This window comes from Microvirga aerilata, assembly GCF_016743775.1.
Lineage (GTDB): Bacteria > Pseudomonadota > Alphaproteobacteria > Rhizobiales > Beijerinckiaceae > Microvirga > Microvirga aerilata.
On record NZ_JAEQMY010000020.1, the window covers coordinates 1 to 57,671 of the forward strand.

The window sequence follows — 57,671 nt, forward strand, 5'->3', positions numbered from 1 at the left end:
CTGGATGTGGGGCCGCCTTGCCGAGTGGTTCGGCCTCGAGCCCGCACCCTTCGACGGATCTGCCCTGCCGCTGGAAGAGCAAATGAAGGCGGACGCCCCCATCTGGCGTCGGATTGCCGAGAGGGAGGGCTTAGCCGAGCCGGACCTTGGCCGTCTGGCATCCCCTTGGCACACGGATGCGGATCTGGGACGGCCGATCGAGGTCGTTACCGACATGTCGAAGAGCCGTCGTCTCGGCTTTACCGCCTACCAGCCCACCGATGATGCCTTCTTCGACCTGTTTGCGGAACTCCGAGCCGACCGACTGATCCCCTGACCACTCAGGGGCTCTTGTGGCAATCACTACCGAATGCCGGGTGGAAGTACGACACCCAAGGTCCGCTGTGGGTCATGGAGTAACGAACAGCAGATGGAATCAAGGTCTGCTCGCCGCCTCATGAGCAGACCGAAGCGTTTCTTCAGCCTCGTGCCAAATCTTGCCCTCAGAACCAGCCAACCTAATTGAAGCACCTATTTCGACAAAGGGATTGCTCATGCACAGCATTGTCTTCGAACGGTTCGGCGATCCGGCCGAGGTGTTGACCCTTGCCAAGCGTGAGCGGCCAGCGCCCGGGCCGGGGCAGGTGCTGCTCCGGATGATCCTGTCCCCCATCCACAATCATGACCTGATGACCGTGGCTGGCACCTATGGCATCAAGCCCCCGCTGCCGGCGATCGGCGGTACGGAGGCGCTCGGCGTGGTGGAAAAACTCGGCGCCGGGGTCGAGAACCTCCAAGTCGGGCAACGCGTGATCGGCGGTGGCCAGCAGACCTGGGCCGACTATTACCTGGTCGATGCAAGGTACGCACGCCCCGTGCCCGACGGCATCGATGATGAGACAGCTTGTCAGCTCATCGCCATGCCACTCAGCGCCAAGATGGTGCTGGCTGACCTTGGCCTTCAGCGCGGCGACTGGCTCGTGCAGAACAGTGCCAATGGCGCGGTCGGACGCCTTGTGTCGCGCTTTGGCGCGGAAAAGAGCGTCAACGTGCTCAGCCTTGTTCGGCGTGACGCGGCGGTCGCCGAACTTGCCGCCGCCGGCATCACCAACGTCGTTTCAACCGAGCAGCCCGGCTGGGAAGCGCGCGCTCGAGATCTTGTCGGTGATGGATCGATCCGCGCTGGGCTCGACTCCGTGGGCGGGGACGGCCCCGCGCAACTTGCTTGCCTGATGGCTGACGGCGGCGAGATCGTCATCTTCGGCGCCCTGAGCGGCCAGCCGATCCGCATCGAGCCGTCTGTCGCGATCTTCCAACAGATCACCATTCGGGGTTTCTGGGGTGCCAAGCCGCGCCTTGCACCCGACGTGATCGGCCGTCTGCTCGAGGAAGTCGTCGCCGAGGCTGCCAGTGGCAGGCTTACGCTCCCAGTCGACGCCGCCTTCCCGCTTGATCGGATCGCCGACGCCGTGCGCGCCAGCACTGAACCCGGTCGCAAGGGCAAGGTTGTCCTACGCGGGCGGTGATCAGGCTTGCAGAAGCAACCAGGAGCCGAGCCTGCGTGCCGATGGACAGCCCCTCAACACTTTCTTCGCCGCCAAATGCCGCCGCCCCGGGCATCGCGCTCAAGGTCCAGATCGTTGTCATCGGCGCCGGTCAGGCTGGGCTCTCGGCGGCCTACCATCTCAAGAGGCTGGGATTGACGCCGCACAAGGGTTTCGTGGTGCTCGACCAGTCTCCAGGACCGGGGGGCACCTGGCAGGACCGCTGGCCCTCGCTGACCCTGAGCACCGTCAACCGCATCCACGACCTGCCGGGGATGTCCTTTTCCGAGGTGATCGGCACGGACAGCTCGGAGGCGCGGGCGAGCGTCGCCGTCCCGGAGTATTTCGCAGCCTACGAGAAGCGGTTCGAACTGCCGGTCTATCGCCCAGTGGCGGTGAAGGTCGTCTGCGACAGGCACGACCACTTCCGGGTCGAGACGGATCGGATCCAGGTCTCCGCACGCGGGCTCATCAATGCCACGGGAACTTGGGAGAGCCCCTATGTTCCCGACGTGCCCGGAGCCGGGCGGTTCAAGGGCAGGCAACTGCACACGAAGGATTACCGCACCGCCCAGGAGTTCTCGGGCCGGCATGTCATTGTCGTGGGGGCTGGCATCTCGGCGATCCAGTTGCTCGATGAGGTGTCTCGCGTCACCACGACGACCTGGGTGACCCGGAGGGAGCCCGAGTTCCGGGATGGTGCGTTCGACGAGAAGGTCGGGCGCGCCGCCGTGGCGATTGTGGAGGACCGGGTGCGCCGCGGCCTGCCGCCCGCGTCCGTTGTCTCGGTCACTGGGATCCCCGTCACTCCCGCCATTACGGCGATGCACGCACGCGGGGTGCTGACCCGGCGCCCCATGTTCAGTGAGATCACGGAGGACGGGGTTCGCTGGCCCGATGGGACCGCGCTCCGCGCCGACGTGATCCTCTGGTGCACCGGCGCAGCTCCCTCGATCACCTGGCACCACTCATGCTGCGCGAGCCTGGAGGAGGCATCGTCATGACCGGACGGTTGGCAACGCAGGTCGCGAAGGACCCGAGGGTGCATCTGGTGGGGTACGGTCCGTCCGCCTCCACTATCGGGGCCAACCGGGCCGGCCGGGCCGCTGCGGAGGAACTCATGGCGTTCCTTGAACTCGGGTGAGGGTAGACCACCAGGAATCCGCCCGCCCCGCGGGGCCGTTAGCAATTTCGCGCACGCGGGAAGGTCTGAATTGGGTCTGGCAGTGAAGTTCGCTCACTGACAGGAATGTCCTATGTTCCTGTCCAAAGCGGAAGTTCGCTCCATGTCCGGAACGTGCCAATTCCTGACCTTCACAGTATGTCCAAGCTTGCCTTGAAGTTTGCATGCAACGCTTCAATCTGGCCTGAACCCTTGCAGGCTTAGGAAACCTGATTGCTTGTAGCCACTTGTAATCTGACCATTCGGGTGGTGCCGCTTTGCGCGCATTCCTCTCAAATGCATTCAGGGCCCGTAAGCATCCGCGATGTCACCTCATGTGCTCGTGCAACAAACGTCCCGAGCACTGGGCTCATGCTCCTCCCTTGCAGCTTCACCAAGCCCACCGGGCGTTCAGTCTCAGGAAGCTCCAGCGGGATTGCGACTATGGCAGGTTGAGCACCGGGAAAACGCAACATGGCTCTCGGAAGAAGCGTCAGGTGAGGACCACCGCTCATCAGGCTCAGCCGCAGTTGAAGGGAGGGGGCCACCACAGTAGCGCGGGGCGGCTCGAGACCACGCACCCGAAAGATCTCGGCTCCAAATCGACCGAGCACCGTCTCCGGAGGCGGAAGAACCCAGGGCTGATCGATGAGATCAGCCAGGCTGATTGACTGGCGTCTTGCCCATGGATTGTGTGCTCCCGCCGCCACCACAAGTGGGTCAGCAAACAGCACCTCCATCTCTAGGTCGCTTTCGGCATCAAGCTCCGGCATGCGCGTGAGCGCCACGTCCAGCCGCCGCTCGCGTAGCGCGTCGTAAAGAACGGCTGTGTCGCCAACCATCACCTGAAACCGGATCTTGGGCATCAGGGCCAGAAGTTCGTTGATGATGACGGCCAACACTGGCGTGACGGGCTCGGGAGCGCCGACCCTCAGCTCCCCTTGCGTCGGATCCCGCAGGAACTCGATCTCGGCGAGCCCCTGCCTCAGGTCATCGAACACGGCGGCCCCATGCCTCAGCAGGGCACGCCCGTAGGCGGTCACCTCGACACCTCTCGGCGTCCGGTCGAGCACGGGCACGCCGAGCGTATGCTCCAGATCGGCAATGGCCTTCGAAACGGCAGGCTGTGAGACGGCCAACCGCTCGGCGGCCTTGGCCATGCTCCCGGCCTCCGCGATCACTTGCAGCGTGTGAAGGTCCCGCAGCCGCAATCGCCGGCCGATGCGCTCGTCCCACTGCATGAGGCTCTTCCGAAAAGTTATAGGCCCATTCCAGAATACGAATTCTCTTTATAGCTCAACCAGGCAACACTCACGACATAAATGATGCGGAGGCGGCTATGACCCTGGGCGAGGCTGCGTTTCTGGCGTTCTCGGCGTGTAACTTTCTGCGGCTGGGGTCCTATGTGCCCCAGATCATCCGTGTGGCACGTGACCAGCACGGAGCGTCATGCATCTCGTTCACGTCGTGGTCGATTTTCCTCTTAGCCAACAGCACGACGGCGGCTCATGCGGCGGTCAACCTCGGGGACGGTTTGCTGGCCCTGATCAGCGCAGTGAACGCCATCTGCTGCCTGGCCATCGTCGGTCTCACAGCCTGGAAGCGTGCCGCTCTGAGGTCGGATCTCTGGCCTCGGGTGCTTTCCTGCCTGCCGCGTTACCCATACCGTTGGCCTCGGCGGCAAGCCACCGCCTCATGGTGGGGCCAGCGGCAATCCTAGGGAGGTTCTCATGAAACGGATGCTCGCTCCTATCCTGGCCCTGGTTGCTGGCTTGGTCTCCTCCGGGAGTTCGGCAACGGAAGCGGTCAGGCTTGTCATGCCGTTCGCCGCCGGCTCCGCCACGGACGCTCTCTCCAGGGTCATTGCCGACGAACTTGAGACAGGCCTGGGCCGGGCGGTCGTGGTTGAGAACAGAACCGGCGCGGCCGGACGCGTCGGCGTGCAGGCCGTCAAAAGCGCCACCCCTGACGGAGCCACGCTCCTGTTCACCCCCATTGCTCCCATGGCCGTCTACCAGCACGTCTACCCAGTGCTGGGATACGATCCTGTTCAGGATTTTGAGCCGGTCTCGCAGGTGGCCACATTTGACTTTGCGGTCGCCGTGGGCGCTGACATCCCGGCAGACACTCTGTCCAGCTTGGTAGAATGGCTCAAGGCTCATCCCGAACGGGCCAACTACGGCACGCCGGGGGCCGGCACTCTTCCCCATTTCTTTGCCGTGCTGTTCGGCCGTGAGACAGGTCTGGATCTGCGTCATGTTCCCTACCGGGGGACGTCGGCAGCCATCAACGACCTCCTCGCCGGCCAGCTCCCGATGGTCTTCACCAACACGGGCGAACTGCTGGAACTGCATAAGGCAGGGCGCATTCGGATCCTGGCGACTTCCAGCACCTCACGCTCGCCCTTTCTGCCGGGCGTCCCGACCTTCCAGGAGGCGGGCTACGCGATTGCCGGAGCAGGCTGGCACGGTGTCTTTGCACCCCGTGGCACACCCGCGGACGTTCTTGACCGGTTCAATCAGCTCATTACTGCTGCTTTGCAGAAGGAGCAGGTGAAAGAGCGGATCATCGCTATGGGATTTGAACCGACCGGGACATCCCGTTCACGGCTTGCCGAAATTCTGAACCGGGATGCAGCAATGTGGGCCCCGGCGGTGAAGGCAGCTCGCTTTACACCCGACCAGCAGTGAGAGGACCTGCCAATGCTCCACGACGCAACCCCATGCGATCCTCCGGCCGAGGACAGGCTCATTCTTCTGGGCACGAAGGGTGGGCCACGCCCGAGCCTCCTGCGGTCCAACCCGGCCAATCTGATCCTCTCCGAGGGCTCAGCCTATCTGGTCGACTGCGGTTATGGCACTACACGGCAGCTTCTGTTGGCAGGAGTGCAGCCTCATGAACTCGACGCGATCTTCATCACACATCATCACTCCGATCATACGCTGGAGCTCGGGCCACTGCTCTACCAAGCCTGGGTCGGAGGTCTTCGCCGACCCATTGACGTATTTGGACCGCCCCCGCTCGCGACACTGATCAACGGCTTCTTTGCATCCCTCTGGTTCGAAATCGCCACGCGCATGGAGGATGAGGGACGCTCCGATCCGCGGCAGCTCGTTCGGATCCACGAGATCGATGCAGCGAGTGTTGTGCTGGAAACAGCGAACATCCGGGTGACAGCCGGGCAGGTCCATCACCCTCCCCTACGGCATGCATTTGCGTATCGGTTGGACACCCACCACCGTTCACTCATCCTTTCCGGCGATACGGCCATGTGCCCGGGGCTGGTCGCGTTGGCCCGGAGGGCGGATGTGCTGGTGCATGAGGTCATGCGAGTGGAGAGCCTGCCGAAGTTGGTCGCCGGATTGCCGAATGCCCTCGCGTTATATGCGCACCTGCTGGCCAGTCACACCACCACAGAGCAGGTCGGCGCTGTTGCGGCTCGGGCCGAGGTTGGAACGCTGGTGCTGAACCACTTCGTCCCGGGCGACGATCCTGCGATCACTGAGGAGATGTGGCTCGCCGCACCAAGGAGGGTGTTCGAAGGCACTGTGATCGCGGGCCGCGATTTACTTGCTGTGTAACAGTTGGTCGTCCGCCTTGGGTCACCCACTGACGATCCCCTGTCCTCCAGGAATGTCCGCTGTTCCTTGCTGGAGAAGACCCTCGGCTTACTTCCGAGAAGTGCCAACAGCGGTCCCTCACCGAATCCGAATTGGCTCAATTGCGACGGTATGTAAATACCTGACGTAGGCGGATGGAGACGTTTCCATCTCAGCCCAATACCTTAGCGCATCGACGAACAGGACAAGGTCAGGCGCGGCTGCTCCCGGATTGTATGATGGAGACGATGCCTTCAGCGCGGCGTCCACCATTCGGCAGGCACATAGGCTAGCCCTCCATCAGCCTTGTACGTGAGGCAGAGCAGGATCTGCGTGCGCCAATCCGTAGCGTAACGCATCGTGCAAGCGAGCGGCCGCAACATTTTTGTGGTTCGAACCTCGAATGATGCCGATCTCCAGCTCAGGAATGGGAGGTAGGCCCTCCCTGTCTCCAATGATCTTGAGCGACGGCGGTACGCTGCACAAGGCAAGCCCCGCAACCGCTAACCCGGCCTGGACGATGGCAGTCATCCCTGCCAAGCTCGCGCTTGAATAGGTGCAGCGGTAGCTTCGCTCGGCCTCCGCCAAGGCTGCCAGGATGTTGGTGCGCGCTGTGCAGGTTTGAAAAAGTGCCACGGGAAGGGGATCATTCTCCCACACTGCATGGTGAGGGGACGCAACCCACGCCATGGGCTCCCGCCTCAGTACTTCAACCGGGATATCGTGAGATCGGGTGACGATGGCAATGTCAATCTCGTCTGCGCCGACTGTCCGGGCGAGAGACGTCGAGGGCTCGCACACAAGCTCGACCGTGACGAGTGGAAAGTCGCGGCCGAACTGCTCCAGGATGCTGGGAAGCAGCGATGCTGCATAATCCTCCGGAACGCCAAGCCGTACGGTCCCAGACACTTCGGGCTGCGTAACGCTGGCGAGCGCCTCCTCCGAGAGCTTCAAGAGCCGTCGAGCATAGGCCAGCAAATCAGTCCCTAAACGGTTGGGAACGACCTTTTGGCCTCCTCGAACCAAAAGCTCTTTTCCGACGATCCCTTCAAGTCTTTGAATCTGCATGCTGACGGCTGACTGACTACGCCCAATCCGCAGCCCCGCATTTGAGAAGCTTCCTGTCTCTGCAACGGCGATCAGGGTCCTTAGTAAGTCGAGTTCAAGAGGCTTCGGCATAGCGACATCAGCAAAACGAATGGGGACTATGAAGGCTATTCGTTTGACCGATAACTGTCCATAGGACACGGGTTGGACAACACGCTAGTTGAGCAGGATTTCAAGTATGGGCGACCCCGTTATGTTCGACCGGGCGGCTTTGCGGTTAACGCTGGGCTTGGTGTTGATTGGTACGGTCGGCGCGGCGGTCGTCGCGAGTGGCCTTGACCCAATCACGATCGTCTTTTGGCGCAGCGCAATCGCAACGCTGTTTCTCCTCGTTTGGTGCTTTGCAACGGGCATCCTGCCGGATCGCACTCTCACGCTCCGAAACTTGGCTCTCGGAGCTGTTGCAGGAACCAGTCTGGTAATGAGCTGGGCAGCGTTCTTCGGAGGCATTATGCTGACCTCGATCAGCACTGCCACCATCCTGTTTCACATCCAGCCATTCCTGATCCTGTTGATCAGCGCCGCGATCTGGAAGGAACGGGTTTCGCTTAATCAGACGATTTGGTTGGCCGGCGCTTTCGCTGGAGTTGTCCTCGCCAGCGGCCTCTCATTGTCATCAGGTGAAGTCGATCCCGATTGGCTCTTGGGTATCGGAATTACGCTGGGTGGAGCCTTCTTTTACGCGATCACGGCAATTGCCGGGAAGGGACTGGCAGGCCAGCGTGGGGAAATCACGACGCTGTGCCAGACCGTTGTCGGCATCATCGTCTTTGCCCCCTTCGTCGATTTTTCCCAGGACATCACATTGCCTTCTTGGGGTTGGGTTGCGATGGTCGGCGTTCTGCAAACCGGGGTCGCGTGGGTGCTCATCTATTCGGCCTACCCGTATGTCTCCACACCGGTTCTCGCGGTCCTGAGTTTCGTCAACCCATTGACCGCAATCATGACGGACTGGCTGTTTTTCGATCACCTGCTGGGCTGGCCTCAAGCCCTCGGCATGGTCCTGATCGTGATCGGCACCCTAGGCATCAAGTTGGACTGGCGTTTGGTTCCTGCGCCCCGTGTAAGCCCACCGGCGACCCCATCAGCCAACAGGTGAGCCCCTTAACGCACCGATACTGAGACAACATGCCATAAATGCGGTCCGGAAGCTTCCCTAAGCCGTTGAATGTCACCTCCTAGAAGGTGACCGTGACTTCGTGTTGAGGATCGTAGCAGCCGCCCTCGATGCGTATAGGTGTTTCTAGATCGAACTGCTTAGGCGTATCAACGGAAGCCGCGATTTCAAGACGGATACCCGATGCAGAAGATCAAGCGATCCTGGGAGATCCCGGTCCAAGCACTTGGGGCGACGCTCCTCCACGGAAGCATGGGACCGCTCAAGGCATGAGCCGATACGTGGAGTCCGTAGCTATTCACGGAATGTCCGCTCGGGGTCAGGCAGTGAAGTCCGTTCACTTTTCGGAATGTCTGGTTCCGTGAGGATTGCAGCCCTCGGAGTAGCGTCTCAGATGTGCCTAAGCGCCACGTTCAATGGCTGCCAGAAGAATGAGGTCCCGGTTGGAGCCGGTACTCCTGAGACCATCCTGCCCATTGGGTACTGGGACGCCGACGAAGGAGCAAGGCATGGGCCCACTTCATGCCGGAGGCGGCGCTTTCGAAAGGTTCAAGCCTCGAAGGCCCTTATCTTTCTGGCGCGAACAGAACTGGTGAGCTAGGTTCCCGCCATGACCCAGCCCACCCCTTCTCTCGACCTCACCAGTTGTGATCGGGAGCCCATCCATGTTCCCGGATCCATTCAGCCGCATGGCATCCTTCTCGCGCTCGACCCCGAGACGCTGAGCATTTACCAAGCGGCAGGTGAGACGGAAGGCACTGTCGGACGGGCTGTCGATGGGCTTCCCGGCGAGTATGCCGAGGCGGTTCTCGGCGCACAGGCGGTCCACCTGATCCGCTCCGCGGGCGTACAATCAACGGAGCCCCTCTATCTGGGAAACATCCCTGCCCCTGCCGATCCATCCAGGCATCTGGATGTAACCGCCCACCGGCGCGACGGGATTTTCATCCTGGAACTGGAGCCCAGCACCCCCCATCCCGAGACTGCGGCCCAGACGCTGGCCACCGTGCGCCGGATCAGCGCCGAGCTCGATGCCGCGCCCGACCTGGCCCGGCTCGTCCAGGCTGCCAGCCGGGAGTTCCGGCGCCTCACAGGCTTCGACCGGGTGATGATCTACAGCTTTCTCGACGACGGCTCCGGCGCCGTAGTGGCGGAGGCCAAGGCCGACAGCCTGGATCCGTTCCTCAACCACCGCTATCCTGCCTCGGACATTCCGAAGCAGGCGCGGGCGCTCTACCTTCAGAACCTCATCCGGGTCATTCCGGACGTGGACTACCGGCCAGCTCCGCTCGTCCCACCGCTCAATCCCACAACCGGCAGGCCGCTCGACATGAGCGACTGCTCGCTGCGGAGCGTCTCGCCCATTCACGTACAGTACCTCAAGAACATGGGGGTGGCGGCGTCCATGTCTGTGTCACTTGTCGTGGACGGAGCCCTGTGGGGCCTCATCGCCTGCCATCATGCGGCGCCCAAGCTGGTGCCCTACGAGCTGCGGGAAAGCTGCAAGCATGTGGGGCAGATCCTGAGCCAACAGATCAAGGCACGGGAGGACGCCGAGCGGCACCGGCAGACGGCCCGCCTCAGCGTTGCCCGTGACGAGTTCCTGGAGGGGCTCGCGCGAGCGGGATCCACTGAGAACGGCCTGCTGGATGCTGCTGCCGATCTGAAGAAGCTGATCCCCTCCGATGGGGCTGCGGTTGTGTTCCGGGGCAAGGTGAGCCAAGCAGGCCATGCCCTGTCGGAGGCTCAGACCCGCGAGCTGGCGGACCGGCTGCTCCAATCTGACCTATCCGACCCTTTTGCCACCAACAGCCTTGTGCGGCACCACAGCCCAGCCGAGGCCTATTCGGCGCAGGCGAGCGGATTGCTGGCGACGGTCGTGTCGCACGAGGATCCGCTCGTCCTGCTCTGGTTCCGAGCCGAGCACATCGAGACGATCAACTGGGCAGGCAATCCCCACAAGCCGGCGGAGCCGGGCAAGGGCATGGGCCAGCTCACGCCACGCACCTCGTTCGAGACCTGGAAGGAGACGGTGCGGCACCAGTCCCGGGCCTGGTCGCTGGCCGAAGTTGAAGCGGCCCGCAGGCTGCGGCGCGCTGTGCTGGATCTGCGCCAACAGGCCGCCCTGAAGGAGCTGAATGTGCAGCTCCGGCGAACCCTTGCCGACAGGGAGGTGCTGCTCAGCCAGAAGGACCTGCTGATGCGCGAGGTCAATCACCGCGTCCAGAACAGCCTTCAGCTCGTCAATTCCATGCTCCACCTTCAGGCCCGGCAAACCTCCGACGCGCAGGTCAAGGCGCAGTTCGAGGAGGCAACCCGGCGCATCATGGCGGTGAGCACCGTCCACCAGCACCTGTGGCGGTCGGACCAGATCCAGAGCATCGACTTCGGATCCTACCTGGAGGAGCTGCGGGAGGGGCTGCTGGAGGCTTGGGGTAAGGCGTGGGCCGAGCACATCAAGGTACATGCCGGGCAGGTGCTGGTGCCGACGAACGAGGCCGTTGTTCTGGCGCTGGTGGTCACGGAGCTTCTGACGAATGCGGTGAAATATGCCTATGCGGGTGCGCCGGGCCCGATTGACGTGATCGCCAGAGAGGATGGTCAGAGGGTCCTGCGGGTCACTGTGAAGGACCAGGGCGTCGGCATGCCAGGTGAAGCTGCCCCGAAAAGCGGGCTTGGATCGCGGCTGGTCCGCTCACTGATTGGGCAGCTTGGGGGTGAGCTGGAGGTGAAGAGCCAGTCGCCCGGCACCGCCGTCATCTTGACAGTGCCGTTGGCAGCTAGAGCAACCCGATAGCTGATCTTCCCGTGTCGCTTGGTGCCGACAGATGATCCCCTTGAGCTCGAAACGTCAGTTCAGGGTCAATCTTTCACATTCCGACTGCTTAACGAACGTCCGCTCTTGAGCGCTTAAGTGGACCAAGCGCTTACATCTCAGGAGTGCCATTTGCTGACCTTGGAACATCGTCGAAAGCACAGCAATCACCTACGGCTCATCTCCTCTTGCGGGATAGGTCGGCCAAGAGCGTGCTGCCCGGCGGCTCACAAGGAACAAGATCTGATGGGGTAGACGCCCCCCAACGGCCTCGGTGTGCCAAAGTGGAGGTGTTGAAACACCACTTGAGGGAGGCGTCCATGGGAGAGGTTAGCACAATCGGTTTGGACTTGGCGAAGAACGTGTTCCAGGTTCACGGAGCCGATGCATCGGGAGCGGTCCTGTTCCGCAAGAAGCTGCGGCGACACCAGGTTTTGACATTCTTTGCAGCCCAGCGGCCCTGCACCGTGGCCATGGAGGCCTGCGCCAGCTCGCACCACTGGGCGCGCGAGATCGGCCGGCTCGGTCACGCCGTCCGTCTGATCCCACCCGCTTACGTGAAGCCTTTCGTCAAGCGCCAGAAGAACGACGCGGCGGATGCCGAGGCGATCTGTGAAGCAGCCCAGCGCCCGACCATGCGCTTTGTGGCTCCCAAGAGCGAGCAGGCCCAAGCCGCAGCCATCGTGTTCCGGGCGCGCGATCTTCTCGTGAAGCAGCGGACCCAGATCATCAATGCTCTACGCGGTCATTTGGCGGAGTTCGGGCTCGTCAGGGCCAAAGGGCCGGCTCACGTTCCACAACTCGTGCAGGTTATCGAGGATGGGGCCGAGTCGGTCCCGGAACTCGCCCGACCGATTCTGAAGATGCTGATCGAGACGCTCCATAGCTTGGACGAGCAGATCGCCCGTCTGGATCGCGAGGTCGCCGAAAGGGCCAAGAGAGATGAGACGGCGCGGCGGCTGATGACCATTCCTGGGATTGGCCCGGTCACCGCGGTGGCTCTGACGGCCCTTGCTCCGCCGGCCGAGGCTTTCAGTCGTGGACGGGACTTTGCCGCTTGGGTCGGACTCACGCCCTTGCAGCATTCAACCGGCGGCAAGCAGAAGCTGGGAGCGACCTCGAAGATGGGTGAGCGAACGCTGCGCCGTCTGCTGATCATCGGCGCGAACAGTGTCTTGCTCCGGGTCGCCCGCAACGGTGCTCCCGCAGGGTCGTGGATCGGCCGCATGCTGGCGCGCAAGCCGCCGATGCTGGTGCGGGTGGCCCTCGCCAACAAGATGGCTCGCATCGTCTGGGCGCTGCTGACGAGCGGGGAAGTGTATCGGGCTCCGGCTGTGAGTGCATGAGCGTTCACAGGTGTGAGGCTGTTGGGGCGTAGGAAGGTCGAAGGAGAGGAATGGCGCAACGGTCACCGAGACGGGGTCAGACAAACCAGCTTAGGCACAAGCGCTACGAGCGCGGAGATCTGATTGGGACCTGATCCGCGTACTCCCATTCGGGCCCGCGGCATGGGAACGGCCGCAGACAAGGCCGAACACATGTCCGCATCCGACCTACGCGCTGTACCAAACCCGAAGATTCTTCTTGCGTTACCAGGGGCGTCTACACATGTCCCTGATCATCGCCGCGAGCCCGGTGCGTCATTACTCCCAGCGCATACGGCGACGCCTACCCATCTCTAGTTAGGTTCAGTTCAGCCAAGCGGATCTCTGCCAGAGCCTTGAACGACCCTGTGGGGAACTGCTCAAGGTAGGCCTGGAACATCGCCGGATTGTCGCTCTCCTTGACTGTATCCCAGAAAGCGAGTTCGACGGCAGAGCTCTCCGGCGCAGGTTGCGGTCGCTCCAAAATGTCAGGCTTGGCAAGACGCTCCCGGGCCAGAGGGGCAAAGATCCCATCCGGGTAACGGTCGAGGTAGGCGCTGTACTCCTCGACCGCTCCACTGGCCTGAACCGACTGCCAGAACTCAAGCTCGATTGCATCCTGCGGAACACTCGGGGCGGCTTCGCTCGAGAGGGACACCTCCGGCGCCCCGGCTACCTCCCCAAGTTCGGTCGTAGCATCCGGGTCGAACATGATCCGGAAGGCGCGAACGGAACGGGCAATGTTCTTGACGCTGTGCTCACCGAGATCCTCGAACTCGTACTCGCCCCTATCGCGGATGTGATCCCGCACGCCGCGCGTGATGCACACGCTGCCGGGCTCTGCCAGGGCTTCCAAACGCGAGGCTACATTGACGCCATCGCCGAAGATGGTGCCATCCTTGACCAGAACATCACCAACATTGATGCCGATGCGCAGGTTCATCTGGCGCTCGGCCGGCATTGCGGCATTTGCCTTGTGCAGGGCCTGCTGGATGGCCACCGCACAGTGCACGGCATCGACGACACTGGCAAACTCGGCCAGGACACTGTCGCCGGCTGTGCCGGAAATCTCCCCTCGCCCGGCGATGATCAGATCATCGATGATGGTGCGGTGGGTGGTCAGGGTTGCGAGGGTCGCGTCCTCGTCCTGGTGCATCATGCGGCTGTAGCCTGCCACATCAGCAGCGAGGATGGCAACGAGCTTGCGTTCAAGTGGAGGGGCTTCCAAGGTGGCAAACTCCAGCGACAGAGGTTTGAGCGGCAACAGATGCCCACCGAAGACGCCTCAGGCGCAGCACTGTTCCCATCGAGACTGAGTTGACCCCAAATCAGGCCGCGGACTGATGAGCCACTTGTAAGCTCGTCCTGCAAAGTCCTTCTTTGCGGCAGCCATCGAATTCAGATCGGTGGGCCAGAGACATACACCTCTTCATGCGCAGAAGGGGTTTCTGATCGCGGTTCAGTCTCGTGGGTGAGTATTAGTAGGCCCAGCAGAAATAGCTTCTGAACGACTCCGACTTGCATCTCCCGCAGTTCCATTCCGATCCACGATCATCACTGCTATGCATTACGGAAATCTCGATCACCTCGGCTGTTGGACGTCTGGTTGGTGTGGAACACTAATGTGGCTGGGTTCGTTGTCGGCCATTGGCTGACATTAACACGGGTTAATATCGGCAGTTTCCACCAAAGGACTCCGGAATGGCCATGACTCGAGGAGCGGCTCTTGCCGCTGTTTCCCTCTTTGCTTTGGCAAACGCTCAAGCACTCAGTTCAACCGCACAGGCGCAACAGAGCCAATCTCACCCCTCCCCTACGGCGCCGGCCATGCAGATGGACAGCTCAGCCCTGCAAGGGGCCGCTAAGATGGACGACAGCGGCACCATGAAACGTGCTGATAACGACATGGGCCGTGTCATCGTCAAGCTTCAGGAACTCGGGGCTAAACCTCTTGGCACGCAGTCCGTCGAGGAGACCCGGAACGGCCCAACCCCGGCTGATGCAGTCAAAGCTTTGCTGAAGGACGACGGCAAGGACCCAGATGCGCTTATGGCGCAGATGAAGGTGGCCAAACAGGACATCACCTACTCAGGCCCTTCAGGTGACCTGCCTGCGCGCGTCTACAGGCCAGAAGGGACTCAAGGTGCGCTGCCAGTGGTGGTCTTCTACCATGGTGGTGGATGGGTGATTGCCGACATCAACACCTACGAAGCCTCAGCTATGGCGCTAGCAAAGAAAGCCAATGCAGTTGTGGTGTCTGTGGAGTATCGCCACGCACCGGAGCACAAGTTTCCGGCAGCTCATGAGGACGCGATTGCAGCCTACTCCTGGGTGCTCAAGAACGCGCAGTCCTTTGGTGGTGATCCGACCCGGGTTGCCGTGGCAGGGGAGTCAGCAGGCGGCAATCTTGCTGCCAATGTTGCGATTGCAGCCCGAGAGGGCAAGTTCCAGCAACCTGCCCACATGCTTCTCATCTATCCTGTAGCAGGCACCGACATGACCACCGCCTCCTACAAGGAAAATGAGAATGCGATCCCGCTGAGCAAGCAGGCTATGGAGTGGTTTGCGAAGAACACCGTGCAGTCTGAGGCTGACCTGAAGGACCCGAGGCTGAACCTCGTCCAAGCGAACTTGAAGGATCTGCCGGACGCGACCGTGATCACGGCCGAGATCGACCCGCTGATGACTGAGGGGAAAACCTTATCTGAGAAGTTGAAGGCGGCAGGCTCCAAGGTCACGTACCAGAACTTCGAGGGTGCCACGCATGAGTTCTTTGGAATGGCTCCCGCCGTCGCAGATGCTGATAAAGCGCAAGACCTCGCAGCGCGTGAACTGAGAGAGGCATTCTCAGCCAAGACTACTGGCTCGACAACCCCGCGCTCGGGCGAAAAGAAGCAGTAATGCACGACGCCAGGGGCGGATCGGAAGATTGCGCCCCTGACTTATGCGATGAGAGATGTGTATTTGCGGTCACACAAAGGTTCATCCGATTGGCACATTGTCCCTGATGACGCCGCGGCTCGGGTGGGCTCACCTTCACGATCAATCCGGCCGATCGTGAGCACGTTTTGCGGGGGCTCAGGATGGGGATTATCGGACCTAGTGGTTGAAGTCTGACACTTGTTACCCGAGAAGTAATGCTCGCCTCTGATGCAAAGCGGCTGTTCAAGTGCTTGCAGTGGGTTTGTCGGCGTTGCCACCTGTGCTTTCGAGGATGAGCCGTATCGTCTCCTTGGGCTGATCCCACATCGGGAAATGGCCACACTTGTCGAACCAATGCAGGTTGGCCGTCGGGAACGCCTCCTGCGCGCGGGCTGCTTGGCGCGGCAGACACAGGCGATCCTGGCGGCCCCAGCCGATCACCACCGGGGAACCGGGTGCGGCTGGTCCTTGCTGTTCCGGCCCCTCGGCTAAGTCTCGAACCAGAGCGTCGAAGGTGGGCGTCGCGGCATAGCTCTTCAACTCGGTCGCGACAAGCTCGGGAGCAAGGGCCCACGGTTTTGCCGAGAGCTGCGCCAGGAGAGCCGTCCGCGCCGCGACGTTGCGCGATAGCATGGGCAGGGCAGGCTCGAGACCACGGACCAACCGAATGGATGCTCCGATGGTTGTGCGAAAGAACGTCCGCTCCCACCCGCGCCAGAACCCGCCGGGATTGAGGGCAACCACCGCGCCGACACTCCCACGGCGGGCCAGCTCCAGCACAAGCCGCGCGCCCATCGAGCTGCCAACAACATCGATACCGGAAAGCTCCTGTTCGGCAATGAAGGCATCAACGCTATTGGCGAGGCCTATGAAGGTGCCGCTTTCGACTCCGGCAGGTGTGGCACCGTGGCCGGGCAGATCGATTGCGATCACTTCCCGCTTGTCAGCTAGGGCAAGATGGATGGTGCTCCAGGACCGCCAGCTTCCACCCAGACCATGGATGAGGAGCAGGGGTCGTCCCTGTCCCCGGCGCACAGCATGTATCACTGACAGCCTCCGTCCGCTTCGGCGCGGAGAAGAGAAGGGTTAGAGACGACTGCTTTGGCTGTGGCCACTGGATCGGATCCCTCACGTTTAGAACGGCGCTTGGACGCAAACGCTCTGGCTTGGCTTTTGATGCAGCGTTGTTGGAAAGTTCTCCCAGGATGTAGCGGCAAACGAGGCCAAAACCTGCCCAAATTGCTCGTAAGCGAGACATGGGCGGGATGATTCCGCATACACGCGATCCCGCCCACGAAGACCGATCCGGGTTGGTCGGTAGCAAAGACCGGTGGGTAGCAGGTAAGTGCGTGGACGGCTCCCTCTAGGCACCGACGGCTTCGATGCCTAGCTACCACCTCCGACCCTGGAGGCTGCAATGGCTCAGATGGCATTGGTGGTAGGCGTGAGCGGTATCGTGGGGAGCGCAACCGCGGCGCATCTCGCGGCAGAGGGCTGGGATGTGCTCGGTCTGGCCAGAAGGCCGACCGCGCAGACGGGCGTGACGCCGATTGCCGCCGACCTCCAGGATGAAGCCTCGCTCGCCGCAACTCTCGCTGAGGTCAAGCCGGAGGCCGTGTTCATCACGACCTGGTCGCGGCAGGCGACGGAAGCGGAGAACATCCGCATCAACGCGGCAATGGTGCGCAACCTCTTGGATGGGCTGCGTCCCGCGGGCTCCGTTCGCCATGTCGCGCTGGTCACAGGGCTCAAGCACTACCTCGGCCCTTTCGAGGCCTATGGCAAGGGCACGCTCCCGCAGACCCCGTTCCGGGAAGACCAAGGTCGGCTCGACATCGAGAACTTCTATTATGCGCAGGAGGACGAGGTGTTCGCCGCGGCAAAGCGCGACGGCTTCACCTGGAGCATCCATCGCCCGCACACCGTCATCGGCAAGGCGGTCGGCAACGCCATGAACATGGGAACGACGCTAGCGGTGTATGCCACGCTGTGCCGCGAGACGGGACGTCCCTTCCGCTTTCCTGGGTCGGCGGCACAGTGGAACGGATTGACGGACATGACCGATGCCCGGCAGCTCGCCAAGCATCTCCTGTGGGCTGCGACCACCCCGGCTGCCTTTGATCAAGCGTTCAACGTGGTCAATGGCGATGTTTTCCGCTGGAGCTGGATGTGGGGCCGCCTTGCCGAGTGGTTCGGCCTCGAGCCCGCACCCTTCGACGGATCTGCCCTGCCGCTGGAAGCGCAGATGAAGGAGGACGCTCCCACATGGCGTTACATTGCCGAGCGGGAGGGCTTGGTCGAGCCGGACCTTGGTCGTCTCGCATCCCCTTGGCACACGGATGCCGATCTGGGACGGCCGATCGAGGTGGTGACCGACATGTCGAAGAGCCGTCGTCTTGGCTTTGCCGCGTACCAGCCGACCGATGATGCCTTCTTCGATCTGTTTGCGGAACTCCGAGCCGACCGACTGATCCCCTGATCCATACGGGGCCGTCTCGTGGCATTTGCTACACAAAACGCCGACAGAAGGCGGGGTCATGCGGTGGGAACGTCCGCACTGGGTCTGGCAGTGAAGTTCGCTCACTGACAGGAAAGTCCGATGTTTTTGTCCGAAGCGGAAGTCCGGTTTCCGACCGCCTCGTGCCAATTTCGGGCACTTCTCTCCCACGGACAATAATCTTGACGGGACCTCCAAATCGGCAGAGAACGCCCTATCTGTAGATGTTCGCTCTGGGTTTAACGACGATGATCCCTCATCGCGGATAGACCCGTGTTTCTGCCGAGGCGCCGGAGTTATCGCCCGGTGTGCCATCGCGAGAGATGGTTGGCGAAAAGGAAGATGAACTCCGATGACGGTTGCCGCTCTTCCCTCCAGCAGTTCCTTGCTCCGATCCAGCTTTCAGGACCTCGCCACCGTCAGTCAAGCCATCCTGGATGCCATGCCCACCGCCCTGTATGTCTGCTCGGCAGATGGGGCGATCCTGCGCTACAATCGATTGGCCGCTGAGCTGTGGGGTCGCAAGCCCAGCCTGGGTGAGACTGACGAACGTTACTGCGGGTCCTTTCGCCTTTATTACCTGGACGGGCGCCCGCTTGCTCATGCCGACACCCCAATGGCGCAGGTCCTGCGCACTGGAGAGCCCGCGTACGGGCTCGAGGTCCTGATCGAGCGGCCGGATGGGAGCCACCGCACCGTGCTGGTACAGATCGAGCCGTTGCTGGACGATCAGGGCAGTATCCTTGGCGCGATCAACTGCTTCCAGGACATCTCCGACCGCAAAGCCCTGGAGCTCGAACTCCGTAAGAGCCGGCAGGATCTTGAGGATTTCTTCGAGAACGGCGCCGTGGGGCTCCACTTGGTGGCCGCGGATGGCACCATCCTGCGGGCTAACCGGGCTGAACTTGACCTTCTCGGCTATACGGCGGACGAGTATATCGGCCAGCCAATTGCTGCCTTCCATGCCGATGCCCCCGTAATCCGGGACATTCTCCAGCGCCTCTCCCGGGGCGAGACACTGGACCGGTATCCAGCGCGCCTGAAGGCCAAGGACGGCTCGATCCGGCATGTTCTGATCACGTCCAATGTGCACTTCCGCAATGGTGACTTCCACAACACCCGTTGCTTTACAGTTGACGTGACCGACCAGCATCGCGCCGACGAGGCCCTGCGAGAGAGCCAGCAGCGGCTGGCCGTGACCTACGAGAAGGCTCCTATCGGTATCGCCGAGATGGACCCAGCCGGGCGCTTCGTTCGTGTCAACGCAGCTCTCTCGGCCATCATCGGCTACGCTCCCGAGGAGCTTGTAGGTCGATCCTTCGTCGAGCTGACCCACCCTGAGGACAGGGACGACGATGCCGAGCAGTACGCGCGCCAAGTGCGAGGCGAGATCGCTCACTACTCGATGCAGAAGCGCTTCCTGCGCCGGGACGGTGGGGTCGTCTTCGTGAATGTCCTCAGCTCGTCCGTGCTCGACCAGCAGGGCCGGTTCCGCTACGGCGTTCGCGTGGTTCAGGACGTGACGGAGCGGCTACACGCAGAGGAGCGGCTGCGCGAGAACGAGCGTCACGTTCGTGAGCTCCTGGAGGCGCTGCCGGCCGCGATCTACACCACCGATCCCGCAGGCCGAATCACCTACTACAACCAGGCCGCGGTCGATTTCTCCGGGAGGAGGCCCATCCTCGGCAGTGATGAGTGGTGTGTGACCTGGCGCCTCTTCATGCCGGACGGCACCCCGCTGCCGCACGATCAGTGTCCCATGGCAGTCGCCTTGAAGGAGGGGCGCGCTGTTCGTGGTGCAGAAGCAATTGCCGAGCGTCCGGACGGCACCCGCGTTCCGTTCATCCCATTTCCGACGCCGCTGCGGGATGCTTCGGGCAGGCTCATCGGCGCGATCAACATGCTGGTCGACATCACGGAGCGCAAGCAGGCGGAAGAGCATCAGCGGGTGCTGATCGACGAGCTGAACCACCGGGTCAAGAACACGTTGGCCACCGTGCAGTCGATTGCCACCCAGACCATCCGCACTTCACCTGCCATCGAGACCTTCTCTGAGAATTTTGAGTCTCGCCTCCTGTCCCTGAGCAAGGCCCATGAGCTGCTGACACGTCAGGCGTGGACAGGTGTCAACCTGCGCGACATCATCTGCCAGGAACTGGAGCCCTACGACGATGGCTCCACCACGCGTGTTCGGCTGGAGGGCACGGATCTTACCCTGGAGCCTCGGGTCGGCCTTGCCCTCAGCCTCGTCCTGCACGAGCTGACTACCAACGCCGCCAAGTACGGTTCGCTGTCCGCCGAGCAGGGTCTCGTTACCGTTTGCTGGAGCGCTTCAGGATCTGGCGCTTCTGAAGTTCTTCGGATCAACTGGATCGAAAGTGACGGACCCGCAGTGACCCCGCCGACCAAGCGCAGCTTCGGCACCCGCCTGATCGAGCGCAGCATGACCAAGGATCTTCAAGGCAAGGCTCGGCTCGATTTTGATCCCGCGGGCCTGCGTTGCATTCTTGAGCTGCCGCTCCATCAGCTCTGAGGCGCTCGACGGCCGTGTTCCACCCGACCTTCGCCGGGGAAGGTGTGGTGCGTTCGGACGACATCCTCAGGGACCCGCGCTACGGCAAGAACGAGCCTCACTACGGCATGCCGAAAGACCACCTCCCGGTGAGGAGCTATCTGGCAGTGCCGGTGGTGTCGCGATCCGGGGAGGTTTTAGGCGGGCTCTTCTTCGGCCATGAGGCCCCTGGGGTCTTCACGGACGAGCACGAGACCCTGCTGACCGGCATCGCCGGCCAGGCGGCGATTGCCATCGACAACGCCCGCCTGTTCCAGGCCGCACAGTACGAGCTCGCCGAGCGCAGGCGGGCCGAGGAGGCGCTGCGGGATCTCAACCACACACTGGAAGCGCGTGTGGCGGAACGCACCGCCGAGCGCGACCGGGTCTGGAAGAACTCCCGCGACCTGCTTGTGGTGATTGGGGCGGACGGGATCTTCAGGGCCGTAAACCCAGCTTGGACCGAGATCCTGGGCCATGCGCCCGACGAGGTCGTCGGGCGTTCGTTCCTGGACTTCATATGGCCCGAGGATGCCGCCCGCAGTCAGGGCGCCTTGGATGACGCGGTGGCAAGCCGAGATCTGACGAACTTTGAGGACCGCTACACGCACCGGGACGGCACGCCGCGCTGGATCTCCTGGCACACCTCGGCGGACGGCAACCTCGTCTACGCCTATGGCCGCGATATCACGGCCGAGAAGCAGCAGGAAGAGGCGCTGCGGCAGACGGAAGAGGCCCTGCGGCAGGCGCAGAAGATGGAGGCGGTGGGTCAGCTCACCGGCGGCATCGCGCACGACTTCAACAATCTTCTCACTGGCATTGTTGGCTCGCTCGACCTCATGCAGATGCGGATCACCCAAGGTCGCACAGACGCCCTGGAACGCTATGCCAAGGCCGCCATGAGCTCAGCCCAGCGTGCCGCCGCACTGACCCACCGCCTGCTCGCCTTCGCGCGGCGCCAGCCACTCCAGCCCAAGACGGTGGAGGTGAACAAGCTCGTAGTTTCGATGGAGGATCTGCTCCGGCGCACCCTCGGCGAGGCCATCCAGATGGAGTTTGTCACAGCGGGTGGGCTCTGGCTGACACGCTGCGACCCGCATCAGCTTGAGAGCGCCATTCTCAACCTTGCCATCAACGCCCGCGACGCCATGCCAGACGGCGGTAGGCTGATCATCGAAACCTGCAACACGCATCTCGACCGCGCCTATGCGGTGCTGCACCCAGGAGTGCGCCCGGGCCAGTACGTCTGCGTTGCGGTCACCGACACCGGCACCGGCATGCCGCCCGATGTGATTGAGCACGCGTTCGAGCCGTTCTTCACCACCAAGCCACTTGGGAAGGGTACGGGACTGGGCCTGTCGATGATCTACGGCTTTGCGCAGCAGCCAGAGGGTCATGCCCGGATCTATTCTGAGGTCGGCCACGGCACCACGATCAAGATCTATCTTCCGCGCTTCAACGGCGCGGTTGAGGAGGAAATAGAAGCAGGCGGGCTGATCGACGCCCACCGTGCTGCCGGGGAGACGGTGCTCGTCGTGGAGGATGAGCCGGTGGTGCGCGATCTGATTGTCGAGGTTCTCAAGGACCTTGGCTATCGCGCCTTGGAGGCGACGGATGGCCCCTCTGGCCTCAAGATCCTCCAGTCGCGCCAGCGCATCGATCTTCTGGTGACGGATGTCGGGCTGCCGGGGATGAACGGCCGCCAACTTGCTGACCAGGGCCGGGACCATCGTCCTGACCTCAAGGTGCTGTTCATTACTGGCTATGCGGAGAACGCGGCGGTGGCGAGCGGCTTCCTTGATCACGGCATGGAGATGATCACCAAGCCCTTTGCGGTTGAGGCCCTGGCCGCACGGATCCGCGACATGATCGAGCAGTGACCGATAGCACAGGCCGGAGGGCCGCCAGCGGCCTCCGCGTTCCGACGGTGGCCAGCTCTGATGGCTGTGCGCTTGCGCATGATCCGCCGCAGATGATTCCACGCGGAGCTTACACGCTTCACTTGGACTCAGTGATACTCAGGAAGGACCGCTTCGGGTCAGACTTTCACCTTCCGGCCGATCAACGAACGTCGGCTCTTGAGTCCTCAAGCGGACCAAACGTTTATGTCTCAGGAGTGCCAATCTCGGCCGTTAAGCGTGGGCGTGACATGATCTGCTCACTCCCGCATTCTCGAAGCTCGGCTTGGACTTTGGACACTGAGATGCCTTCCATCTCCTTGCAGACCTTGCAGCGTACCCCTACAAGGGTAAGAACTTTTCTTATCGGGCCGTCCTGCCATGCCTTCAAAGTCGATCATTACCGCCTCATTGACCCCGGAACTCACAGCCATGATTGCCGCGAAGGTGGCGGCTGGACGCTATCGGAGCGCCAGTGAAGTGGTGCGGGCCGCCCTGCGGCTCCTGGACGATCACGAGCGTCGGAACGAGAGCAGGAGCAGAACACCTGCCGCAAGGTCGCGCGATGCCGCGTGAACCCTCGACGAAGCAAGGACGGGCCAAAAGCAACCGCGTCGGGGCGTCACGCGAGCAGAGCTTCGACATCTTGGAAAGTGTTGCCGACGCCTTCTTCGCCGTCGATCACCACTGGCGCTTTACCTACGTCAACCGGGCCGCGGCAGAACGATGGAACCGCAGTCGCGACGACCTGATCGGCAAGGACTTTGTCGAGCAGTTTCCGCAAGCAGCCGACTCTGAACCTTGGAAGGCGTTTCTGAAGGCCATGCAGGAGCGTCAGCCCACACGCTTGGAGGTGGTGTCTCCGGTTGTGCATCAGTGGGTGGACTTGAGCATCTCCCCAACCCGCGATGGCGGGCTATCCGTTTACTTCCGCGACATCAGTGCACGCAAGCGTGTTGAAGAGGTCGAGGGATGGCTCGCTGCGATCATCGAGTCGTCGGATGACGCCATCGTCAGCAAGAACCTTGAGAGCATCGTCACAAGCTGGAACACGGGGGCGGAACGGCTCTTCGGCTACAAGGCCGAGGAGATCATTGGCAGGCCCATTACGCTTCTGTTCCCTGAGGACCGGCAGGATGAGGAGGAGAGGATCCTCGCCCGCATCCGCCGGGGTGAGCGCGTCGAGCATTTCGAGAGCACCCGCCAACGCAAGGACGGCAGTCTGGTTGAGGTTTCCCTGACGATCTCCCCGATCAAGGATGCCCAAGGCAGGATCGTGGGTGCATCGAAGATTGCCCGCGACATCACCAGGCACAAGGAGGCCGAGCGTCTACAACGCCTACTGGTGCATGAACTGAACCATCGCGTGAAGAACATTCTTGCAACGGTGCAGGCTGTTGCCCGGCAAACCTTCAACTCCCGACAATCAGGCGACACAGTGCGTCAGACCTTCGAGGCACGCCTTCTCGCTCTGTCCAAGGCCCACGACCTGCTCACACGGGAGAACTGGGATAGAGCCAGCCTGTCGCAAGTTGTTGCTGAGGTCCTCTCACCGTACCACCGTGACCGTTTCGAAACCGGCGGGCCGGATGTGCGCTTGACCCCGAAGATGGCCCTGGCCCTGACCTTGGCGCTGCACGAGTTGGCGACCAATGCGGCGAAGTATGGCGCGCTCTCGGCTCCGTCAGGCCGGATCGCAATCACCTGGCGGGTTCAGGCCGACGATCCGCCGCATCTGATCCTTCGCTGGCAAGAGCGTGGCGGCCCGCTGGTTTCACCACCCGAGCAGAAGGGTTTCGGGTCACGCCTGATTGAGCGCAGCCTGGCGCTGGAGCTCGGAGGTGACGTCAAGATCACCTATGACCTCGCCGGGGTGGTCTGTGAGGTGAAGGCGCCCTTGGTGGACGAGCGGGACGAACATGTGGGCAAGGCTGCGTAACCCGGCGCAGGACTGCCATTGGCAGCGGGTTCCACGGCATTGATCGAGTGCAATTCTGGTGGTGCAAGACTATCGCTGCTATAGGCTTGTCGGTCCGATCCTGCGCTCCGCCTCTGGTGGGGCTCCTTCCTTTGGACAGCATCTTCGAGGAGCTTAAGCTGTGCCCCATGAGCTGCCCCGCGTCGAGACGGGTGTCGAAGGACTTGATGCGGTGCTGCGCGGCGGCCTGGTCGCCGGCACGTCCTACATCATCCAGGGTCACCCGGGTGCCGGCAAGACAATCCTGTCCAATCAGATCGCCTTCCATCACGCCGCCTCCGGTCAGCATGTCCTGTACGTGACCCTCTTGGCTGAGTCCCACGAGCGCCTGTTCGAGAACCTCTCGACCCTGACGTTCTTCGATCCCTCCAAACTCGGCAATGGCATCAACTATGTGAGCGCCTTCACGACCTTGCGCGATGAAGGGCTCACTGCCGTCGTCAAGCTCCTGCGTCAGGAGATCGGGCGCACGAAGTCGACCCTGCTCATCCTCGACGGCCTGCTCAACGCCCGTGAGAAGGCCGAGAGCAACCTGGACGTGAAAACCTTCATCGCCGAGTTGCAGGGTCATGCGGCCTTTGCCGGCTGCACCGTTCTCTTTCTCACCAGCTCCCGAGTAGATGAGTCCAGCCCCGAGCACACGATGGTCGATGGCGTGATCCAGCTCAAGGACGAGATCTTCGGTGTGCGCTCGGCACGGCGCCTCCAGGTGCGCAAGTCCCGTGGGGTGAAGGCCATGCATGGGTACCATCAGTTCGAGATCCTAGACCGGGGTGTGGTGGTCTACCCGCGGCTCGAAGCCGTTCTCGGACAGCCCTCGATGCCGGACAGCCCCACCACGGCCCGGACCACGTCAGGCGTGGCAGAACTTGATAAGATGATGGGTGGCGGCCTGCAACAGGGCTCCAGCACGCTGGTGATTGGCGCCTCCGGCACAGGAAAGACCACCCTGGGGCTGCACTTCTTGGCTCAGGCCTCTCCAGAGGAGCCGACGCTTCACTTCGGGTTCTATGAGACGCCGGAGCGCCTGAAGCTCAAGGCACGTACTCTCGGGCTTGATCTTGACCCGCTGCTCGCCTCTGGAGCCTTGGAGATCCTGTGGCAGCCCTCGACGGAAAACCTGCTGGATGGACTTGCGCACAAGCTTCTGGAAGCAGTACGCCGCCGTGGGGTGAAGCGGTTATTCATCGACGGGTTTGGCGGGTTTGAGCGAGCTGCACTTCATCCCCCACGGCTGGTGGAGTTCTTCACTGCGCTCACCAACGAGTTGCGGGCTCTGAACGTCACGGCCGTTGGCACCCGGGAGCTGACCGATCTGTTCAGCCGCCAGATCCTGGCTCCGATGCCTGAGATCTCCAGCGTGACCGACAACCTGATCACTTTGCGCTTTGTCGACCAGCATTCGCGGCTGCGCCGTCTGCTGTCGATCCAGAAGGTACGGGACAGTGCCTTCGACCCTTCCATTCGGGAACTGGCCATCAGCAGCCAGGGCATCAGCCTTCCGGAGACGTTCGAGGGCGCGGAGCATGCGCTGGAAGGCACGCCCCGGCTGGACGGCCGGACCCGTTCTTGAGACGGCACGTTGTCTGAAGCGGGAGCAGGACCGGGGAATGACGACGATCCTAGTTGTTGATGACGAGTTTCTGATCACGGACATTCTCGTTGATGCTCTGGAGGAGGAAGGATTCCGGGTGCTGACCGCCTCGAACGGCCGCAAGGCCCTGGAGCTGCTGGACAAGGAGGTGCCGGCGCTGGTGGTCACCGACTTCATGATGCCGCTGATGAACGGGCTGGAGCTGGCGCAGGTGATCAAGTCCAATCCGGATTGGGCCCGGATCCCAATCATCCTGCTGAGCGGGGCCCAAGGAGCGATTGCCCGTAGCCGTCCGGAGCTGTTCGCGGCTGTCTACGACAAGCCGTTCAGGATCGAGAACGTCCTTACGGCGGTGGTAGAGGCAGTTAGTGCGCAGAGACGGTCATAGAATCTCCTGTTCAGCACGTGCCGCGCCTAACCGAACACCGAGCTGAAGGCTTGCCACTGAAGCAAATGTCTGCTCCGGGTCAAGCTCGGCAGTCCCGTGAGCCTGAAAGAAGGTCCGCTCATCTCAGCAGTGCGGAGATACGGCCAAGGTCAGCTCCGTGCCGATACTGTTGAAAAAGTCTGCAACTGCCGTTTTTCGTGTCGGCAACATACAGGATGTTGAGTCTTACTTGGCACGCTGACGCCAGTAATAGATCGACCAAGCAGTGCTCGGGAGTTTTTCAACAAAATCTGCCAGGAGGCGACATTCTGGCCTCACACCCGGAACTTCGTGGAATCCGTTTCAGGGAATGGAGTGATCTCAACTCTTCAAGCTCTGCAAAGCCTCTCCCACGCGACTGCGGGCCTCTTGAGGCAACGGCAGGATCGGGCGCGGCGGCTCGATCCTAGCGAGACCGAGAAGGTCTGCCATCACGTACATCACCCGAAAGCTGCCGAACGTCCTGAACAGATCCCAGAGCGGCTGAAAGGCATCGTTAATGCGGGCGGCTTCCGAACCGTCGCCCGCTTGCGCCGCGCGTGCGAGAGCCATAGCCGGAGCGGGCAGCAGGCCTGCAACCACGCTGTACCAGGCGTCACAGCCAGCCAGCAGGGCGTCGGTGGCACCCCAATCGCCGCTGTAGCCAATGGCGAAGCCGCCAGGAGTCATCTCCCGCAGCCGCTCCATCTCGCCGCTGAAATCACCATTCGCCGGAAGCGGCATCTTCACCGCCGCCACGTTCGGGAGCTTCGCCAGTCTGGCGATCATGTCATCGCTGAAGGTGAATTTTGTGGTGCTTGGATTGTTGTAGATGCACAGGGGCAGCCCGCCCGTCTCGGCCACGGCCGAGAAGTGCTGGAACACCTCCTCGTCGGTCAGGGGCGTATAGGACATCGGGGCGAGCAGCAGGCCATCAGCCCCTGCTGCCTTGGCGTCACGGGCGAGTGTCTCGGCCTCGTCGGTGCGCAGCGCACCCACGCCCACGATGATCGGGATCTTGCCACCCACGCATTCCACCGCTACCCGGACCGCATGCTGGCGTGCCTCCCGGCTCAGGTAGGCATAGCCGCCAGTGCTCCCGAGCAGGCCGATGGAATCCGCCCCTGCCGCCTGGATGCGCTCGAGGAAGCGGCCCAGCACATCGGCTTGCAGATGCCCTGCGGCATCGGTCGGCGTCAGCGGAAAGGCTGAAAGGCCGCTGAACAGTCTCAGGGTTTCTTGTGTGGTCATCATGTGCGGGCCAGAAGCAGGCGCAGTCCTGCAAAACCGAAGACAATGGAGAGGGCGCCCTCGATCCAGCGGCGGGCGCGGCGGTACAGGCGCACCATCGGCGTGGTCGAGAACAGGACGGCATAGCCGCAAAAGATCGTCACGCTCAGCACGGCGCATCCGCCGAGGGTCGCGGCAACGCCCTGCCAGGATGCATCGGTGCCGAGGCCAAGCGTCACCAGGGCGATCCATGCGAGCACGGACTTCGGGTTGCCGAGGTGCATCAACAGCCCCTGCCTGTACAGCGCCGTCCGCGATGAAGCGGGCGTAGGTGCTCCTGCCGTGGCTCGCTCTTCCGAGATCAAGGCGGCTCGTCCGGCCCTGAAGGCGAGAAACAAGAGGTAGAGGCCGCCGAAGATCTTGAGGGCGGTCAGCACCTCGGCATAGCGGGTGAGGAGGACGGAGATCCCCGTTGCCGCCATCATGCCCCAGAACATGGAACCGGTGACGACCCCCGCGGCCAGCGTGAGTGCCGCCTGGCGGCCTTGCTGCATTGCGACGCCCATGATGCGCATGTTGCTGGGGCCAGGGCTGCCCGCCGCGATGACATACGTGGCGTAGACCAGCAGGAGGTGTTGAAGTTCGGCAGTCACTGTTTGCATACCTTCAGATCCGGCACGATCACGGCTATCAGGTCGAAGGGCGTCCGGCCAAGGCAAGGCCGATGCCGAGCGCGACCATTGCGGCTCCCGACCCCTCCCGCAGGCGGCGGATCAGAGTGGGCCGTGCCGTGGCCCCTGCCCGGATGCCACCCGCCGCAAAGGCCACCACGACGTCGGCGAGGGTGTTGAGGGCAACGGAGACGAAGCCGAGGACGGCGAATTGCAGGGCCACGTTGCCGGCAGCCGGGTCCACGAACTGCGGCACGAAGGCCAGGAAGAAGGCGGCTGTCTTCGGGTTCAGGGCCTCCACCAGCACCCCTTCCCGGAAAGCCCAGCGTGCGCCGACAGGTGGTGCCGCCGTCCCGCCCGCCAAGGTCGCCAGCGCATCCCGGCGTGCGGCCTGGAAGGTCCGCCAGCCGATCCAGACCAGATAGGCCGCGCCCAACAGCTTCAGGACCGTGAACAGGTCCGCGCTCGCCAGCACGATGGCAGAGACACCCAAGCTCCCGGCGAGGACGTGGACCATGCCGCCCAGTCCCGTACCGAAGCTGGAGGCGATGCCCTCGGCACGGCCGCCCGCGAGCGTGCGGGCGGCGACATAGAAGATGCCAGGGCCAGGCGTAATGGCGAGAGCAAAGGCTGCGGCGAAGAACAAGGCAAGTTGGGTAAGTTCGGGCATAGGCACTTTCCGGCGTGTTTGAGGTACAGCGCCCAACATGAGACGCTGGTAGGGGTCGACGTACGTTAGGAGACCTCCTAGGATTAGGAAAGTTAAAGTTTCTCACTCCAATTCAGTTTCTCTAACTCATGCTCGATTATGCTCACCTCGCCGCCCTCGCGGCCGTCGTCCGCACCGGCAGCTTCGAGCGGGCGGCTCAGCAGCTCAACGTCACGCCCTCGGCCGTCTCCCAGAGGATCAAGCTGCTGGAGGAGCGGGTGGGAACTGTGCTCGTGGTCCGGGGGCAGCCCTGCACGCCGACCGGGGTGGGCCAGCGCCTGTGCCAGCATGTGGAGCAGGTTGCCCTGCTGGAAAGCTCCTTGCAGGGAAGCTTGCCGAGCCTCCAGGCCGAAAGGCAGCCTACGACCCTGAGGATTGCCGTGAATGCAGACAGTCTTGCGACCTGGTTGATCAAAGCCATAGCGAGGACCGAAGGGTACCTGTTCGACCTGGTGCTGGACGATGAGGACCACAGCGCAGGCTGGCTACGGCGCGGCGAGGTCGTGGCGGCCGTGACGGGGAACAGCACACCGATCCAGGGCTGTGACTGCCATCCTCTCGGAGCCCTGCGCTATGTTGCGACCGCAAGCCCGGAGTATTGCGCCCGGTGGTTTTCCGGTGGCTTCAGCGAGGCTGCGGCCGCTCAGGCGCCATGTCTGATCTTCAACCAGAAGGATCGGCTCCAGGCCGAATGGCTTCGGCAGGTACTCGGAACTGATGTTCATCCGCCCCTGCACTGGCTCCCCTCTTCGCAGGCTTTTGTGGATGCGGCCCTGGCCGGCATCGGCTGGGGCATGAACCCGGAGCCGCTCGTGGCCGACCACCTGCGCGCCGGGAGGCTGGCTGCTCTCAGGCTGGACAAACCTTTGGATGTCCCCTTGTTCTGGCAGCAGAGCCGCATTGTGAGCCCCATGCTGAACCAGATGACCCGTGCTGTCCTGCACGAGGCCAAGTCGGTGCTCGTGCAGGATCCATGACGTCCGCGACATCGCCTCCGAAGGCTGCGACAATTCCGTGAATTGTAGCGATGCTGGGGCTGGCACTCCCCATTTCGATCTTTGCCAGCATGCCACCGCTGATCTCTTGCGTTCAAGAAAGCTCGTCAAACATCAGTCCGTTCTGGTGACGAAACATCTTGGTTTCCTGAGACACGGTTGCGCTGACGTGTTCGACATCAGCGCCCGCCACGGCCGATGTGTTGACCTCCCTCACCGCGCTCGATACTTCCATCGAAACTGGCCAATGGAATTGAGTGGTATGTTCGACACTCCAGTCATCACCGAACAGATAAGGGCAATCGCCCCCGATTTTCGGGCAATGAGCATTCACGTCGACGCCAAGGCGGCGGCGGAAGGAAGCCTTGATCCAGGCTTTCTGGCGGATGCTTGCGATCTTGTCTCGGCAGGAGGGCCATCATGGGCTGACGCCCATCTGGCAAGCTGGTCGGAAGCCTACCAGCGTTTCGGCGCAAAGCCCAACCGAACGCCCTGCTCTGCTCAGGCCTTGAGAAAACGGGTCGTGAAGGACGGTCGGATTCCTGCGATCAACCCTGTCGTGGATCTCTATAATGCCATCAGCCTCCGCTATGCCCTCCCTGTCGGCGGGGAAAACTTCGATGCGTATGTCGGAAGACCGCATCTGATCATCGCCGACGGAACCGAAGTCTTCGACACGGTCATGAATGGGGAAGCCGTCGTAGAGAACCCGGCCCCGGGAGAGGTCATCTGGCGGGACGATCTAGGCGTCACGTGCAGGAGATGGAATTGGCGTCAAGGCACGCGCACGCGGCTGGAGGCTGCGACGGGCCGCATGTGGTTCATACTGGAAACCTTGGGAACCATGCCGGAGGATGCGCTTGAGGAAGCGGGCGAAGTGCTCGTTGAGGGCTTGTCGCGCCTCATGCCAGGTTGCGCCATCCTGAAACAGAAGATCTCCCTCGCCGGGCCCTGAACTTCTGGACGCGTGCGAACGAGACCTCAGCTCATCTCACATGAGCCTCTGCACTTGCTATCATGCGTCCTCCGAACCCGCGCCGTTCTCGGCCAGTCGGTCCGAAAGCCAGCGGCCGGCTGGACCCAGGGCCTTGGTCCGGAGATGGGCCACGCTGAGGGGAAGGTCGGGAGGCTGCTCCGCCGCGCTGGCTGCATCGAGTGTCAGCGCCACGAGCCGCCCCGCCTGGAGGTCCTCGGCCACGAGATGGCGGGGCATGCTGCTCCAGCCGGTCCCCGCAAGGAGCAGGTGGTGACGCAGGCGCAGGTCGTTCACCCGCCAGCGGTTGACGGCAAGGGCACCGTAGTCCTTGGCGCCGCTCACCTCCAGCCCAGACGATAGCAGTATCTGCGTATGGTCCCTGAGGTCCTCCATCCGGATCGGGCCGGCCATGCGGGCCAGGGGATGGTCGGAGGCGCCCCCTCCGGAAAACGGCGAAGCGCTGCAAGCCGAGGAATGACGTTGTCGCCTGCCTTGACCACGTCGGCCATATCCCCGACCAACTCAGGGAGCGGCACCTGAGCGCTGTCGACAGACTGCGCACTTCTCAGGGGCCGCTTTGGGTCTTGGTTGTGTAAAAACGCCGACGCGTCGCCCGGTCGAGCAATTTTATGTCTTGCAAGTCGGAATTGACTGGCGATTCCTCGGTATATGGAGCTGAAATTGTACAGATAGTTCGTCGAGATCGGACCTGTTCGCGTTTTTACACAGGCTGGGTCAGGAAGTGAAGTTCACTCACTTTTTGGAAGGTCTGGTTACGTGAGGATTGCTGCCTTCGAGCTAGTGTTTCAGGTGTGCCGTTCTCGGGCCTTTGCCGAGGCGGCCCTCACTCCGCGGCGACGCCGATCATGGTGCAGTACAGGCAGACCTGCCTCAAATTGGACGTAGCAGCGCCACCGGTTCGAAAGCCGATTGCCATAAGGGTCTGTCTCATCGGCCTCCGCTGGTGGCTCGTTGTCGAGATTTTCCCCGGGTTATCCCCGGGGCTCGCAGCCGGCGGCATGCATCTCCCATGCTGAAATCGAGGCCCTTGTCCGCACCGTCCAAAATCAATCCAAGCTCGCTGCGGCGAGTAGCGTGAATCCCTCGCTGTGAGCAATTGATAGAACTTGATCCTGCTCATGTACCGTCCTCAAGAGGAATGAGCACGTCCTCTCAATCTGATCAGAGTATCTGTCAACAATTCCAAACCATGTGTCCCCGGCGCGAGTAAACAGACGTTTTCCGGATCTGTGCACATACAGGCCAACTCACCCCTTATTGGGCAGGTTTGACTCTCATGACAATAACCAACAAGCTTTTGCCCATCATTGATATGGCGGTTGACCAAACGTCGCGAGCTCGATGACTGTGCAACATGCCACTTCAGTGATGCCAAGCTGGGAGCAAATCCGCTCCTGATCCAGACCTGCCCCTGCGGCGGCGACCGCGGGACAACCTGAGACACACCGATGAGTATTCCATCCACTGCCGCTGACAGCGGCGGCAATAGTATTCCTTTGGCCAAACTCCATACTGAGAGCAGCCCACAGTACTCTGCCGTCGAAAATTTCCTCTACTGCGTCGGACCGCCTCGCTTCCGTACGCAAGCGGCACACGATCTAGCATGTCTGCTCGATGTTGATCGTACAGTACAGAGCTGGTGTTGCCTTCCTCTGGTGCTAGCCCACCGTGGCATTGATCATGTCCCAGACTTTCTCGTGAGGCGTGCGGATGGCATGGTGTTGGTGGATGCATCCTTAGCATCCGTGCATCCCGCCCTCGGCTGGTGTCACGAAGCGGCCGACAGAGAGGGATTTCGGTACGAACGGCACGTGTTTGACCGAACCCTTCGCTGCCGCTTTGAGAATGCTCGTGAGCTGTTGGCTTACGCGTCCCACCCGATCCTGTTGCGTGAACGCCTGCTCTTGCTCACGTGTCTCGACGAGTACCGCAGCTTACCACTCTCAGCCTGCATGCATGTCCTTCGCGGAAGCCAAAACTCAGTCGGCGTGATCGCCGCCATGGCCTTGCGCCGCTTCGTGGAGATCGATCTCGACAAGGCCCGCATCGGCCCGGAGACTCGCGTCTCCCGTTTCCACGACTGAAACCTCCCTTTCGCAGTCCATCCAGATCGACTGGCCTGCACCATCGGGTCCGGAGACGACGGAGCACGCCTATGACCTTCATCATCAACAAAGACGGCCCGGCACCCGGACTCGAACCGGAAATCCAGCGGCTGCGCGCCCTCGTGCAGGACCTCGAGGACATCCGCCGGGGAAAGCATCCCGACAATGCCGCACTGGCCACCTGCCCCAAGATCCATGATTGGCTGGGTATCACGCGCCCCGATCCCTGCCTGACAGGTATCATGTTCAACCATCCGACGATTGGCGATGGGCGGCAGGGCGTCACGACCGGGCTGTGGGTGCTGGCACCCAAACTCGGCTACGCACGAACGATCACCCGCCTCTACGCCCTTGGCAGGCCGGACCGCTCCGCGCTGCTAGACCTCCGCTAGTCTCAAGACGGACCCATCGCCCCGAACACAGGCATCACACCGCCCTCCCCGGCGGGCTCGCCACATGGACATCGACAATGACACGCATTCTCCCGAACAGGCGCAAGGAGGCCGTGCGCCGCCCCACCGATGTGGGCAAGACCCTGGCCCGCAACCTGCTCATTCGTGCCCTCAGGCATGCAGACCTTCACCACGTCCTGCGCGGGCAGCCTGGCATCATCGGCATCGTCGTGGCCGACCCGAAGGATAGGGAAGTATTCGTGGACGCTGGAAGGACGCTGCTCCGCTCCCTCTCCAAGGACATGCTCGAGATCGAACTCGACAGGATCGACTCCGCCTATGAGGTTCTTGAGTTCGACGGCGGCAAGGGCAAGCGGTCGAATACGACCGAGTCTGCCATCCGAAACATGCTGGCATCCCATGTTCGTGTATTCGCCTTCGCCTCCGACCCCGCTGAGATCCCGCCCATGTTCCAGATCGCGGCCGATGGGATCGTCGTACCGAATCCGGTTGACGCGGACGCCCTTAGGGGCGCGCTGTACGTCGTGCTTGGCCGCGCGCCCAACGAGCTCGTTGACGCCGCGACCGGGCTGCCGCTCGTGATCATCGGCACCTTGGTCAAGCCCGGCCGAAGTGTCGGGCAGATCGTCCGAAGACTGCGGCTTGCCAAGCAGGTCGAACCCGCCCCCGTCAGCCCGAAGGAACGCCGCGAGCACCCATGCCTCGACGACCTGCATGGCCTCGGCGAGGCTGCCGAGTGGGGACGGTCTCTGGCGCGGGATCTCACCGACTACCGAGCTGGCCGCATCCCCTGGTCCGATGTGGATCGCGGCGCCCTCATCAGCGGACCTCCCGGGACGGGCAAGACGATGTTCGCCCGGGCACTCGGAAAAACCTGCGGCGTGTCCGTCCACGTGCACTCCCTCGCCCGTTGGCAGGCTAAGGGCTACCTCAACGACCTTCTGAAGGCCATGCGGGCCGCCTTCGACGAGGCGCGGAAGGACGCTCCCTGCATCCTGTTCATCGACGAGCTCGACTCGTTCGGGGACCGCGAGAAGGTCAACGAGCGGCACGAGCAGTACACCCGGGAGGTCATCAACGGCTTCCTCGAGTGCCTCGACGGCGCGGAAGGACGCGAGGGGGTGGTCGTGGTCGGGGCGACAAACTTCCCCCACAAGATTGATGCCGCAATCCGTAGGCCGGGCCGCCTCGACAGACACATTGCGATCCCGGTGCCGGATCTTGAGGCTCGCAAGGGCATCCTGCGGCATCATCTGGGCGACGCGCTCCCGGAGGCCGATCTATCGGAGGTGGCGGAAAGGCTGGAGGGAGCGTCAGGTGCCGCCATCGAGCAGGTCGTGCGCGACGCCAAGCGGCGAGCAAGGGGTGAGCGGCGGGACCTTGGTGTCGGTGACCTCGACCAAAGCCTACCGACGCGCCTGCGCCTATCGGATGCCATGTACCACCGGGCCTGCGTCCACGAGGCCGGGCATGCGGTGGTCGGCTGCCTACTGGCGGAGGAGTCGGGCAGCTCGCCTATTGAGGCCCGCGCCTTCCGGGAGGTGGCGCCCGGCGCGCCCGTCGGGTCCACTGCCTTCGACCACCGCTGCGGGGTCGTCCGCACGAGGGCAGCTTACCTGGCGTGGATCACGGTCCTCCTGGCAGGAGTTGCGGCGGAGGAGCTCGTTTTCGGGAGCCGCTCCGACGGCGGCGGCGGATCAAACGGTGCCGATCTCCACCAGGCGACGGTGCTTGCGGCCACAATGGAAGCATCCCTGGGCTTGGGACACAGCCTAGCCTACATCGTGCCGCGGGACGGCGCCGAGGTGCTGGAGCGGGTGCGGGTGGACGCCTCGCTGCGGCGGACGGTGAACCGGACGCTGGGCGAGTGCCTGGAGCGAGCGAAGGCGCTGCTGCGGGCGAACGGGCCCGCGCTTGAAGAACTCGCGGACGTGCTCGGGAGGCGCGGGCGCGTGCAGTTCGACCACATCCTCAGGACTGTTTTGACGGCGGATCGGAGCCGCGCCATTCCTGTCCCAGATGCTGACCAGGATTCACGAGCAGAAGGCGGCCAGGTCCTAAGGACCCAGACAATGTCCAAATTTTTTTAAGGATTCACGTTTTGAGCCCCGGGAGGCGAGGCCGTCTTCTGCTTGACTACCAATGATTCGGCAGCGCCCGAATGAAACCTTCGAAGATTGGCAGGCAGTCCCTGTTTCAAGGGATTGAGTCCGCGAGCCATCGCTCGCCATGACGGGAGACACTATCATGCCCGCAAGCGTCCGCAACCTATTCCTTCGCACCGACGGCGCGCGGCACCCCCTACCTGCCGTAGGACTCAGAAACGCCTTAAGAGGACCGCCGCCGACCACCTGACAAGGCTCCGAAGGCGCGCTAACCCCCGCGCCGCTGTCGGCGGCATCCATCCGAACGAATCCTAGCAACACGACCCGCCGCAACCGCAGCGGGAATGAAGGAGCACGCGATGAGCACGTCGAGGCCGACCGTCACTCCTGCCACCGCCCTGGTCGGGAAAAGCACGCGGGGTCGGCCCCTGAAGCCGCCGGACATCCGCTTCGAGAGCCCACCCGGGCACGACATTGAGTTCGTCCTGCTTACCGCACTCCGGATGGTGAAGGCACGCGACGGGCCCGCCGCGCTTGGTCGAGGCGATCGCACGGAACCCTGAACCGGCAGCGTCGACAGACCGCCAGACACCTCAAGCCAACCGATCCCTCACAACATGCCGCGCAGCACCGTCTGCGGGAACGGAGAAACACGTCATGAGCACATCCAGTACAAAAGAGACACCATCGGACGCCGGCACCCGAACCGCAGCCCGCGCGAGCCGTGTCTGGACTCCGCCGTCGGCCTCGCTGGCGAGCCGGCGGTCACCCCTCAAGGGAACGACCACGTCGTCCGTCAGGGGCTCCCTCGTCATCCCGACGACCAACCGGGAGATGGTCTACGACAGCACACTCGAGCGCGACCTCATCTGCATCGCTGCGACCCACCGTGACGCAAGGGCCCTGCGCGAGCAGCCCAAGGCAATCACGTACATCGATGTAGATGGCCGTGAACGGAACCACACTTTCGACCTCGTCGTGGACCTGAAGGACATGACCCGCCTGAACATCGCGGTGAAACCAGCCGCGAAGGTGGCATCCAGTGGCATCGAGGAGACCCTCGAGCTGATCCGGGCGACGTCCACCAAGGGGCGGCGAGAGACCTTCGTGCTTCGCACCGGGTATCACATCACCCGCGCCCGCGCGGCGGATGCCCGCCTGATCCTCAAGTCCCGCCGCATGCGCGACGACGCGTGCATCGCCGAGGTCGGCGCCGTCGCGTCCCGCCTTCGCGGCACGGTGAGGATCGCCGACCTGATGGCCGCCACCCGCAACGACGGCCACGGCTTCATGGCTGTCGTCTGCCTGATCGATGACGGCGTGCTCGATCACGCCGGGCCCGGCCGCATCTCGGCCGACAGCGCCGTCCGGCCGGCCCGCAAGCCCACCGAGTCCCACAGAGGAAAGGACACACCATGACGCTCCCCACCGCCCCGCAATCACCCAAGATGCCGAGGACCGTTCCGACCCCTTTCGTCCCCCGCTACCGCTTGGAGCCGCACGCCCGGTACATCATCGACGGCACCTTGGAGTTCGTCGCGCACTCCAGCGACGACCATGGACACGTCCTGCGCCGCGTCGACAATCCCAACCTGTGCGAGTCGTTCACGCATGCAGTGTTTGCGGAGTTGCTCGACGAGGGTCGGATGAACATCGTCCGGGACTACCATCGTGCGTCCGCGGCCGCCGTCCGGCTTGAAGGCCCCGAGCGGCTTATCACGGAGCTCGCGCCCAAGCGCCGCGAGAGGCTGCTCGCGCGCAAGGACGTCTGCGATGCCTTCCTGCGGGCCGAGGCGGCGGGCGAGACCAGCCGCGCGGACGTCCCCATGAAGGCGTTCATCAAACGCTACGCGATGGGGATCCTTGAGAAGGCCGTCGAGCAGGGACGCTGCGGCAGCGACGACATCATCGTGAAGCGCCCACCGAGCCCGACCGCGCTGCGCAAGTGGCTGCGCAAGTACGAGGCCTGCGGCTTCGATGCGATGTCCCTGCGCGACGGCTACGGCCGCAGCGGCAACCGCATGCCGCGCCTGGAGAGCGAGGAACGCGCGCTGATGCGCGAGATCGCCGAGCGCTACGCGAGTCGCCTCCAGCCGACGAAGGCAACGCTCTACATCGACTTGGTCGATGCGGTTCGGAAGGAGAACCTGAAGCGCCGCGCGACGGGCGAGCGGCTCCTCAAGAAACCGAGCCGGGCGGCCTTCGAGCGCGTGATCTCGGGCCTCGACCCGTTCATGGTCTGCGCCGGCCGCGAGGGAGAGGCGGCGGCGCGCAAGAAGTTCTTCATCGTCCGCGGCGGCCTCGACATGTCCCGGCCGCTCGAGCGGGTGGAGATGGATGCCTGGACAATTTCCCTCCAGGTCATTCTCGAGGATGCAGGCGTTTGGTCCAAGCTCTCCCCCGAGATCAGGGCCGAGGTCGGGCGTCGGCGGCTGTTGCTTTCGGTCGCCATCGATTGCTACACGCGCTGCATCCTGGCCGCCCGCATCATCGACAGCAACACGTCCACCGCTGCCGTGTCCACGATCGCAATGGCCGTGATGGACAAGTCGCGCTTCGCCGAGGCCGCCGGGTGCGTGACCCCGTGGGACCAGTGCGGGACTGGAGAGACCTACGCGACGGACAACGACAAGGCCTACACGGCCTACGAGACCCGGGCATCCGTGACCGACATGGGCAGCGAGATGCTGTTCCCGCCGGCAGGAACCCCGCAGAACCGGGCCAGGATCGAGCGCTTCTTCCGCACCATCCACAAGCAGCTCGTGGCCCTGTTCCACGGCCGCAGCTTCGAGAACGTGGTCGCGAAGGGCGACTACGAATCCGAAGCCAACGCCGTCATCGACGCGGACGAACTCGGACGGGCGATCGTGCGCTGGATCGTCGACGTCTACCACAACACGCCGCACGAAGGCCTCGGGGGCGAGACCCCGCGCAACTGCTGGATCCGCACCACCCGCCTCCACCCGGTGCTGCCCCCACCGGACCCGGACGTCTGCCGCCACATCTTCGGCATTACGGTCGAGCGCCGGATCACCAACTCGGGCGTGCGGGTGCTGGGCCTCAACTACCAGTCCGAGGAGATCCAGCGCCTGCGCCGGGTCGCGCAGCAGAAGCCTGTTCTCGTGCGCATCGACGAGGGCGACCTCGGCTACGTGTCGGTGCGGGCCGAGGACGGCTGGCTGACCGTTCCCTGCGTGAAGGCGGGCTTCAACGGCGTTCCTCTCGAGCGCTGGGTCGCAACCGAGCGAGCGCTGCGCCGTGAGCATGCCGACATGGCGCGGCTCTCTGAGGAAGTCGTCCTTCAGGCGCTGGCCGACATTAAGGCCTTCTCCGCCTCGGCCACGCAACGTGCCGGCATCGCGTCCCCGATCATCACCTCCACCGATGTCGATCGCCTCGAGCGGGATCGGTTCCGCACCTTCTCGTTCGACCGCGGCCCGGAGGACGGCCCCGCCGTGTTCGACCCCGTCGACGTCGCCATGGAGGACGATGCGGATACGCCTTGCCGCACCGACGCCGCGCAGATGCCTGGGCCCGACGGCAGGGGTTCTGGGGCGCCGGAAGGTGACGACGGAACCAAGGAAGACGACTACGGCATGGAGGATTGAGGATGGATACGAGCGTGAATGAACCCGGCGGCATCGAGGATGCCGTCAGCCGGATGCGCCGCCTCCAGTCGGAGCGACGCGCCCGCAGCAGCGGGGTGATGGCAGGCGTATTGTTGGCCTACATCACCACCCAGCGTGATAAGGTGCTCGAGCCCGAACTGGACGGTCTCATCGACAGCTTCCTGCTAGCGCAAGAGGCGGCAGAGGACGGCTCGTCCCGCCAGGTGGGGCGGCTGCGCGAGGGACGTGCCCTGACCGTCACAGGGCAGTCCGGGGCGGGCAAGACCCGGACACTCGAGCGCCACTTCCTCAAACGGGAGGAGTTCGCAGGGTACGGCGATCCGAACGCCGACTGCATCCTGGTCTCCGTTTCGACGCCGTCGCCGTGCACGCTGCGGCTCCTCGGGATGGAAGTGCTCGCGGCCCTCGGGTACGAGACCACCCGCAGGCTCGAGGAGAACGTCGTCTGGGACATGGTGCAGCACCAGATGGCCCTGCGCGGCGTGCGTTTCCTGCACATCGACGAGCTCCAGCACGTCCTCCAGACCAGGAATCCGGTCGAGATCGGCAAGGTCCAGGACACCCTGAAGCGCCTGATGCAGAACAAGTCCTGGCCCGTGTGGCTGATCCTGTCCGGCCTGCCGGAGATCGGGCGGTTCTTCGCGGACGATGAGCAGGTCTGGCGCCGCACCCGTCACGTCGTTTTCAACGACCTGACTCTCGAGCGCGACGCCGCGCTCGTCCGCCGCCTGATCTCCTCCTACGGGCAGGAGAAGGCCAGCCTGTCCGTGAACGACGTGGTCAGCGACGCGTTCGTCGCCCGGCTCCTCCATGCGGCGCTCGGCCGGTTCGGGATCGTGATCGAGTTCATCCAGGACGCGATCCGGAAGGCGCTCCTGGAGGAGTCCGCTTCTCTCGGGGTCGACCACTTCGCGGACGCCTACTCGGCCAGGACCGGGTGCCTGCCCGAGGCGAACGTGTTCACGGCCTCGGGCGACTGGTGGCTGATCCGGCCGCGCGAGGGCCTCGTCCGCGACCTGCCCGAGGATGAGGAGGATGAGGACGAGAAGCCGAAGAGGCGCCGCGGCGGCAAGCAAGGCCGCAACACCCAACCCCGTGACAGGAGAAACCCGTGACCCCGCTGCATCCCTCCCTGACCGTTCGCCTGCGCCTCGACGAGACCCCGCAGAGCCAGTGCTCGCGCAACGCCCTGCTGCTCGGCCGCTCGGCCCGTGAATTCTGCCGAGACATGGGGCTTTCCTTCCAAGGCATCGTGGACGGGGACATGCCCGCCTTGGAAGCCCTGGCCCTACGCACGCGCGCTGATCTCGGGCTACTCGCGGCAGGTGCCGTGGTGAAGGTTGGCGAGTGCCGCTTCTCCGTCTCGGGGCAGGCGCTCGTCCGCGACACCCTGAGCCGCAAGTCGCTGCGGGTATGCCCGCATTGCATCCAAACGGATCTCGAGCAAGGGACCGAGCCCTTGGCCGTCCGACCGTATGGCCGGACGGCATGGCTCATCGAGCCGATCCGCACCTGTCCGGAGCATGGCGTGGGCCTCGTCGCCGTCGCCGGAGACGACCACCCCCAGCGCGTCCACGACTTCGCCGCCTTGATCCAGCCTGCCATCCCCGGGATTCGGCAGATCGCAGACGGGGCGTCCCGGCGGAGCGTTACCGCCTTCGAGCGGCACCTGCTGGCCCGGTGCGAGGGATCCGACACCGACGACGTGCCGTTCCTGCGCGCGTTGCCGTTCTACGCCGCGGCGAAGGCCTGCGAGGTGATCGGCGCCATTGCGACGCACGGCATCCGCTTCCGGACCGATCGTCTCTCCGACGGCGAGTGGCACGAGGCCGGGGCGGCGGGATTCGAGATCGCTTCGGGCGGGGAGGATGCCATCCGTGCCTTCCTGTCGGGCCTCCAGGACCGCGTCAGGTCGGCCAAGGGCGACTGGGGGCCGCGACTGGTGTTCGGCCGCCTGTACGAGTGGCTTGCGCACGAATCGGACGATGCGGCGTACGAGCCGCTGCGCGACCTCATCCGGCGGCACGTGGTCGAGACGATGCCGCTCGGCCCCGGCGATGACGTCTTCGGTCGGGAGGTGACGGTGCGCTGCCTGCACTCCGTCGGATCGGCCGCTCGCGAGACGGGTGCCCATCCCAAGCGCCTGCGAAAGCTCCTGCACGCGGCAGGGTACGTGTCGTCCGAGGCCATGTCCCTGTCGGACTCGTGGGTCACATTCGACGCGGAATCGGCACGCGACTTCCTGGAGTGGGTATCGGAGGCAATGACGCTCACTGAGGCGGGCGAGTACCTCAACGCCCCTCGCCCGCACGAGCGCCTCCTGTTCGAGGCCGGGTTCATCGTACCGTTCGTCCGTGGCGGGACGGACATCCTCAAGGACCACGCCTTCGCCCAGCAGGATCTCCATGCCTTCCTAAAGAGGCTGCTGGCGGACGCGCCCGATGCAGGTCCCGATGACGGTGCGCTCGTGCCCATCCCGTCCGCGGCCAAGCGAGCGTCCTGCTCCGCGATGGAGATCGTGCGGCTGATCCTTGATCGAAAGCTGGCACGGGTCAGGCGCCGGGCTGACGTCGCGGGGTACCTATCGGTGCTGGTCGATCCCGAGGAGGTGAAGCCCCTCGTGCAGGGTCAGGCCGACGGGAGCCTCTCGCTGCGCGAGGTCGAGCAGCGGCTCGTCACCACGACACGGGTGGTGAAGGCCCTGATCAAACATGGCCACCTGCCCTCGCGCGTCGAGATCAACCCTGTGAACCGTTGTTCCCGGCAGGTCGTGAGGCAGGACGACCTGGAGGCCTTCATGGACCGCTACGTCACGCTGCACGTCGCCGCGAAGGAACGAGGGATCCATTTCAGGAAGCTGAGGTCGGCGCTGGACGAGGCGGGTGCCCGGTCCGCCTTCGATCCCGCGTTGGTGCACGCTAGCTTCTATGACAGGAAGTACATCACGGGATTGAGCAACTAGACACTCTCCCAAAGGATCCGAACACCTTTCCCTAGTTCAGCATTCCTCATGAAGCAGCCCCGGCACCACCGGGGCTTTTTCATGCCCGTTGTCAAAGTCTGCCTCACGGTGAGGCGAATTGATGCGTACGAGGGTGAGGCGATCTGATGGCTTACAACGCCACTCACGTGAGGCATTCCTGAATCAGAAACCCTTATTTTCTGGGCGTTCTGGAGTGCACGTGAGGCATCCTTTGGGGGCCTCTACAGCAACCTTGTAGGTTGCGGCGTGACTCACAACGAATGCTCAAGAAGCATCTGCTATCTTTTATATCTTTTCGCACTTATCTATCAGGTACTCTAAATGAGTCTCATTGATTTGACTGGCTCTGAACCTACAGCTGCTACTCATAAGCCTTACGGCAAGAGTGCGGAGAGAAGAGTGGACGCTTATTTTTCAGCAGATGTAGAAACTGATGGGCCAATTCCAGGCCCGTATTCCATTCTTTCATTTGCAATCGTTTATGCTGGGTCTTTCGACGGCGTAAGATTTATACGTCCGCGAACTTACGATAGAGTATTCTACAAAGAATTGCGTCCGATATCAGAGAAGTACCAACCAGAAGCACTCAAGATCAATGGACTTAATAGAGATAGATTAAAACATGAGGGCTCTTCCCCGCAAACTGCCATGCAGGAAGCAGCGGAATGGATTAGGTCCAATGCTAGAGGAGCAAATCCAGTATTAGTAGCTTATCCACTAAGTTTCGATTGGACTTGGCTATACTGGTATTTCGTAAATTTTACTAGCGATGGATCCCCATTTGATTACTCCCGTTGCTACGATATCAAGACTGCATTGGCTGTCAAAGCTAGGATCCCTATCTCTGAAGCTGGTCGTTCAAGACTTCCTCCAAATTTAGCTTCAACCTATAGTCACACCCACCACGCGCTAGATGACGCTGTCGAACAAGCGGAAATCTTCGCTAACGTGTTCGAGTGGGGGGGAGTAAATGGTGGAGATTGATAAGCGTCGCGCTTTGACAGCAGAGCGCATGAATGCCATGCGCGAATTGCTCTCGGATGCAGAAAACTTATTAGAAGGGAAGGCCTGTGTCTACGCAACCGGCTCTTACGGACGTTGTGAGGCAAGCGAACACAGCGATTTAGATCTCTTTATCGTCGGCAAGTCTGACAAAGACACAAAGAAAAGCTTACTTCGACGCCTGGATGAGATCTGCATCAAAGCAGATCTTATAAGAGCAACAGAGCGCCTCAAGATCCGCGAGTTTGATGGGGATGGGCGGTACTTAGTTCATCATTCGTTAGATGACCTAACAAGGAGTATGGGCAGACCTGAAGATGATGCCACGAATACTTTTACCGCCCGACTCCTACTTTTACTAGAGAGTCATCCTCTTTTAGAAAAACATGTATATAACGAAATTATCAAAGACGTGATTAATGCTTATTGGCGAGATTACGCCGATCATCAAGATGAATTCATGCCAGCTTATTTAACGAATGATATTTTAAGATTGTGGCGAACGCTGTGCGTTAATTACGAAGCAAGCATATTCCGTGAGCCAGAAGAGAAGAAGATAAGCGGAAAAATAAAAAACTACAAACTGAAATACAGCAGAATGCTTACATGCTTTTCTGCTATACTTTATTTGCTAGCTCATTTCAATAAGATGAATACAGTCTCCAAAGAATTAGCCATGGATATGGCAAAGCTAAGCCCTATACAAAGAATACAGGAACTCTCTAAGGATAAAAACTTTGAAGATGCGCACCCTCATCTTTTGAAAGTCATATCAAATTATGACAGTTTCCTCTTGCGAACAGGCCTTGCAGAAAGTGAACTGCAGAAGAGGTTCTCGCAAAGGAACACTTTAGAAGACTACATGGATAAAGCTAATGAATTTGGGGAAAGTATCTTCAACGCACTTAATATGATTGGTAAACAGTCTCGTTTCCATAGAATGATTGTTGTATAAAGAAGCTTGTTCGCCAAGAGCAGCAGCAACCATGCAGACTGAAGTAACCACCCTGCAGCAAGAACCACCCTTCCCCTCCCAACAGATCGACGTGTATTTCCAGCACCTGAACGACGACTGGCGCGGCGAGACGCTGGGGTGGGTCCGGGCGCTCATCCGGCAGGCTGTTCCCGATATGGTCGAGGCGGTGAAGGGGCGCGGGGTTCCGGTGTGGGAGAAGGCCGGGATCATCTCTAAGGTTGAGACCGACAAGAACGGCGTGAAGCCAACCTTCGCCAAGGGCGCTTCGCTTGACGGCCCGTCCCGCCTCTTCGATGCCGGCTTTGAGCGCAGCACCCGCCGCCCCATCGATCTGCATGAGGGCGCGGCGCTCGAGCCGAAGGCTTTTATGGCACTCATCCCCGCCGCCGCTTCCCTGGATGCATCTCAGGCCGCACAGCGTCCGGCGCGCGCGCAATCCTGATGGACCGCACATGCGACAGGAGCCTGCTCCGGGCCATGGCGCAGGAGATCAGCGGGGCCGCGCATCGCTTGCCGGAGGAGCCGCTGACCGCCTTTCTCGCCATGCGGGGCCGCGCCTATGACGGCGCGCTGATGTGGGTCGGCCGCGCGGTGAACGGCTGGGTGAAGCCGGGCTGCACGCCTGCCGAGCTGCGGGATGCCGCCTGGGCCGAGGCCCTGGTGCAAGCCGTGCTCGCCAAGGCCGTCGGCGAAAGCGAAGGCCCCTGCCCGCTGCGCTGGGTTGCCGATCAATGGGGCAGCCGAACGGCCAGCTACAACACGGCCCGCTCGGCGTTCTGGCGGACGGCGCGGCGCATCCTGCTCGAGGCTGGCGATGCGGGCGCGACGGAGGGGCCTGGCCCTCGCGGCTCGTGTGGTCCAACCTCTACAAGTTCGCGCCGGAAAAGGGCTGGAACCCGAGCGAGGCGGTCGCCGCCCTGCAGCGGGCGCGATGCCGGGAGTTGCTGCTGCACGAGATCGCAACCTTCCGTCCCAGGCGCCTCGTCTTGGCTACGGGCATGAACTGGGCGCGTCCCTTCCTCGACGCGCCGTGCTTCGCGGGCGACCGGAGGCCCGGCACGAAGCCTGTGGAGGCCGGGGGCCGCCTCGTGCTCGATGGCGAAACCGTCGGTCGCTTCGTCGTCGCGTCCCACCCGATGGGCAAGAAAGAAGACCACTGGACCCAGGCGGTTCGCGAAGGCTTGGGGAACTGACGCCCCTGCGCATGTTCCTCGGGATGCGGGCAGAGATCGATAGGCCAGCCCCCTCACGTCATCACCGGCCCTCTTGCCGGTGATCCCGATTGATCGGGGCGCATCGCTTCACCGCATCGGGATGGCCGGAACGAGCCCAGCCATGACGGATGATAGCCGGTGTGATGTTCCTGTTTTGTTCTTGACAAACTTCCTCATCTTAGCTATATCGTTGCACAGCCTGGTCCTGACGAGGGGCGCGCTCGCGAGGCGTCGCAGTGTGGGAGCAGGCACGGTCCTGTGCATGAGCGTGACGCAGGCTCATGGGGCAGGAGGCCCTGGTGAGGGGCCGGAAGCGGGTTGGGCCCAGGGCCTCCAGCATGGCCGCCTTGGGCCAGCGCCGCACCGGTCGCACCAGTCCGCCTGAAAAGAACCGTGCGCGAAGAGGCAGTTCGGCTCTTCCCTTTCATACCACAGCGAGCCGGGCTGCAGCTTGCGCCACCCTCGTGTGCTCTTCAGGCTCGCAGCCCAAGGCTGCGGGCCCGAAGGCGCTGCTCTTATTTCCCAATTCCTTTTCGTCATTCATTGCATGAGGTTTCATCATGAGCCGAGTTCGCACCATCCTGGCCGGCCTGCCCGATGCCGACGATGTTCTGCGCCGCCTCGCCGACGTGATCCAGGTGCCGTCCGGCTGCCGCCGGCGCGGGTGCCGCACACAAGGGCTGTGCCAGGGCGGCTTCGGGCCGCCGTGCTTTCTGGAGAACCGCAAGCGCTTCTCCGATGCGGTGCTGGAGGAGATGGCCGAGCACCGCCAGCACTGGATCGACCAGCGCGCCAGGATCGAGACCCTGCTGCGGCGCTAGGATGAAGCTGAGCCGCGCGCGACCGGACGGGCTGCGCCTCGCGCCGCCATCGCGCCGGCCTCCCGCCGGGCTTGCACAAAAGGCGGGCCTGAACAAAAGGCGGGCTTGCACAAAAGGCAGGCTTGCACAAAAGGATGGCCCGGCAGGCCATTCACGCGCCGGCTTTGCGCCGCTACAAGCATGTGACCCTTCACTGCAGTTTGGATTCCTCATGGCCGCCAGCGTTACCGACCGCTTCCTCCGCTACGTCGTCATCGACACCCAGTCCGACGCCAAGTCCCCCAGCCAGCCCTCCACCGAGAAGCAGAAGGATCTCGGCCGCCTGCTGGTCGAGGAGCTGCTGGAGATCGGCGTGTCCGACGCGCATCTCGACGAGCACGGCTACGTGTACGCGACCATTCCGTCGAACACGCCGAAAAACAACGTGCCGGTCATCTGCATCTGCGCCCACATGGATACGGCGCCGGACTTTTCCGGCACGGGCGTGAAGCCGCAGATTGTCAGGAACTACGCGGGCGGCGACATCCGGCTGCCGGGCGACACCGCCCAGGTGATCCGCGTGTCCGACCATCCGGTGCTGAAGGATCTCGTCGGCCACGACATCGTCACCTCGGACGGCACGACGCTGCTCGGCGCCGACGACAAGGCGGGCATCGCCGAAATCATGGCGGCGGCCGAGTTCCTGATCAGCAACCCCGACGTCAAGCACGGCACGATCCGCATCCTCTTCACCACGGACGAGGAGATCGGCCGCGGGGTCGACAAGGTGGACCTCGAAAAGCTCGGCGCCGATTTCGGCTACACCATGGACGGCGAGACCGCCGGCACCATCGAGGACGAGAGCTTCTCGGCCGACGCGGTGGAGATCGCCATCAGGGGCGTGGCCATCCATCCGGGCTTCGCCTTCGGCAAGATGGAGAACGCGGTCAGGATCGCGGGCGACATCATCGCGCGACTGCCGAAAGACATGGCGCCCGAAACCACCAAGGGCCGCGACGGCTTCATCCATCCCACCGGCGTGACGGGCGTGATGGAAAAGGCGGCTTTGAGCTTCATCATCCGCGACTTCACGGAAGACGGGCTCAAGACCAAGGAAGCGCTGCTGGAGAAGATCACCCGGGAGGTCATGGAGGCCTATCCGGGCTCCAGCTACACGTTCACGGTCAAGGAGCAGTACCGCAACATGAAGGAGGTGCTCGACCGGCGCCCCGAGATCGTCGACTACGCGGTGGAGGCGATCCGCCGGGCCGGCATGGAGCCCGTGCGCGGCAGCATCCGCGGCGGCACGGACGGCTCGCGCCTGTCCTTCATGGGCCTGCCCTGCGCCAACATCTTCGCCGGGGGCCACGCCTTCCACTCCCCGCTGGAATTCGTCAGCAGCCAGGACATGGAAAAGGCGGTGAGCACCATCGTCGAGCTCGCCAAGATCTGGGAGGAGCGGGCCTGAAAAAGGAAAAGCCCAGGCTCCGGGGCGAACGGGCGGGATGCAGCCGCATCTCCTGCCTCGCCAGCTACGGGCCTGGGCTAAGGGGGTCCAGACGGGCGCCTGCATCGTCAGGCAGGTGCAGGATCGGACCGGGCCGGAGTACATCCGTCCTGGCACGGTCCCATCGAAGCCTGGCGGTGACGCCCGCCGCTTCGAAGTCCACAACAATGTCCGCTGGTCAGCTTGATATGGGGATTGGTTTTCGATTCGCAAGGGGTGCGCGAACGCACCTCGTGAAGCGCCAAAGGCGGGCGCTTGCTTGACAGCGGCCCCCAAGGGGCAGAGCCTTTTCGGGCGGCAGATGCCTTTCGCCCGGCCGCTTTGTTTGCGTCCGCTCCATCACCCCTTTGGGAGGTTGCGATGCAGTCCCTCACGCTTCAAGCCACAACCTGCGTTTCCGCCCTTCTGCTCTGCCTGGCGCCCGCCTTCGCCCAGCAGCACCAGCACGTCATGGTCAATCCCGGCGAGCTCACCTGGAAGGACGGCCCTCCGTCCCTTCCCAAGGGCGCGCAGATGGCGCTCCTCTACGGCGACCCGGCCAAGGACGGCATGTTCGTGATGCGCCTGAAGCTTCCGGCCAACTACAGGATCCCGGCCCATACCCATCCGACCGATGAGGTGGTCACCGTGGTCAGCGGCTCGTTCAACATCGGCATGGGCACTGCGTTCGACGCGGCGAAGACGAAGGCCATCACCGCGGGCGGGGTCGTCGCCATGTCGCCGGGCATGCAGCACTACGTGCAGATCGACCAAGAAACGGTCGTGCAGCTGAGCACCCGCGGCCCCTGGGCGATCGCCTACGTGAACCCGGCGGACGATCCGCGCAAGTCGCAATAGTCGGCAAGGCTCCGGAAGCGCGGCCCTCAGGCCACATGCTCGACCCGGCAGGTCCCATGCTTGGCCTCGGAGGCGCGAAGCGGGAAATCCGCGGCAATCTCGGAGAGCTTCACCTCACCGAAGCGCGCCAGAAGCTGGCGCTCGGCTTCTTCCAGGGTTCGTCCGAGGGCGCCGTTCACCGCCTGCTCCACGAGGCAGGCCGGCGCGTCCTTTGCCATGCCGAGGGCAAAGAGCTCCGGCGCCCCAAGCGCCTGATAAACGTCGAGGAGCGTGACGTGGGAGAGCGGCCGCGACAGGGTCCAGCCGCCCCCATGCCCCTTCACCGAGCTGACATATCCCGCCTCGCGCAACCCCGCCATCGTGCGCCTCACCACGGTCGGGTTGGTGCCCAGCATCTGGCCGATCTGCTCGGAGGTCATGGGAGCCTGATGCTGGTCCATGTGGAGCAGCACGTGAAGAATGCGGGAGAGGCTTCCGTTCTGTCTCAAGGAGAAGACCTTCTTTCAAACCGTCCCTTGCTACCATAGAGGCCGCCGGAGCGTCACGCACCGCCCGTCTCAGCTTCCGAAGATCAGCGACTGATGGGCGGCCGCGCCCGCCAACGCGCCGTCTCCGACCGCGAGCGAGACCGACCCCGCCATCCGTGCCGCGTCGCCGCAGGCGAAGACCCCGGGAACTGTGGTAGCCTTGACCGCATCCGTGCGAATGAAGGACCCCATCGGCCCCTCGTCGAAGGCGCAGCCAAGCTGCGCGGCGACCGGGCTCGCCACGCTCGTCCGCGGCAGGGTGAACAGGCCCTCAAGAGGGAAAACGCGCCCGTCGCCCATGACAAGGGTTACGCCATCCCCTTCGAGGCGGCCGACCGGGCCGTCGACGACCGTGATCCCGCGGCTTCGAAGTTGCTCGGTCTGCCCGGCATCGGGTGTGAACGCCTCATTGAGGAAGAAGGTGGTCGGCCCCCAATCCGGCAGCATCAGCGCGTGATGCAGGGACTTGGGCGATGTGGCAAGGACGCCGATGCGGCCCCGGTCGAGCTCGTAACCATGGCAGTAAGGACAGTGGAAGACGCTTCTGCCCCAACGCTCCTCAAGGCCGGGGATGTTCGGCAGCTCGTCCCTGACGCCCAGGGCAAGAACAAGCCGCCTGCCCGTTGCCTCCCGCCCTGCGGCCGCGACAGTGATGCGAAAGCCCATCTCAGCCGCCTCCGCGTGGGTCGCCTCGCCCGGAAGCCATTCGACATTGTCGTAGGCCATGAGCTGTGAGCGTCCTCGCGCGGCGATCTCGGCGGCGGGGGTGCCGTCCTGGGTCAGAAACCCATGCGAGGCCCCCGCGAAGCGATTGCGACGCATCCCGGCATCCTCGACCAGAACGCGTCGTCGAGCCCGGGCGAGCTGAAGCCCCGCCGCAAGTCCGGCATAGCTGCCTCCGATGATGATGACGTCGTAGTTCATTCGATACTCCTCCGGTTCACGCGACTTGATATGCCACATGATCCGGCGAGCACAAAGGTCATGCTACTTTCAAAGTATCGTGACCGGTCGAGCTTGCAGCTGGAGCCGTGCTGCCGCGAACCTGATCCGAGACTGACGGATGCCCGCTCTGCAGGCACATTGTCAAAGAACTAGGCGTCGTGCGCATAAGAAAGCATGGTTAAGTTTCTACTTATGCATTCAATGCATATGACATCTTCGCAGATGTATCTTTTGCGCCGCACAAAAAACCCCATACTAACTCAGACGAAAGTATTAGATCGGCCGATCCGGGGCCGAGGAGAGATCCTATGAGCACGTTGCAGATCAGCGCATCCATGGCCACTAGCACCGCCTCGGAGGGTACCCTCCGGCGCCCTGGTCCCGTGCTTCGGGTCCTCAGGACCGTGGTCGCCGCCATGGCCGAAACCAACCGCCGCAGGGCCGAGCTTGAGATCGCCCGGGCGGCCCGCAGCTATGGACTCGGTATCCCGGACCGCACCTGAGACCCGCTCGGCCTAAAGCCCTTTCCAGGAGACCGCCATGATCCTCGTCAGCTTCATTCGCCTCTTCCACAGCGTCCTGTCCGAGGCCCTGCAGATGCAGCGTGACGCAGCACGTCACCACCCCCACCTCGATTGGTGACCCGGAGCGCCGGGTCACGGACCCCGGAGCGCCGGGCTCGTCCAAAGGAGCCACATCCCATGATTACATCAATGATCCTCGCCCGCCTTGCCAGCTGGCGCCGCTATCGTCAGACTTTCCGCGAGCTCGACGGGCTCAATGATCGGGAACTGGCCGAGCTCGGCCTCGGCCGCCGCGATATCCGCGCCGTCGCCCGGCAGTCTGCCTGCTGAGGTCTTCCTCCAACCTCGCGGCGCCCGTCGAGGACCAGGACACCCGTCATCAAGCCGCCTGTGCAACACCCTGGCACAGGAAGCCCACAGGCCGCGGCGCGCCGTCGAGGTAGTAGTGCTCGATGCGGCGGATCGTGAAACCTGCCTCGTCGAGGAGCTTTTGCACGGGACGCGTCAGGTTGCAGCCCACGGCGAGCCTGCGCCAGATCGGGTTGAGGCGGTGCTGCCAGGTAGCCACGCCGGCATCGCTCGACAGGCCATGCTCCAGGAACAGCACGCGGCCGTTCGGCTTCAGCACGCGCCGAACCTCGCGCAGCGCCTGGGCGGGGTCCTGCACCGAGCACAGGGTGTAGGTGATCACCGCCGTGTCGACGGAGGCATCCTCCAGGGGCAGCTTCTCCGCCGGGGCCTGGATGATCTCCAGGGGAACCGGTGAGCGGCGATGGCGCTCCCAACCGAGCTTCAGGAAGCCCGCGATCGGGTCGACGCCGATCACGCGGGTGACGCGATCAGGATCATAGAGCGGCAGGTTCAGGCCCGGCCCGATCCCGATCTCCAGCACCACGCCGGACGCCTGCGGAACGACCCTCTCGCGCTCGTTCGCGATGGCCTCCATCGAGCACAGGCAGCTGACGAATCGTGGACCGATGTGACGTGCATAGAACCCCATGATTGGGTCTCCCGCTTAAAATTTCGAAGCATGCCCCCGCTCTCACCCATAGCCTGTGCCCGTACGGCAATCTGTGAGCCAGCACACGCGCTCACGGGGACCACACACGCAAAACAGACACATCATTTCTGCGGCAGCGACGCGCGGATTATCCAGACCTTAACCAAGCCGTCGTTTAATCGAGCCCGAGTGAATTTGTTTTTGCGTATGACGGCCTGATCACTCGAGGGCCTGTTCCCGGCGCCATGAGGATGGGTTCGGGCGTCGTGCGCGATCTGTTTTGCTGCGTAGAGTTCGCCATGTTGCACAAGCCGTATCCCTTACGCCGCCGCGCCTTGCGCAAAAACCGGCGCAGCCTTTTTCTGACGGCGGCTCTCGTGGCGGTCTCGCTGAGCCCTCTGGCCTATTTCGCCGACTTCAACCTTCAAAGCGATGCGCCACCTGCTCCATCCGTGAACAGCGCCTCCAACCAGGCGCCCGCACCAGCGGCTCCCGTGATCGCCTCGAGCAGGGCCTATGACCCGGCGCTGGTCGATCCGACTCCTTCCATGAAGCCGGATGCGCTCAACTTCGCTCAGAACGCACCGCTCCAGGCGGCGTTCAGGTCATCGGTCGTCCAGCGGGAAGCCAGTGTCGAACCGCAACCGCAGGAGCCTGCTCAACCGGCGGCGCCAGTTGCGATGGCGCAGGTCGTCCAGCCGATGCCCGCCTCGGTGCCGCTGCCGATGCCGCGTCCCGCCGATCTGCGGGCTCCGAAGCCTCTCGCGACATCGCGGGTGGCAAGCGCGCCGGCAGCTCCCGTGAACCCAGCGACACCGGCCCTGCCGAGCGCACCGGCGGACAACCGCTCTTTCATCGAGAAGCTCTTTGGCGTCCGCCCCGCCTCCGCGCCCGACGCCGCTCTCGGCTATGCGTCCCTGGACAGGGGCACGGGCAGCATCGCGCCCACCTCACGCTTCAGTCCCGCTCCCGATCTCGCAGGCAGCGGAACCGCGGTCTATGACATCGTGGCCCAGGTGGTGGTCATGCCGAACGGCGAGCGGCTGGAAGCGCATTCGGGTCTCGGCGACAAGATGGACGATCCGCGCCACGTGAACGTGCGGATGCAAGGCGCCACGCCGCCGGGCACCTACGTCATCACCGAACGCGAAGCGCTGTTCCACGGGGTGCGGGCGTTGCGTCTCACCCCGGTGGGCGGCAGCGCCGCCATCTACGGCCGCGACGGCATCCTGGCGCACACCTATTTGCTCGGGCCCAGAGGGGACTCGAACGGGTGCGTGTCCTTCAAGAACTACGACCGGTTCCTCCAGGCTTACCTGAGAGGCGAGGTGAAGCGCCTGATCGTGACCGCCGGACGCGGCCAGGATCTCCTGCCCCGTCTGGCCAACCGGACCGGCTCCTCCCGACGCTCGGCCAACAACAGCTGAGAGGCGGCTTGCGCCCCGGATGCCTCCAGGATGCTCTCAGCAGGCCGCAATGCCTGCGGTCCTCGACCCGAACTGTGATGCTTGGCTCAATCCGGTCGAATTCGGATAGATCCGCATGCGCTGACATGCCCCCTAAAGCCTGCGATTCGCGGCCTTGCATGGAGGCGCTCCGGGCCTAGTTCATGATGGGCATCGCCAGGAGGAGAGACGGGCATGATGGAAGATCCGCGATCTGCGGCGGAACGGGCTGACAACCTGCATGGCGGAGACGTCGGGTCGCGCCATCCGTCCACACCGGGGTCGCCTCGCCTCCTTCGCGTCGCCTTGGCCGCCACGATCCTTTTCACCGGATTTCTGGGCGCAGCGCCGTCCCAGGCGCAAGGGCTGGGCTTTCTTGTGCCGGCTCCTGCCAAGGACAAAGTTCAGGCCAAGCCGAAATACGATTGCGACACCCCCGGCGCACCCGTGATCTCCCTCGATGTCCAGAGCAAGTACAAGCAGGACGAGGCCAGCAAGGCGACGATCGACGAAGAGGCCGAGGAGGCTTACTCCGAGGCGGTGGAGCCCTTGCGCGAATATGCCAAGAACCTCGTGAGGATCTCCAACGCCTATGTGAAGTCGGATCCGAGGAACACCCTAGCGGCCACTTGCGCGCTGACCTGGCTGAACCACTGGGCCGCGGCGGATGCGATGACCGCCATGCGCTCGAAGCAGGCCCGCTTCAATCTCGGCCAGGCGCTCGGCGGCTTCGCGCTGGCCTACCTGCAGATCCGCAACGCGCCGGGTTTGGCGGAGGACCAGAAGAAACGCGTCGAGGCCTGGCTGAAGGCCCTGGGCTTGCAGATCCAGGAGTTCATGGACGGCAACAAGGAAGTTTCAGGCAGGAACAACCATCGTTACTGGGCCGGCTTGAGCGCCGCCGCAGCCGGAATCGCCAGCGGCGACAAGCGGCTCACCGACTGGGGCATCGACAGCGCGCGGATCGGCCTTGCGCAGATCACGCCGGACGGCACCCTGCCGCTTGAAGTGAAGCGCGGCAAACGCGCCCGCGACTACCACATCTTCGCGGCCCAGCCGCTGGTCGCCACCGCCGAACTGGCTCGCAGCCAGGGCGTCGATCTCTATGCGGAGAACGACGGCGCTTTGAGCAAGCTGGTGAAGCGGGTGGTGGATTCCCTCGACGATCCGTCCTTTTTTGAGAAGGCCAGCGGCACGAAGCAGGAGGCCTATCCGGGCGGCGACACGGTGCCGGCCAACCGCATCGCCTGGCTGGAAATCCACCAGAGCCGTTTCCCCTCACCTGAGGCTGAAGCGGTCCTGGAGGAAAAACGCCCTGTCGCCTCCAGCGGAATCGGTGGGGATATGACGCTGCTGTTTCACGGCAAGGAGTGAAGCGCAGGGGCAGCGGGATAAATGTTCCTGTTTTGTTCTTGACTTCTGCGGCAATCTTGGCTATATCGTTGCACAGCCTGGTCCTGACGAGGGGCGCGCTCGCGAGGCGTCGCAGTGTGGGAGCAGGCACGGTCCTGTGCATGAGCTCAACGCAGGCTCATGGGGCAGGAGGCCCTGGTGAGGGGCCGGAAGCGGGTTGGGCCCAGGGCCTCCAGCATGGCCGCCTTGGGCCAGCGCCGCACCGGTCGCACCAGTCCGCCTGAAAAGAACCGTGCGCGAAGAGGCAGTTCGGCTCTTCCCTTTCATACCACAGCGAGCCGGGCTGCATCGCGCGCCACCCTCGTGTGCTCTTCAGGCTCGCAGCCCAAGGCTGCGGGCCCGAAGGCGCTGGATCTTTGACAAGCACACCATCAGCACCCCCCGCACGAAGCATGAGCGAAGATCCGGGAGCGCGAGCAGAATAAAGCACTGTCATCCCGGGGCTGCGCAGCAGAGCCCGGGATCCATAGCCGCTGACGATGCAGAAAGAGGCGCGACGCTGTTCGCCCTGTCCTACACCGTCGCGGTTATGGATCCCCGCCTACGCGGGGATGACAGCGTTGAGGATCCAGTACTTGATCCTGCACCCGATCCCGGACCGGCACACGCCGGCGGGCATAGCAGTGTCGACCGGGGGGTAGCGAGCCCTCCATCGTCCCTCCCGGGTCACTCCTAAGAACGCAGGAAATCCAGCATCAGCCGGTTGAGCTGCGAGGCATGCGTGGCTGCAAAGCCGTGCGGTGCGCCCTGGACCACCTCGAGACGGCTCCCGGCGATCATCTCATGCGAGCGCTGGCCCGAAACCTCCAGGGGCACGATACGGTCGCTGTCGCCGTGGATGACCAGGGTGGAAATCGTGATCGTCTTCAGGTCCTCGCGGAAGTCGGTGGTGCCGAAGGCGACGATGCACTGCTGGGTTCCGAGCGGCGAAGCACCCCAGGCGATCCACTTGCTGAAGGGGATCAGGTCGTTGCCGGCCTCGTTCAAACCCTGGTCGGCGTTGTAGAAATTCGGGAAGAACCCGTCGAGGAAGCCGATGCGGTCCTTCTTCACCGCGCCCAGCATGCCGTCGAACACCTCCTGGCCCACGCCGTCCGGGTTGTCGTCGGTCTTGAGCAGGAAGGGCGGTACGGCGCCGAGCAGCATGGCCTTCGCCACCCGATCCGAGCCGTAGCGTCCAAGATAGCGGGCCACCTCGCCGCCGCCCATGGAGAAGCCGGCCAGCACCGCATCGCGCAGGTCGAGATGCTCCATCAGGTCGTTGAGATCGGACGCGAAGGTGTCGTAGTCGTAGCCGCCCGCGGGCTTGCCGGATTCGCCGAAGCCGCGCCGGTCATAGGCCACGCAGCGATATCCCGCCTCCGTCAGCGCCGTGATCTGCTGTTCCCACATGCGGTGGCTGAGCGGCCAGCCATGGATGAGAACGACAGGCTGCCCCTGCCCCAGGTCCTGATAGTAGAGGTCGGTCGCAGGCGCGCCCGTGGTTTTCACGTATGGCATCGTGGTCTTCCCTTGTGCGGTGGATTTGGACGGGACAAATGGACTGAACTCCAGGCCCACAACAGACCTTGGAGCGCATTCCGTTTCGTCAAGCTCGCCCGGGCGCTTTCGCACGAAGGAGGCATCAGGGTTGCGGCCATCGCACGAGGTGGGCAAACCTCGTCCGGCCGAAGAGCAGGCCTCAGGCCTCTGCTCTGGGGGCAACGGCACCAGAGCTCCCGTTTGGAGTTGAGGAATGGGGTATCGGACGATAGCGGCCCGAGGGTGCCGGCATGCGCTTCGATCAGGAGCCGAAGGGGGATTCATGGACGGCAAGCAGAACGACGAGGTGAGGCTGAAGGCGCCGGCGCGGGCGCCCGTTCCGTTCGAGCTTCGCATCGCGCCGACGAATGGCGGGCACGTTTTCGACGTCGCCGGACCGGATCCCGCATCGGGCGGGACGGCGTCGCACCGGCATGAGCTCTCCGGCCGGGAGCAGAACGATTATCTCGCATTGTTCGAGGGGATTTCCCGCACCTTCGGCACCCGCCTCCCCCGCAACCGCCAGGAGAGCGAGCCGTCCACCTTCACGGCTCCCTACCGGGTGCTGCTCGACCGCAACATCGCGCCGGAGATCTGGTACGGCTATGGCGATCCCGCCGTCACCCGGGTTCCGGCCGAGCGGACCGGCGACGGCGACTGGTACTACCTGTTTGCCACCTCCAACGACGCGCCGAACTCGTTCCCGATCCTGCGCTCCAGAACCCTCGACACCTGGGAACTCACGGGCTTCGTGTTCCCGGAAGGCCGGAAGCCCGCTTGGGCCATGGACGGCGTGAATGTCAGCGACTACTGGGCCCCCGAGATGCACATGACGGAGGAGAGCTTCCTGGTGTGCTTCACGGCCAGGGAAAAGAGCGGCGCGCTGGCCATTGGGCTGGCGCGGTCCTCCAGCCCCGAGGGCCCGTTCGAGAGCGACGAGGCGCCCATCATCGGCGGAGGCGTGATCGATCCCCACCTCTTCGTCGGACGCGACGGGCGCTCCTTCCTGTTCTGGAAGGAGGACTCGAACGATGTCTGGCCGAGCCTGCTGAGCGCATTCCTGCACGATCATCCGGATCGGACAGGAACGCTCTTCCCCCTGTCCGAGGACCAGCGGACGGCCTCGCTCGCGCTCACGCTCTGGCCCTGGGTGAAGACGCTCGAGCCCATGGAGCGCTTCCTCGTGCAGCAGGTGCTGATCGAAGCGGTGGTGGCCGATTTCGCGGGCTTCCGGGAGCGCCTGCAGGCCCTGCTCGGCGGTGGAATGCCAGAAGCGGCCCAGGCCGGGATCCGGGGCATCCTCACCGCCCTGCGCACCCCGGTCTACGCGCAGGAGTTCGATCCTCGTACCCGCAAGCTCCTCGGGGAGCGCCGGATCGTGCTTGAAAACGATCAGGTGTGGGAGGCCCATCTCATCGAGGGGATTTGGGTGCTCGAACATGCGGGCCTCTTCTACATGTTCTATGCCGGCAACGATTTCTCGACGCCGGAATACGGCACCGGCGTTGCAGTCGCGCCGTCGCCGCTCGGCCCTTACCGCAAGATGGACCGCCCTCTCCTGCGCTCGTCCGCGGAGTGGGTCGGGCCGGG

Annotated in this window: 49 protein-coding genes and 3 pseudogenes (1 of these 52 running past the window's edge); 40 read left to right on the forward strand and 12 right to left on the reverse strand. The window is 63.2% G+C overall.

The window, feature by feature from the left end:
- The 4 genes and pseudogenes from JKG68_RS14970 to JKG68_RS33445 form a co-directional block, all read left to right on the forward strand.
- Positions 1-316 (forward strand): annotated as a pseudogene (locus JKG68_RS14970) (NAD-dependent dehydratase); the annotation flags it as partial.
- A gap of 217 nt (positions 317-533) precedes the next feature.
- Positions 534-1,505 carry a zinc-binding dehydrogenase gene (locus JKG68_RS14975; protein WP_202060898.1) on the forward strand — a complete coding sequence of 324 codons (972 nt, stop codon included), beginning with the start codon at positions 534-536 and terminating at the stop codon, positions 1,503-1,505.
- A gap of 41 nt (positions 1,506-1,546) precedes the next feature.
- A complete protein-coding gene (locus JKG68_RS14980) occupies positions 1,547-2,527 on the forward strand; it encodes an NAD(P)-binding domain-containing protein (RefSeq protein WP_246515462.1) in 981 nt (326 codons plus the stop codon).
- Entirely contained in the window at positions 2,524-2,667 is a 144-nt protein-coding gene (locus JKG68_RS33445; protein ID WP_246515451.1) for a hypothetical protein, read from the forward strand. The genes JKG68_RS14980 and JKG68_RS33445 overlap by 4 nt, the downstream gene beginning before the upstream one ends.
- 311 nt (positions 2,668-2,978) lie before the next feature.
- Here JKG68_RS33445 and JKG68_RS14985 read toward each other — a convergent pair whose 3' ends face one another.
- A complete protein-coding gene (locus tag JKG68_RS14985; protein ID WP_202060900.1) occupies positions 2,979-3,926 on the reverse strand; it encodes a LysR family transcriptional regulator in 948 nt (315 codons plus the stop codon).
- Between the two features lie 489 nt (positions 3,927-4,415).
- Here JKG68_RS14985 and JKG68_RS14990 point away from each other — a divergent pair, with 489 nt between their 5' ends.
- On the forward strand, positions 4,416-5,375 hold the full coding sequence (locus JKG68_RS14990) for a Bug family tripartite tricarboxylate transporter substrate binding protein (protein WP_202060902.1): 960 nt from the start codon (positions 4,416-4,418) through the stop codon (positions 5,373-5,375).
- Positions 5,376-5,387: 12 nt separating this feature from the next.
- On the forward strand, positions 5,388-6,266 hold the full coding sequence (locus tag JKG68_RS14995) for an MBL fold metallo-hydrolase (RefSeq protein ID WP_202060903.1): 879 nt from the start codon (positions 5,388-5,390) through the stop codon (positions 6,264-6,266).
- A gap of 318 nt (positions 6,267-6,584) precedes the next feature.
- On the opposite strand, the gene JKG68_RS15000 is transcribed toward JKG68_RS14995, so the two are convergent.
- Positions 6,585-7,532 carry a LysR substrate-binding domain-containing protein gene (locus tag JKG68_RS15000; RefSeq protein ID WP_312890807.1) on the reverse strand — a complete coding sequence of 316 codons (948 nt, stop codon included), beginning with the start codon at positions 7,530-7,532 and terminating at the stop codon, positions 6,585-6,587.
- A gap of 37 nt (positions 7,533-7,569) precedes the next feature.
- Here JKG68_RS15000 and JKG68_RS15005 point away from each other — a divergent pair, with 37 nt between their 5' ends.
- The 3 genes from JKG68_RS15005 to JKG68_RS15015 all read left to right on the forward strand — a co-directional run bounded on the left by JKG68_RS15005 (position 7,570) and on the right by JKG68_RS15015 (position 12,669).
- Positions 7,570-8,490, forward strand: coding sequence for a DMT family transporter (locus JKG68_RS15005; protein WP_202060905.1), 921 nt, complete (start codon positions 7,570-7,572; stop codon positions 8,488-8,490).
- 628 nt (positions 8,491-9,118) lie between these two features.
- The gene (locus JKG68_RS15010; RefSeq protein WP_202060911.1) at positions 9,119-11,305 is read left to right on the forward strand and encodes a histidine kinase dimerization/phosphoacceptor domain -containing protein; all 2,187 of its coding nucleotides are present in this window, start codon (positions 9,119-9,121) and stop codon (positions 11,303-11,305) included.
- 338 nt (positions 11,306-11,643) lie between these two features.
- Complete coding sequence (locus JKG68_RS15015; RefSeq protein WP_202060913.1) at positions 11,644-12,669, forward strand: IS110 family RNA-guided transposase; 1,026 nt, start codon at positions 11,644-11,646, stop codon at positions 12,667-12,669.
- Between the two features lie 322 nt (positions 12,670-12,991).
- On the opposite strand, the gene JKG68_RS15020 is transcribed toward JKG68_RS15015, so the two are convergent.
- Positions 12,992-13,951, reverse strand: coding sequence for an adenylate/guanylate cyclase domain-containing protein (locus tag JKG68_RS15020; RefSeq protein WP_246515452.1), 960 nt, complete (start codon positions 13,949-13,951; stop codon positions 12,992-12,994).
- Positions 13,952-14,553: 602 nt separating this feature from the next.
- Here JKG68_RS15020 and JKG68_RS15025 point away from each other — a divergent pair.
- The gene (locus JKG68_RS15025) at positions 14,554-15,588 is read left to right on the forward strand and encodes an alpha/beta hydrolase (protein ID WP_202060914.1); all 1,035 of its coding nucleotides are present in this window, start codon (positions 14,554-14,556) and stop codon (positions 15,586-15,588) included.
- 264 nt (positions 15,589-15,852) lie between these two features.
- Here JKG68_RS15025 and JKG68_RS15030 read toward each other — a convergent pair whose 3' ends face one another.
- On the reverse strand, positions 15,853-16,656 hold the full coding sequence (locus JKG68_RS15030) for an alpha/beta fold hydrolase (RefSeq protein WP_312890809.1): 804 nt from the start codon (positions 16,654-16,656) through the stop codon (positions 15,853-15,855).
- A gap of 370 nt (positions 16,657-17,026) precedes the next feature.
- On the opposite strand from JKG68_RS15030, the gene JKG68_RS15035 reads away from it, so the two are divergent.
- From JKG68_RS15035 to JKG68_RS15065, 7 genes and pseudogenes are all read left to right on the forward strand, one after another.
- Positions 17,027-18,088 carry an SDR family oxidoreductase gene (locus JKG68_RS15035; RefSeq protein WP_202060916.1) on the forward strand — a complete coding sequence of 354 codons (1,062 nt, stop codon included), beginning with the start codon at positions 17,027-17,029 and terminating at the stop codon, positions 18,086-18,088.
- A gap of 370 nt (positions 18,089-18,458) precedes the next feature.
- On the forward strand, positions 18,459-20,639 hold the full coding sequence (locus JKG68_RS15040) for a PAS domain-containing sensor histidine kinase (RefSeq protein WP_202060917.1): 2,181 nt from the start codon (positions 18,459-18,461) through the stop codon (positions 20,637-20,639).
- A gap of 2 nt (positions 20,640-20,641) precedes the next feature.
- Positions 20,642-22,537 (forward strand): annotated as a pseudogene (locus JKG68_RS15045) (response regulator); the annotation flags it as partial.
- Between the two features lie 399 nt (positions 22,538-22,936).
- A complete protein-coding gene (locus JKG68_RS15050) occupies positions 22,937-23,131 on the forward strand; it encodes a type II toxin-antitoxin system ParD family antitoxin (protein WP_134494884.1) in 195 nt (64 codons plus the stop codon).
- The gene (locus JKG68_RS15055; RefSeq protein WP_202060918.1) at positions 23,121-24,494 is read left to right on the forward strand and encodes a sensor histidine kinase; all 1,374 of its coding nucleotides are present in this window, start codon (positions 23,121-23,123) and stop codon (positions 24,492-24,494) included. The genes JKG68_RS15050 and JKG68_RS15055 overlap by 11 nt, the downstream gene beginning before the upstream one ends.
- A 160-nt stretch (positions 24,495-24,654) precedes the next feature.
- Positions 24,655-26,106 carry a DUF7125 family protein gene (locus tag JKG68_RS15060; RefSeq protein WP_202060919.1) on the forward strand — a complete coding sequence of 484 codons (1,452 nt, stop codon included), beginning with the start codon at positions 24,655-24,657 and terminating at the stop codon, positions 26,104-26,106.
- Positions 26,107-26,143: 37 nt separating this feature from the next.
- Positions 26,144-26,515 carry a response regulator gene (locus JKG68_RS15065; protein ID WP_202060920.1) on the forward strand — a complete coding sequence of 124 codons (372 nt, stop codon included), beginning with the start codon at positions 26,144-26,146 and terminating at the stop codon, positions 26,513-26,515.
- A gap of 360 nt (positions 26,516-26,875) precedes the next feature.
- Here the strand turns inward: JKG68_RS15065 and JKG68_RS15070 are convergent, their stop codons facing one another.
- From JKG68_RS15070 to JKG68_RS15080, 3 genes are read right to left on the reverse strand one after another with little or no spacing between them, the layout of a single operon-like run.
- Positions 26,876-27,766, reverse strand: a complete 891-nt coding sequence (locus JKG68_RS15070; protein ID WP_202061067.1) for a dihydrodipicolinate synthase family protein — start codon at positions 27,764-27,766, stop codon at positions 26,876-26,878.
- Between the two features lie 17 nt (positions 27,767-27,783).
- The gene (locus JKG68_RS15075) at positions 27,784-28,425 is read right to left on the reverse strand and encodes a LysE family translocator (protein WP_202060921.1); all 642 of its coding nucleotides are present in this window, start codon (positions 28,423-28,425) and stop codon (positions 27,784-27,786) included.
- A 28-nt stretch (positions 28,426-28,453) separates the two neighbouring features.
- Positions 28,454-29,104 carry a LysE family translocator gene (locus tag JKG68_RS15080; RefSeq protein WP_202060922.1) on the reverse strand — a complete coding sequence of 217 codons (651 nt, stop codon included), beginning with the start codon at positions 29,102-29,104 and terminating at the stop codon, positions 28,454-28,456.
- A 128-nt stretch (positions 29,105-29,232) separates the two neighbouring features.
- Between JKG68_RS15080 and JKG68_RS15085 the strand changes: the two genes are divergently transcribed.
- Positions 29,233-30,120 carry a LysR family transcriptional regulator ArgP gene (locus JKG68_RS15085; protein WP_202060923.1) on the forward strand — a complete coding sequence of 296 codons (888 nt, stop codon included), beginning with the start codon at positions 29,233-29,235 and terminating at the stop codon, positions 30,118-30,120.
- Positions 30,121-30,400: 280 nt separating this feature from the next.
- Complete coding sequence (locus tag JKG68_RS15090) at positions 30,401-31,093, forward strand: B3/B4 domain-containing protein (protein ID WP_202060930.1); 693 nt, start codon at positions 30,401-30,403, stop codon at positions 31,091-31,093.
- A gap of 60 nt (positions 31,094-31,153) precedes the next feature.
- On the opposite strand, the pseudogene JKG68_RS15095 reads toward JKG68_RS15090, so the two are convergent.
- Positions 31,154-31,537, reverse strand: a pseudogene (locus JKG68_RS15095) (LysR substrate-binding domain-containing protein); the annotation flags it as partial.
- Positions 31,538-32,946: 1,409 nt separating this feature from the next.
- Between JKG68_RS15095 and JKG68_RS15100 the strand changes: the two are divergent.
- From JKG68_RS15100 to JKG68_RS15175, 16 genes are all read left to right on the forward strand, one after another.
- Positions 32,947-33,219 (forward strand): hypothetical protein, encoded by a 273-nt coding sequence (locus JKG68_RS15100; RefSeq protein ID WP_202060934.1) that lies wholly within the window; start codon positions 32,947-32,949, stop codon positions 33,217-33,219.
- A gap of 71 nt (positions 33,220-33,290) precedes the next feature.
- Entirely contained in the window at positions 33,291-33,632 is a 342-nt protein-coding gene (locus JKG68_RS15105; RefSeq protein ID WP_202060936.1) for a hypothetical protein, read from the forward strand.
- A gap of 77 nt (positions 33,633-33,709) precedes the next feature.
- Complete coding sequence (locus JKG68_RS15110; RefSeq protein ID WP_202060941.1) at positions 33,710-35,743, forward strand: AAA family ATPase; 2,034 nt, start codon at positions 33,710-33,712, stop codon at positions 35,741-35,743.
- A gap of 374 nt (positions 35,744-36,117) precedes the next feature.
- Entirely contained in the window at positions 36,118-36,321 is a 204-nt protein-coding gene (locus JKG68_RS15115) for a hypothetical protein (protein WP_202060942.1), read from the forward strand.
- A 94-nt stretch (positions 36,322-36,415) separates the two neighbouring features.
- On the forward strand, positions 36,416-37,177 hold the full coding sequence (locus tag JKG68_RS15120; RefSeq protein WP_202060944.1) for a hypothetical protein: 762 nt from the start codon (positions 36,416-36,418) through the stop codon (positions 37,175-37,177).
- Entirely contained in the window at positions 37,174-39,366 is a 2,193-nt protein-coding gene (locus JKG68_RS15125) for a TnsB C-terminal domain-containing protein (protein WP_246515454.1), read from the forward strand. The genes JKG68_RS15120 and JKG68_RS15125 overlap by 4 nt, the downstream gene beginning before the upstream one ends.
- 2 nt (positions 39,367-39,368) lie before the next feature.
- Positions 39,369-40,502, forward strand: coding sequence for an ATP-binding protein (locus JKG68_RS15130; protein WP_202060946.1), 1,134 nt, complete (start codon positions 39,369-39,371; stop codon positions 40,500-40,502).
- Positions 40,499-42,349 (forward strand): TniQ family protein, encoded by a 1,851-nt coding sequence (locus tag JKG68_RS15135; RefSeq protein ID WP_202060947.1) that lies wholly within the window; start codon positions 40,499-40,501, stop codon positions 42,347-42,349. The genes JKG68_RS15130 and JKG68_RS15135 overlap by 4 nt, the downstream gene beginning before the upstream one ends.
- Before the next feature lie 342 nt (positions 42,350-42,691).
- Positions 42,692-43,354, forward strand: coding sequence for a 3'-5' exonuclease (locus JKG68_RS15140; RefSeq protein WP_202060949.1), 663 nt, complete (start codon positions 42,692-42,694; stop codon positions 43,352-43,354).
- A complete protein-coding gene (locus JKG68_RS15145) occupies positions 43,341-44,327 on the forward strand; it encodes a nucleotidyltransferase domain-containing protein (RefSeq protein WP_202060951.1) in 987 nt (328 codons plus the stop codon). The genes JKG68_RS15140 and JKG68_RS15145 overlap by 14 nt, the downstream gene beginning before the upstream one ends.
- A 31-nt stretch (positions 44,328-44,358) precedes the next feature.
- On the forward strand, positions 44,359-44,790 hold the full coding sequence (locus JKG68_RS15150; RefSeq protein WP_202060953.1) for a DUF1801 domain-containing protein: 432 nt from the start codon (positions 44,359-44,361) through the stop codon (positions 44,788-44,790).
- 35 nt (positions 44,791-44,825) lie between these two features.
- Positions 44,826-45,350 (forward strand): hypothetical protein, encoded by a 525-nt coding sequence (locus JKG68_RS15155; protein WP_202060958.1) that lies wholly within the window; start codon positions 44,826-44,828, stop codon positions 45,348-45,350.
- Positions 45,347-45,541, forward strand: coding sequence for a hypothetical protein (locus JKG68_RS15160; RefSeq protein ID WP_202060960.1), 195 nt, complete (start codon positions 45,347-45,349; stop codon positions 45,539-45,541). Before JKG68_RS15155 ends, JKG68_RS15160 begins: the two co-directional genes overlap by 4 nt.
- Before the next feature lie 581 nt (positions 45,542-46,122).
- A complete protein-coding gene (locus JKG68_RS15165; protein ID WP_202060961.1) occupies positions 46,123-46,383 on the forward strand; it encodes a hypothetical protein in 261 nt (86 codons plus the stop codon).
- A gap of 211 nt (positions 46,384-46,594) precedes the next feature.
- Entirely contained in the window at positions 46,595-47,830 is a 1,236-nt protein-coding gene (pepT, locus tag JKG68_RS15170; protein ID WP_202060967.1) for a peptidase T, read from the forward strand.
- Positions 47,831-48,229: 399 nt separating this feature from the next.
- Complete coding sequence (locus JKG68_RS15175; protein ID WP_202060969.1) at positions 48,230-48,706, forward strand: cupin domain-containing protein; 477 nt, start codon at positions 48,230-48,232, stop codon at positions 48,704-48,706.
- A gap of 26 nt (positions 48,707-48,732) precedes the next feature.
- Here JKG68_RS15175 and JKG68_RS15180 read toward each other — a convergent pair whose 3' ends face one another.
- Together JKG68_RS15180 and JKG68_RS15185 are read right to left on the reverse strand one after the other, a co-directional pair.
- Positions 48,733-49,194 carry an Rrf2 family transcriptional regulator gene (locus tag JKG68_RS15180; RefSeq protein ID WP_202060971.1) on the reverse strand — a complete coding sequence of 154 codons (462 nt, stop codon included), beginning with the start codon at positions 49,192-49,194 and terminating at the stop codon, positions 48,733-48,735.
- A gap of 69 nt (positions 49,195-49,263) precedes the next feature.
- The gene (locus JKG68_RS15185; protein ID WP_202060973.1) at positions 49,264-50,157 is read right to left on the reverse strand and encodes an NAD(P)/FAD-dependent oxidoreductase; all 894 of its coding nucleotides are present in this window, start codon (positions 50,155-50,157) and stop codon (positions 49,264-49,266) included.
- Positions 50,158-50,486: 329 nt separating this feature from the next.
- Between JKG68_RS15185 and JKG68_RS15190 the strand changes: the two genes are divergently transcribed.
- Together JKG68_RS15190 and JKG68_RS15195 are read left to right on the forward strand one after the other, a co-directional pair.
- On the forward strand, positions 50,487-50,681 hold the full coding sequence (locus JKG68_RS15190; RefSeq protein WP_202060974.1) for a hypothetical protein: 195 nt from the start codon (positions 50,487-50,489) through the stop codon (positions 50,679-50,681).
- Between the two features lie 198 nt (positions 50,682-50,879).
- Complete coding sequence (locus tag JKG68_RS15195) at positions 50,880-51,032, forward strand: DUF1127 domain-containing protein (RefSeq protein ID WP_246515456.1); 153 nt, start codon at positions 50,880-50,882, stop codon at positions 51,030-51,032.
- A gap of 49 nt (positions 51,033-51,081) precedes the next feature.
- Here the strand turns inward: JKG68_RS15195 and JKG68_RS15200 are convergent, their stop codons facing one another.
- A complete protein-coding gene (locus JKG68_RS15200; RefSeq protein ID WP_202060976.1) occupies positions 51,082-51,702 on the reverse strand; it encodes a class I SAM-dependent methyltransferase in 621 nt (206 codons plus the stop codon).
- Positions 51,703-52,001: 299 nt separating this feature from the next.
- Here JKG68_RS15200 and JKG68_RS15205 point away from each other — a divergent pair, with 299 nt between their 5' ends.
- Together JKG68_RS15205 and JKG68_RS15210 are read left to right on the forward strand one after the other, a co-directional pair.
- On the forward strand, positions 52,002-53,129 hold the full coding sequence (locus JKG68_RS15205; protein WP_246515458.1) for a DUF2778 domain-containing protein: 1,128 nt from the start codon (positions 52,002-52,004) through the stop codon (positions 53,127-53,129).
- Positions 53,130-53,342: 213 nt separating this feature from the next.
- On the forward strand, positions 53,343-54,521 hold the full coding sequence (locus JKG68_RS15210; RefSeq protein ID WP_202060984.1) for an alginate lyase family protein: 1,179 nt from the start codon (positions 53,343-53,345) through the stop codon (positions 54,519-54,521).
- Positions 54,522-55,232: 711 nt separating this feature from the next.
- On the opposite strand, the gene JKG68_RS15215 is transcribed toward JKG68_RS15210, so the two are convergent.
- Positions 55,233-56,060, reverse strand: a complete 828-nt coding sequence (locus JKG68_RS15215; protein WP_202060986.1) for an alpha/beta fold hydrolase — start codon at positions 56,058-56,060, stop codon at positions 55,233-55,235.
- A 304-nt stretch (positions 56,061-56,364) separates the two neighbouring features.
- Between JKG68_RS15215 and JKG68_RS15220 the strand changes: the two genes are divergently transcribed.
- Positions 56,365-57,671, forward strand: partial view of a family 43 glycosylhydrolase gene (locus JKG68_RS15220; protein WP_202060991.1) — the 5' portion only. It continues 157 nt past the right edge of the window; only the first 1,307 of its 1,464 coding nucleotides appear in the window; its start codon is at positions 56,365-56,367; its stop codon lies off the right edge, out of view.

Excerpts from the sequence above, each read along its gene's own strand:
- JKG68_RS15105 (WP_202060936.1), top strand. The coding sequence starts at position 33,291 with ATGACCTTCATCATCAACAAAGACGGCCCGGCACCCGGACTCGAACCG.
- JKG68_RS15115 (WP_202060942.1), top strand. The coding sequence starts at position 36,118 with ATGAGCACGTCGAGGCCGACCGTCACTCCTGCCACCGCCCTGGTCGGG.
- JKG68_RS15160 (WP_202060960.1), top strand. The coding sequence starts at position 45,347 with ATGAACTGGGCGCGTCCCTTCCTCGACGCGCCGTGCTTCGCGGGCGAC.
- JKG68_RS14990 (WP_202060902.1), top strand. The coding sequence starts at position 4,416 with ATGAAACGGATGCTCGCTCCTATCCTGGCCCTGGTTGCTGGCTTGGTC.
- JKG68_RS15110 (WP_202060941.1), top strand. The coding sequence starts at position 33,710 with ATGACACGCATTCTCCCGAACAGGCGCAAGGAGGCCGTGCGCCGCCCC.
- JKG68_RS14980 (WP_246515462.1), top strand. The coding sequence starts at position 1,547 with ATGGACAGCCCCTCAACACTTTCTTCGCCGCCAAATGCCGCCGCCCCG.
- JKG68_RS15165 (WP_202060961.1), top strand. The coding sequence starts at position 46,123 with ATGAGCCGAGTTCGCACCATCCTGGCCGGCCTGCCCGATGCCGACGAT.
- JKG68_RS15015 (WP_202060913.1), top strand. The coding sequence starts at position 11,644 with ATGGGAGAGGTTAGCACAATCGGTTTGGACTTGGCGAAGAACGTGTTC.
- JKG68_RS15130 (WP_202060946.1), top strand. The coding sequence starts at position 39,369 with ATGGATACGAGCGTGAATGAACCCGGCGGCATCGAGGATGCCGTCAGC.
- JKG68_RS15035 (WP_202060916.1), top strand. The coding sequence starts at position 17,027 with ATGGCTCAGATGGCATTGGTGGTAGGCGTGAGCGGTATCGTGGGGAGC.
- JKG68_RS14985 (WP_202060900.1), bottom strand. The coding sequence starts at position 3,926 with ATGCAGTGGGACGAGCGCATCGGCCGGCGATTGCGGCTGCGGGACCTT.
- JKG68_RS15080 (WP_202060922.1), bottom strand. The coding sequence starts at position 29,104 with ATGCCCGAACTTACCCAACTTGCCTTGTTCTTCGCCGCAGCCTTTGCT.
- JKG68_RS15210 (WP_202060984.1), top strand. The coding sequence starts at position 53,343 with ATGATGGAAGATCCGCGATCTGCGGCGGAACGGGCTGACAACCTGCAT.
- JKG68_RS15195 (WP_246515456.1), top strand. The coding sequence starts at position 50,880 with ATGATTACATCAATGATCCTCGCCCGCCTTGCCAGCTGGCGCCGCTAT.
- JKG68_RS15155 (WP_202060958.1), top strand. The coding sequence starts at position 44,826 with ATGGCGCAGGAGATCAGCGGGGCCGCGCATCGCTTGCCGGAGGAGCCG.
- JKG68_RS15140 (WP_202060949.1), top strand. The coding sequence starts at position 42,692 with ATGAGTCTCATTGATTTGACTGGCTCTGAACCTACAGCTGCTACTCAT.
- JKG68_RS15010 (WP_202060911.1), top strand. The coding sequence starts at position 9,119 with ATGACCCAGCCCACCCCTTCTCTCGACCTCACCAGTTGTGATCGGGAG.
- JKG68_RS15005 (WP_202060905.1), top strand. The coding sequence starts at position 7,570 with ATGGGCGACCCCGTTATGTTCGACCGGGCGGCTTTGCGGTTAACGCTG.
- JKG68_RS15075 (WP_202060921.1), bottom strand. The coding sequence starts at position 28,425 with ATGCAAACAGTGACTGCCGAACTTCAACACCTCCTGCTGGTCTACGCC.
- JKG68_RS15205 (WP_246515458.1), top strand. The coding sequence starts at position 52,002 with ATGTTGCACAAGCCGTATCCCTTACGCCGCCGCGCCTTGCGCAAAAAC.
- JKG68_RS15215 (WP_202060986.1), bottom strand. The coding sequence starts at position 56,060 with ATGCCATACGTGAAAACCACGGGCGCGCCTGCGACCGACCTCTACTAT.
- JKG68_RS15085 (WP_202060923.1), top strand. The coding sequence starts at position 29,233 with ATGCTCGATTATGCTCACCTCGCCGCCCTCGCGGCCGTCGTCCGCACC.
- JKG68_RS15125 (WP_246515454.1), top strand. The coding sequence starts at position 37,174 with ATGACGCTCCCCACCGCCCCGCAATCACCCAAGATGCCGAGGACCGTT.
- JKG68_RS15055 (WP_202060918.1), top strand. The coding sequence starts at position 23,121 with ATGCCGCGTGAACCCTCGACGAAGCAAGGACGGGCCAAAAGCAACCGC.
- JKG68_RS15040 (WP_202060917.1), top strand. The coding sequence starts at position 18,459 with ATGACGGTTGCCGCTCTTCCCTCCAGCAGTTCCTTGCTCCGATCCAGC.
- JKG68_RS15175 (WP_202060969.1), top strand. The coding sequence starts at position 48,230 with ATGCAGTCCCTCACGCTTCAAGCCACAACCTGCGTTTCCGCCCTTCTG.
- JKG68_RS14975 (WP_202060898.1), top strand. The coding sequence starts at position 534 with ATGCACAGCATTGTCTTCGAACGGTTCGGCGATCCGGCCGAGGTGTTG.
- JKG68_RS15025 (WP_202060914.1), top strand. The coding sequence starts at position 14,554 with ATGGACGACAGCGGCACCATGAAACGTGCTGATAACGACATGGGCCGT.
- JKG68_RS15150 (WP_202060953.1), top strand. The coding sequence starts at position 44,359 with ATGCAGACTGAAGTAACCACCCTGCAGCAAGAACCACCCTTCCCCTCC.
- JKG68_RS15050 (WP_134494884.1), top strand. The coding sequence starts at position 22,937 with ATGCCTTCAAAGTCGATCATTACCGCCTCATTGACCCCGGAACTCACA.
- JKG68_RS15090 (WP_202060930.1), top strand. The coding sequence starts at position 30,401 with ATGTTCGACACTCCAGTCATCACCGAACAGATAAGGGCAATCGCCCCC.
- JKG68_RS15145 (WP_202060951.1), top strand. The coding sequence starts at position 43,341 with ATGGTGGAGATTGATAAGCGTCGCGCTTTGACAGCAGAGCGCATGAAT.
- JKG68_RS15120 (WP_202060944.1), top strand. The coding sequence starts at position 36,416 with ATGAGCACATCCAGTACAAAAGAGACACCATCGGACGCCGGCACCCGA.
- JKG68_RS15185 (WP_202060973.1), bottom strand. The coding sequence starts at position 50,157 with ATGAACTACGACGTCATCATCATCGGAGGCAGCTATGCCGGACTTGCG.
- JKG68_RS15065 (WP_202060920.1), top strand. The coding sequence starts at position 26,144 with ATGACGACGATCCTAGTTGTTGATGACGAGTTTCTGATCACGGACATT.
- JKG68_RS15190 (WP_202060974.1), top strand. The coding sequence starts at position 50,487 with ATGAGCACGTTGCAGATCAGCGCATCCATGGCCACTAGCACCGCCTCG.
- JKG68_RS15200 (WP_202060976.1), bottom strand. The coding sequence starts at position 51,702 with ATGGGGTTCTATGCACGTCACATCGGTCCACGATTCGTCAGCTGCCTG.
- JKG68_RS14995 (WP_202060903.1), top strand. The coding sequence starts at position 5,388 with ATGCTCCACGACGCAACCCCATGCGATCCTCCGGCCGAGGACAGGCTC.
- pepT (WP_202060967.1), top strand. The coding sequence starts at position 46,595 with ATGGCCGCCAGCGTTACCGACCGCTTCCTCCGCTACGTCGTCATCGAC.
- JKG68_RS33445 (WP_246515451.1), top strand. The coding sequence starts at position 2,524 with ATGACCGGACGGTTGGCAACGCAGGTCGCGAAGGACCCGAGGGTGCAT.